General features: G+C 62.9%; 53 protein-coding genes (2 of these 53 cut by a window edge). 27 read left to right on the top strand and 26 right to left on the bottom strand.

The window, feature by feature from the left end:
- Both V6767_RS01860 and V6767_RS01855 read right to left on the bottom strand, forming a co-directional pair.
- Window positions 1-804, bottom strand: partial view of an RNA degradosome polyphosphate kinase gene (locus V6767_RS01860; protein WP_448471843.1) — the beginning only. 1383 nt of this gene lie to the left of the window's left edge; the window shows 804 of its 2187 coding nt (coding positions 1-804); it begins with the start codon at window positions 802-804; its stop codon lies off the left edge, out of view.
- A gap of 147 nt (window positions 805-951) precedes the next feature.
- The gene (locus tag V6767_RS01855; protein ID WP_448471842.1) at window positions 952-1788 is read right to left on the bottom strand and encodes an AraC family transcriptional regulator; all 837 of its coding nucleotides are present in this window, start codon (window positions 1786-1788) and stop codon (window positions 952-954) included.
- Between the two features lie 97 nt (window positions 1789-1885).
- Here V6767_RS01855 and V6767_RS01850 point away from each other — a divergent pair, with 97 nt between their 5' ends.
- Window positions 1886-2293, top strand: coding sequence for a DUF2000 family protein (locus V6767_RS01850; protein WP_448471841.1), 408 nt, complete (start codon window positions 1886-1888; stop codon window positions 2291-2293).
- A gap of 39 nt (window positions 2294-2332) precedes the next feature.
- Here the strand turns inward: V6767_RS01850 and V6767_RS01845 are convergent, their stop codons facing one another.
- A complete protein-coding gene (locus V6767_RS01845; RefSeq protein ID WP_448471840.1) occupies window positions 2333-3673 on the bottom strand; it encodes an esterase-like activity of phytase family protein in 1341 nt (446 codons plus the stop codon).
- An 84-nt stretch (window positions 3674-3757) separates the two neighbouring features.
- Window positions 3758-4903: a ribonuclease D gene (gene rnd, locus V6767_RS01840; protein ID WP_448471859.1), complete on the bottom strand. Its 1146-nt coding sequence runs from the start codon at window positions 4901-4903 to the stop codon at window positions 3758-3760.
- 508 nt (window positions 4904-5411) lie between these two features.
- Between rnd and aspS the strand changes: the two genes are divergently transcribed.
- The 4 genes from aspS (at window position 5412) to V6767_RS01820 (ending at window position 10482) form a co-directional block, all read left to right on the top strand.
- On the top strand, window positions 5412-7199 hold the full coding sequence (gene aspS, locus V6767_RS01835) for an aspartate--tRNA ligase (RefSeq protein ID WP_448471839.1): 1788 nt from the start codon (window positions 5412-5414) through the stop codon (window positions 7197-7199).
- 307 nt (window positions 7200-7506) lie between these two features.
- Window positions 7507-8454, top strand: a complete 948-nt coding sequence (locus V6767_RS01830; protein WP_448471838.1) for a sugar ABC transporter substrate-binding protein — start codon at window positions 7507-7509, stop codon at window positions 8452-8454.
- Window positions 8455-8600: 146 nt separating this feature from the next.
- Complete coding sequence (locus V6767_RS01825; protein ID WP_448471858.1) at window positions 8601-9701, top strand: ABC transporter permease; 1101 nt, start codon at window positions 8601-8603, stop codon at window positions 9699-9701.
- Window position 9702: 1 nt separating this feature from the next.
- The gene (locus tag V6767_RS01820; protein ID WP_448431005.1) at window positions 9703-10482 is read left to right on the top strand and encodes an ATP-binding cassette domain-containing protein; all 780 of its coding nucleotides are present in this window, start codon (window positions 9703-9705) and stop codon (window positions 10480-10482) included.
- Between the two features lie 254 nt (window positions 10483-10736).
- On the opposite strand, the gene V6767_RS01815 is transcribed toward V6767_RS01820, so the two are convergent.
- The 9 genes from V6767_RS01815 to melA all read right to left on the bottom strand — a co-directional run bounded on the left by V6767_RS01815 (window position 10737) and on the right by melA (window position 20692).
- Window positions 10737-11798, bottom strand: a complete 1062-nt coding sequence (locus V6767_RS01815; protein ID WP_448471837.1) for an ABC transporter ATP-binding protein — start codon at window positions 11796-11798, stop codon at window positions 10737-10739.
- A gap of 46 nt (window positions 11799-11844) precedes the next feature.
- Window positions 11845-13161 carry a D-tagatose-bisphosphate aldolase, class II, non-catalytic subunit gene (locus V6767_RS01810; RefSeq protein WP_448471836.1) on the bottom strand — a complete coding sequence of 439 codons (1317 nt, stop codon included), beginning with the start codon at window positions 13159-13161 and terminating at the stop codon, window positions 11845-11847.
- Window positions 13158-14108, bottom strand: a complete 951-nt coding sequence (locus tag V6767_RS01805) for an SIS domain-containing protein (RefSeq protein WP_448471835.1) — start codon at window positions 14106-14108, stop codon at window positions 13158-13160. Before V6767_RS01805 ends, V6767_RS01810 begins: the two co-directional genes overlap by 4 nt.
- Before the next feature lie 12 nt (window positions 14109-14120).
- On the bottom strand, window positions 14121-14954 hold the full coding sequence (locus V6767_RS01800) for a carbohydrate ABC transporter permease (RefSeq protein WP_448471857.1): 834 nt from the start codon (window positions 14952-14954) through the stop codon (window positions 14121-14123).
- 23 nt (window positions 14955-14977) lie between these two features.
- On the bottom strand, window positions 14978-15892 hold the full coding sequence (locus V6767_RS01795) for a carbohydrate ABC transporter permease (protein WP_448471834.1): 915 nt from the start codon (window positions 15890-15892) through the stop codon (window positions 14978-14980).
- Window positions 15889-17145 (bottom strand): ABC transporter substrate-binding protein, encoded by a 1257-nt coding sequence (locus V6767_RS01790; RefSeq protein WP_448471833.1) that lies wholly within the window; start codon window positions 17143-17145, stop codon window positions 15889-15891. Before V6767_RS01790 ends, V6767_RS01795 begins: the two co-directional genes overlap by 4 nt.
- A 30-nt stretch (window positions 17146-17175) precedes the next feature.
- Window positions 17176-18123, bottom strand: a complete 948-nt coding sequence (locus V6767_RS01785) for an N-acetylglucosamine kinase (RefSeq protein WP_448471832.1) — start codon at window positions 18121-18123, stop codon at window positions 17176-17178.
- A complete protein-coding gene (locus V6767_RS01780) occupies window positions 18120-18914 on the bottom strand; it encodes a DeoR/GlpR family DNA-binding transcription regulator (RefSeq protein WP_448471831.1) in 795 nt (264 codons plus the stop codon). The genes V6767_RS01785 and V6767_RS01780 overlap by 4 nt, the downstream gene beginning before the upstream one ends.
- A gap of 461 nt (window positions 18915-19375) precedes the next feature.
- A complete protein-coding gene (gene melA, locus V6767_RS01775) occupies window positions 19376-20692 on the bottom strand; it encodes an alpha-galactosidase (protein WP_448471830.1) in 1317 nt (438 codons plus the stop codon).
- Between the two features lie 94 nt (window positions 20693-20786).
- On the opposite strand from melA, the gene V6767_RS01770 reads away from it, so the two are divergent.
- Window positions 20787-21656, top strand: a complete 870-nt coding sequence (locus V6767_RS01770) for a helix-turn-helix domain-containing protein (RefSeq protein ID WP_448471829.1) — start codon at window positions 20787-20789, stop codon at window positions 21654-21656.
- Window positions 21657-21692: 36 nt separating this feature from the next.
- Here the strand turns inward: V6767_RS01770 and V6767_RS01765 are convergent, their stop codons facing one another.
- Window positions 21693-22940 (bottom strand): hypothetical protein, encoded by a 1248-nt coding sequence (locus V6767_RS01765; RefSeq protein ID WP_448471828.1) that lies wholly within the window; start codon window positions 22938-22940, stop codon window positions 21693-21695.
- A gap of 169 nt (window positions 22941-23109) precedes the next feature.
- Between V6767_RS01765 and parC the strand changes: the two genes are divergently transcribed.
- Complete coding sequence (gene parC, locus V6767_RS01760; RefSeq protein ID WP_448471827.1) at window positions 23110-25389, top strand: DNA topoisomerase IV subunit A; 2280 nt, start codon at window positions 23110-23112, stop codon at window positions 25387-25389.
- A gap of 6 nt (window positions 25390-25395) precedes the next feature.
- Here parC and V6767_RS01755 read toward each other — a convergent pair whose 3' ends face one another.
- The 5 genes from V6767_RS01755 to hemB form a co-directional block, all read right to left on the bottom strand.
- A complete protein-coding gene (locus V6767_RS01755) occupies window positions 25396-26025 on the bottom strand; it encodes a LysE family translocator (protein WP_448471826.1) in 630 nt (209 codons plus the stop codon).
- 282 nt (window positions 26026-26307) lie between these two features.
- A complete protein-coding gene (gene mscL / locus V6767_RS01750) occupies window positions 26308-26775 on the bottom strand; it encodes a large conductance mechanosensitive channel protein MscL (protein WP_448471825.1) in 468 nt (155 codons plus the stop codon).
- A 122-nt stretch (window positions 26776-26897) separates the two neighbouring features.
- Entirely contained in the window at window positions 26898-27650 is a 753-nt protein-coding gene (locus V6767_RS01745; RefSeq protein ID WP_448471824.1) for an arginyltransferase, read from the bottom strand.
- 94 nt (window positions 27651-27744) lie between these two features.
- Window positions 27745-28212 carry an RDD family protein gene (locus V6767_RS01740; protein ID WP_448471823.1) on the bottom strand — a complete coding sequence of 156 codons (468 nt, stop codon included), beginning with the start codon at window positions 28210-28212 and terminating at the stop codon, window positions 27745-27747.
- An 80-nt stretch (window positions 28213-28292) separates the two neighbouring features.
- Complete coding sequence (gene hemB / locus V6767_RS01735; protein ID WP_448471822.1) at window positions 28293-29315, bottom strand: porphobilinogen synthase; 1023 nt, start codon at window positions 29313-29315, stop codon at window positions 28293-28295.
- 134 nt (window positions 29316-29449) lie between these two features.
- Here hemB and V6767_RS01730 point away from each other — a divergent pair, with 134 nt between their 5' ends.
- From V6767_RS01730 to nusB, 5 genes are all read left to right on the top strand, one after another.
- The gene (locus V6767_RS01730) at window positions 29450-29830 is read left to right on the top strand and encodes a DUF6163 family protein (RefSeq protein WP_448471821.1); all 381 of its coding nucleotides are present in this window, start codon (window positions 29450-29452) and stop codon (window positions 29828-29830) included.
- A 122-nt stretch (window positions 29831-29952) separates the two neighbouring features.
- Complete coding sequence (locus V6767_RS01725) at window positions 29953-31239, top strand: L,D-transpeptidase family protein (RefSeq protein ID WP_448471820.1); 1287 nt, start codon at window positions 29953-29955, stop codon at window positions 31237-31239.
- Window positions 31240-31393: 154 nt separating this feature from the next.
- Window positions 31394-32698, top strand: coding sequence for a serine hydroxymethyltransferase (gene glyA / locus V6767_RS01720; RefSeq protein WP_448471819.1), 1305 nt, complete (start codon window positions 31394-31396; stop codon window positions 32696-32698).
- Window positions 32698-33180 (top strand): transcriptional regulator NrdR, encoded by a 483-nt coding sequence (nrdR, locus tag V6767_RS01715; RefSeq protein WP_018067664.1) that lies wholly within the window; start codon window positions 32698-32700, stop codon window positions 33178-33180. Before glyA ends, nrdR begins: the two co-directional genes overlap by 1 nt.
- A gap of 107 nt (window positions 33181-33287) precedes the next feature.
- Window positions 33288-33755 carry a transcription antitermination factor NusB gene (gene nusB / locus V6767_RS01710; protein ID WP_448430960.1) on the top strand — a complete coding sequence of 156 codons (468 nt, stop codon included), beginning with the start codon at window positions 33288-33290 and terminating at the stop codon, window positions 33753-33755.
- A gap of 252 nt (window positions 33756-34007) precedes the next feature.
- On the opposite strand, the gene ggt is transcribed toward nusB, so the two are convergent.
- Window positions 34008-35810 (bottom strand): gamma-glutamyltransferase, encoded by a 1803-nt coding sequence (gene ggt / locus V6767_RS01705; protein WP_448471818.1) that lies wholly within the window; start codon window positions 35808-35810, stop codon window positions 34008-34010.
- 153 nt (window positions 35811-35963) lie between these two features.
- Here ggt and V6767_RS01700 point away from each other — a divergent pair, with 153 nt between their 5' ends.
- Entirely contained in the window at window positions 35964-37622 is a 1659-nt protein-coding gene (locus tag V6767_RS01700; protein ID WP_448471817.1) for an FAD/NAD(P)-binding protein, read from the top strand.
- Between the two features lie 4 nt (window positions 37623-37626).
- On the opposite strand, the gene V6767_RS01695 is transcribed toward V6767_RS01700, so the two are convergent.
- Entirely contained in the window at window positions 37627-38358 is a 732-nt protein-coding gene (locus V6767_RS01695) for an MOSC domain-containing protein (protein ID WP_448471816.1), read from the bottom strand.
- 74 nt (window positions 38359-38432) lie between these two features.
- On the bottom strand, window positions 38433-39914 hold the full coding sequence (pdxR, locus tag V6767_RS01690) for a MocR-like pyridoxine biosynthesis transcription factor PdxR (RefSeq protein WP_448471815.1): 1482 nt from the start codon (window positions 39912-39914) through the stop codon (window positions 38433-38435).
- A gap of 123 nt (window positions 39915-40037) precedes the next feature.
- On the opposite strand from pdxR, the gene V6767_RS01685 reads away from it, so the two are divergent.
- The 6 genes from V6767_RS01685 (at window position 40038) to xsc (ending at window position 46781) form a co-directional block, all read left to right on the top strand.
- Window positions 40038-41039: a TRAP transporter substrate-binding protein gene (locus V6767_RS01685; protein WP_448471814.1), complete on the top strand. Its 1002-nt coding sequence runs from the start codon at window positions 40038-40040 to the stop codon at window positions 41037-41039.
- A gap of 225 nt (window positions 41040-41264) precedes the next feature.
- Window positions 41265-41822, top strand: coding sequence for a TRAP transporter small permease (locus V6767_RS01680; RefSeq protein ID WP_448471813.1), 558 nt, complete (start codon window positions 41265-41267; stop codon window positions 41820-41822).
- Window positions 41822-43162: a TRAP transporter large permease gene (locus V6767_RS01675; RefSeq protein WP_448471812.1), complete on the top strand. Its 1341-nt coding sequence runs from the start codon at window positions 41822-41824 to the stop codon at window positions 43160-43162. The genes V6767_RS01680 and V6767_RS01675 overlap by 1 nt, the downstream gene beginning before the upstream one ends.
- 37 nt (window positions 43163-43199) lie before the next feature.
- The gene (locus tag V6767_RS01670) at window positions 43200-43583 is read left to right on the top strand and encodes a nuclear transport factor 2 family protein (RefSeq protein WP_448431503.1); all 384 of its coding nucleotides are present in this window, start codon (window positions 43200-43202) and stop codon (window positions 43581-43583) included.
- 12 nt (window positions 43584-43595) lie between these two features.
- Window positions 43596-44987, top strand: coding sequence for an NAD(P)/FAD-dependent oxidoreductase (locus V6767_RS01665; RefSeq protein ID WP_448471811.1), 1392 nt, complete (start codon window positions 43596-43598; stop codon window positions 44985-44987).
- Between the two features lie 12 nt (window positions 44988-44999).
- A complete protein-coding gene (gene xsc, locus V6767_RS01660) occupies window positions 45000-46781 on the top strand; it encodes a sulfoacetaldehyde acetyltransferase (protein ID WP_448471810.1) in 1782 nt (593 codons plus the stop codon).
- Between the two features lie 254 nt (window positions 46782-47035).
- Here the strand turns inward: xsc and V6767_RS01655 are convergent, their stop codons facing one another.
- The 3 genes from V6767_RS01655 to V6767_RS01645 all read right to left on the bottom strand — a co-directional run bounded on the left by V6767_RS01655 (window position 47036) and on the right by V6767_RS01645 (window position 49368).
- Window positions 47036-48346, bottom strand: coding sequence for a DNA polymerase IV (locus tag V6767_RS01655; RefSeq protein ID WP_448471809.1), 1311 nt, complete (start codon window positions 48344-48346; stop codon window positions 47036-47038).
- 69 nt (window positions 48347-48415) lie between these two features.
- The gene (locus tag V6767_RS01650; RefSeq protein WP_448471808.1) at window positions 48416-49075 is read right to left on the bottom strand and encodes a hypothetical protein; all 660 of its coding nucleotides are present in this window, start codon (window positions 49073-49075) and stop codon (window positions 48416-48418) included.
- On the bottom strand, window positions 49072-49368 hold the full coding sequence (locus V6767_RS01645) for a DUF3572 domain-containing protein (protein WP_448471807.1): 297 nt from the start codon (window positions 49366-49368) through the stop codon (window positions 49072-49074). The genes V6767_RS01650 and V6767_RS01645 overlap by 4 nt, the downstream gene beginning before the upstream one ends.
- 134 nt (window positions 49369-49502) lie before the next feature.
- Between V6767_RS01645 and V6767_RS01640 the strand changes: the two genes are divergently transcribed.
- Both V6767_RS01640 and V6767_RS01635 read left to right on the top strand, forming a co-directional pair.
- A complete protein-coding gene (locus V6767_RS01640; protein ID WP_448429839.1) occupies window positions 49503-49874 on the top strand; it encodes a response regulator in 372 nt (123 codons plus the stop codon).
- Between the two features lie 10 nt (window positions 49875-49884).
- The gene (locus V6767_RS01635) at window positions 49885-51159 is read left to right on the top strand and encodes a hypothetical protein (RefSeq protein WP_448471806.1); all 1275 of its coding nucleotides are present in this window, start codon (window positions 49885-49887) and stop codon (window positions 51157-51159) included.
- 461 nt (window positions 51160-51620) lie between these two features.
- Here V6767_RS01635 and msrB read toward each other — a convergent pair whose 3' ends face one another.
- Complete coding sequence (gene msrB / locus V6767_RS01630; protein WP_230719021.1) at window positions 51621-52034, bottom strand: peptide-methionine (R)-S-oxide reductase MsrB; 414 nt, start codon at window positions 52032-52034, stop codon at window positions 51621-51623.
- A gap of 222 nt (window positions 52035-52256) precedes the next feature.
- Between msrB and V6767_RS01625 the strand changes: the two genes are divergently transcribed.
- The 6 genes in view from V6767_RS01625 to V6767_RS01600 are tightly spaced (at most 23 nt apart) and all read left to right on the top strand, a layout consistent with a single transcriptional unit that may run on beyond the window.
- Window positions 52257-54620: a putative monovalent cation/H+ antiporter subunit A gene (locus V6767_RS01625; RefSeq protein WP_448471805.1), complete on the top strand. Its 2364-nt coding sequence runs from the start codon at window positions 52257-52259 to the stop codon at window positions 54618-54620.
- Window positions 54617-55036 carry a Na(+)/H(+) antiporter subunit B gene (locus tag V6767_RS01620; protein WP_448429833.1) on the top strand — a complete coding sequence of 140 codons (420 nt, stop codon included), beginning with the start codon at window positions 54617-54619 and terminating at the stop codon, window positions 55034-55036. The genes V6767_RS01625 and V6767_RS01620 overlap by 4 nt, the downstream gene beginning before the upstream one ends.
- Complete coding sequence (locus V6767_RS01615; RefSeq protein ID WP_292054628.1) at window positions 55036-55413, top strand: Na+/H+ antiporter subunit C; 378 nt, start codon at window positions 55036-55038, stop codon at window positions 55411-55413. The genes V6767_RS01620 and V6767_RS01615 overlap by 1 nt, the downstream gene beginning before the upstream one ends.
- Before the next feature lie 23 nt (window positions 55414-55436).
- Window positions 55437-56990, top strand: coding sequence for a Na+/H+ antiporter subunit D (locus tag V6767_RS01610; RefSeq protein WP_448471804.1), 1554 nt, complete (start codon window positions 55437-55439; stop codon window positions 56988-56990).
- On the top strand, window positions 56987-57460 hold the full coding sequence (locus tag V6767_RS01605) for a Na+/H+ antiporter subunit E (protein ID WP_448471803.1): 474 nt from the start codon (window positions 56987-56989) through the stop codon (window positions 57458-57460). The genes V6767_RS01610 and V6767_RS01605 overlap by 4 nt, the downstream gene beginning before the upstream one ends.
- Window positions 57460-57671: the 5' portion of a cation:proton antiporter gene (locus V6767_RS01600; protein WP_448471802.1), read on the top strand. The gene runs 181 nt beyond the window's last position; 212 of the gene's 393 nt are visible here — the first part of the coding sequence; its start codon is at window positions 57460-57462; its stop codon lies off the right edge, out of view. The genes V6767_RS01605 and V6767_RS01600 overlap by 1 nt, the downstream gene beginning before the upstream one ends.

The following is a 57671-nucleotide window of genomic DNA, read 5'->3' as shown; positions in this document are numbered from 1 at the left end:
CTTCAGCGCGCTTTCGAAATAGCGCACCAGGTCTTCCGCCTCTTCCTCAAGTTCGATATCGCTGTCGCGGATGATCCGGAACGTGCCGTAGCCCTGCACCTCGTAGCCCGGATAGAGCCGCTGAATGAACAGGCCGATCACGTCTTCCATGGTGATATAGCGGATCGCGCCGTCGAGATCGGGCAGGCGCACAAAGCGGTTCATCGAGGGCGGCAGGCGCAGCATCGCGTTCATCGCCTCGCGGCCATGGCGGCTGACAAGCTGCAGCCCCATGGTGAAGCCGAGATTGGGAATGAACGGGAAGGGATGCGCGGGATCGATCGAAAGCGGCGTCAGAACCGGGAAGATACCCTGCTCGAACTCATTGGTGAGCCACTGCCGGTCCTCATCGGACAGCACGCTCGGACGCACGATCATCACGCCTTCATTGGCCATATACTGCTGGAGCACGGCAAGGGCGGCCTGCTGCTCCATCTGCAGATTGTCGATTTCGCGCAGGATGTCGGACAACTGCTCGGCCGGCGTCTTGCCGTCGGCGGACAGCATGGTGACCCCCTGGCGCACCTGACCCTCGAGGCCGGCCACGCGGACCATGAAGAACTCGTCGAGATTGGCGGCGGAGATCGACAGGAACCGCACCCGTTCCAGCAGCGGATGCGCCGGGTTCAGGGTTTCCTCGAGCACGCGGCGATTGAACTGCAGCCAGGAGAATTCGCGATTGATGAACCGCGCCGGGCTCTTGGAGAGATCCTCGGCAGCGCCCAATTCGACGATTTCCGAAACGCTCGAAGACAGGTCGTTCATGATGTGCGTTCTTCCTCTTGCTGGCCGGATATCGGCATGCGGACGTTGATCATTTGCCGCTTAGCCCAGTTTGGCAACGATACTATGACATATAGCAGGTTTGTGGCGATTGACGCGCATTTCAAGCGCGAATTCGCATTCAGCGCCTCAACCCGCGGCGGTATCGAGGGGAACGGAATTCCGTTTCTCCTCCACCTGCGCGGCAAGGGTCAAAGCCCGAAACCGGCCGGGCGGCATGCCGTAGGTCTTGGCGAAATGCCGGGTCATGTGGCTCTGGTCGGCAAAGCCGGAAGCGGTGGCGGCCTCGGCCAGCGGCGCGCCCGCGATGATCATCGCCCTTGCCCGCGAAAGGCGGCGCTGGACGAGGTAGCGATGCGGGCTGGTGCCGTAGAGCGCGCGGAACTGGCGGGCGAGCGTGAACCGGTCGAGGCCGGCGATCTCCTCCAACCGCTGCGAACCGATCGCTTCCGCCGCGCATTCGCTCAAGACGTCGCGGCAAAGCGCGAGCGCCCGGCGGTCGATGGATTTTGAAGCGCGGCCCCGGGCATCGCCCAGGCGCAGAAGATGGTGTGCGATCTCGGCGATCAGGCCGTCGCGCTTCAATTCGCCCATTTCGCCGTCGAGTTCGTCGAGCGCCTCGATAAGGCTTGCCCTCAGCGGCGCATCCTCGGCCACGGGATCGCGGACAAAGGGCAGGGCGGCGGCAAGCCCATCAATGGCGGCCATGATCTTTTCCGGCGGCAGGTAGATCATCCGGTAGGTGAGCCCGTCCTCGCCGCCTGCGCCGCCGTCATGCAACTCGTCGGGATGCAGGATGATCAGACGCCCGGGCGTCGAAAAGCGCGCCGCGCCGCGATAGGAAAAGGTCTGGACGCCCGCGATCGTCAGTCCCAGCGCATAGGTGTCGTGGCGGTGCGGCGAGAAGCCATTGCCGGAAAACCGTGCCTCCAGCCGCTCGATGCCGTCCTCGGCGGGCGCTGACAAGATCGCGTCCCGCCTGCACGAACGTTCAAGATCGCCGCCCTTCGCTTTCGCTAGGATGGCGTCTGACCGTTCAAATCCTTTTCCGGAGTTCGCATTCATGTTCGACACCAAATTCGTCATCGTCGTGCGCGAGGATCTCGCCCAATGGCAGAAGCTCAACGTCACCGCCTTTCTCGCGACCGGCGTCGCCGGCGCGGCAGAGGGCCTGTTGGGAGAAGACTACAGGGACGGCGCGGGCAATGTCTATCACCCGCTCTGCGCCCAGCCGATCATCGTGCTCGGGGCCGATGGAGACACGTTGAAGAAGGTGCAGAGCCGCGCGCTGAAACGCGGCGTGGCAGCGGCGCTCTATATCGAGGAAATGTTTTCGACGGGCCATGACGCCGCGAACCGCGCCGTCTTCGCCGAATTTTCCCCGGAGGATGCCAGGGTGGTCGGCATCGCCTTCCGGGCGGAGAAGAAGATCGCCGACAAGATCACGAAAGGCGCGAAGATGCACCCGTGAGGAGACGCCCGGCCGCCATGGCAGCCGGGCGTTCAGAGATTACTTCGCGTTCAGGAAGTCGGCGACTTCGAGGATCACGAATTCATTGTCGTCGGCGGCATTCAGGCTGCGGCCCGCCGAGAACGGCAGGTTGTTGTCATTGCCGACGATGATGTGGCTGTCGTCGATAATGTCGACATCCTCGATGGTCACGAATGGCATGGTGTAGACGCCGTCCTTGGCGCCCTGGCGGGCGACGCCGTCCGGGTCCGCGATATTCATCAGATCGATATAGCCGATCTTGCGGGCAGCGCCGTTGACGTTGTCGTCGGTCATCTCGATCTTGTAGATGCGCTTCAGCATGGCCGGCTTTTCAAAGCAGCCGGTGGCCGTATCGGAGGCGCAGGCCATCGACGGATCGCCTTCGCCGCCATCACGCTCGATGACGAGGCCGGTGGTGGCGTCGATCATGTTGAAATCGCCGATATTGGTGCCGCCATCGGCGAACGGATAGAGCCAGTAGCGGCCGGTCCATTCCTTGGCGGCGGTGTCGAATTCCAGCACGCGCAGCGCCGGCTGGCCATCGGCCATTTCCGGCTTGCCGTCAATGACGATTGGCTTTTCCAGCATGGCGTAAAGATGCGCGCCATCCGGCGAGATCGCCATGCCCTCGAAGCCGCCGGAACGCGGCAGGTTGTAGGCGGGCATTTCTCCGCCCGGGTTCGGCAGCGACAGCGAAACGTTGTCGGGCGACATTACTGGCTTGCCGTCGGCGCGCGTCTCATAGACCGCCTGCAACTCGCCTGCCTTGTTGAACTTCAGGAGATAGGGGCCGAGTTCGTCGCCGATCCAGAAGCCGTCCTCGACCGGCTGGATCGATTCGATGTCGAAATCCGTGCCGGTCAGATAGCGGCTGTCGGAGCCTTCGAGCACGATCGGGAAGGGCACGACCATGTTGGGGTCGGAGAGGAAGATGGTCGTCTTGCGGTCAACCGTGCCGGCATCCCAGTTGAAGCCGATATGGTGGATCATCAGCGCGGCGTCGGAGGAGTTGGCCTTGGAGCCGAAACCGTTGTCGGAGAGCGACCAGAAGGTGCCGTCGCCCATGGCCTTGATGCCGGAAAAGCCCTGCACCGGCTGGCCGTCGAAGGGCGTTGCAAGCCCGGTTTCGCGCTTGGCGGACATGCCGGGCACGCTGCCGATTTCGGTAACGCGCGGCTGGCCGAGCTTCAGGAACTTCGCCGATGTCTGGATATAGGCGGGCGCGTCAGCCGGCGCGGCGATGATCGTGTTTGCCGGCGGGATGGCGTGAGCGGTGAGCTTTGCCTGGAACTGGGCGTCATCGGCAAGGGCCGTGCCGGCCAGAAGCGTGGCGGCAGCGGCGAGAAAGAGGGTCTTCATGAAATATCCCCGTGTGTTGGAAAACACGGGGAGCGTTAGCGCCTGCTTATGTCGGAGATTTCACGGAGCGATGAAGCTTTCGTGTCAGATGTCGATCATCTCGACCTTCCTGTCGACGAAGCGCAGGGCGACGTCGCCATTCAGGAGCTTCAGCGCCGGCTCGCCGTAAAGCTTGCGCCGCCAGCCCTTCATGGCTTCGACGTCGGCGTTTTCGCCTTCGGCCGCGATCCTGTCGAGATCGTCGGAAGAGGCGATCACGCGGGCGGCGACCTGGTTCTGCTCGGCAACGATCTTCAGCAGCACCTTCAAAAGCTCAGCGGCGGCGGCCGCCCCTTCGGGCATATGCGGCTGGCGAGGCAGGCGCGGAAGCTCCGCCTTCGGAATGGCAAGCGCCGTCTTGACCGCCTCCAGCAGGCCCGAAGCCGCCTGCGAGCGTTCCCAGCCCTTTGGGATCATGCGCAGTTTTGCCAGCGTCTCCGGTTCGGTCGGATGCTGCTGGGCGATTTCATAGATGGTGTCGTCCTTCAGCACCCGGCGGCGCGGCTGGTTGCGCTCGCGCGCCTCGTTCTCGCGCCATTCGGCAACCTTCTGCATCACCGCGAAATCGAGCGGCTTCTTGATGCGGAGCTTCAGCCGTGTCCAGGCCTGTTCCGGCGGCAGGTCGTAGGTCTGCGGGCTTTCGAGGATCGCCATCTCCTCCTCCACCCAGTCGGTGCGGCCTTCGCGCTCAAGCTCGGCCTTCAGCGTGAGATAGACATCGCGCAAATGGGTGACGTCGGCCAGCGCATAGGAAAGCTGCTTGTCGTTGAGCGGACGGGCGCGCCAGTCTGTGAAGCGCGAGGATTTGTCGATATGCGCGCCGGTGATGCGGGAGACCAGTTGATCATAGGAAATGCTGTCGCCGAAACCGCAGACCATGGCGGCGACCTGCGTGTCGAACAGCGGCGTGGGCAGCATGTTGCCGAGATGATAGACGATCTCGAGGTCCTGCCGCGCGGCGTGAAACACCTTCACCACCGATGTGTCGGCCATCAGCGCGAAGAACGGCTTGAGATCGATGCCCTTGGCCAGCGGGTCCACCAGCACTTCCAGATCGGGGCTCGCCATCTGGATCAGGCAAAGCTCCGGCCAGAAGGTGCTTTCGCGGATGAACTCGGTGTCGATCGTGACGAAGTCGGATTTGGCGAGCGTGGCGCAAGCCTCGGCAAGGGCGGCAGTGGTTTCGATCATCTTCAAATATCGTCTCGTTTCTCGCCACCTTTCCTTCGCCTTTGCGGCGGCGATGTCAAGGGAAGGGGCGGCGGGAGCGCGAAAACGTCACCCAAACACGCGGTTGAGAAATTGGATTTTCGGTGCCGGTTCAACGATGTCATGAGGCGTCGGCCTCTGGCACTCCCGTCATCCTCGGCCTTGTGCCGAGGATCTAACCCCGTTTCGTCGCGAGCGGAGTTGGCGTTTTGGCAATGTCCACGGCGTGCGGCCGATACGCCTGTCGTGGGGTGATGTGCTTAGATCCTCGGCACAAGGCCGAGGATGACGCCGAGAATGGGGAAAGGTCGGTCTGCCGGTCGAGCCGTTTCTGCGAAATGTTGGCTCACTCTCAGTGACGCGCGCCAAGCTGATTTACGCCCCCGCGCGGGGCTTTTCCTTGACAAAATGCGCCCGTCATGCGCTTTTCCGCGCGAATTCATGATACGGGGCCGTTCCGCGCGCCCGAAAACCCGTTACGGAAAAGATTATGCACCGCTACCGCAGCCATACCTGTGCCGCCCTCAACAAGTCCGACGTTGGCCAGACCGCCCGCCTTTCCGGCTGGGTGCACCGCGTGCGCGACCATGGCGGCGTGCTCTTCATCGACCTGCGCGACCATTACGGCATGACCCAGGTGGTCGCCGATCCGGATTCGCCCGCCTTCGCCACCGCCGAGAAGGTGCGCGGCGAATGGGTGATTCGCGTCGACGGCAAGGTGCGCGCGCGCACCGAGGACACGGTCAACAAGAACATGGCGACCGGCGAGATCGAACTCTATGCAGAAGAGATCGAAGTCCTGTCGGCGGCCAAGGAACTGCCGGTTCCGGTGTTCGGCGAACCCGAATATCCCGAAGACGTGCGCCTGAAATACCGCTTCCTCGACCTGCGCCGCGAGACGCTGCACGCCAACATCGTCAAGCGCACCAAGATTGTCGCCTCGATGCGGTCCGCCATGGCCGATGCCGGCTTCGGCGAGTATTCGACGCCGATCCTGACGGCCTCTTCGCCGGAAGGCGCACGCGATTTCCTGGTGCCGAGCCGCATCCATCAGGGCAAGTTCTACGCCCTCCCGCAGGCCCCGCAGCAGTACAAGCAGCTTCTGATGGTCGCCGGTTTCGACCGCTATTTCCAGATCGCCCCGTGCTTCCGCGACGAGGACCCGCGCGCCGACCGCCTGCCGGGCGAGTTCTACCAGCTCGACGTCGAGATGAGCTTCGTGACCCAGGAAGATGTCTGGGACACGATGGAGCCGGTGATGACCGGCGTCTTCGAGCAATTCGCCGATGGCAAGCCGGTCACCAAAAAGTGGCCGCGCATTCCCTATGACGAGGCGATCCGCAAATATGGTTCCGACAAGCCGGACCTTCGCAACCCGATCGTGATGGAAGCCGTCACCGAGCATTTCGCCGGTTCCGGCTTCAAGGTGTTCGCCGGCATGATCGAGAAGAACCCGAAGGTCGAAGTCTGGGCGATCCCGGCCAAGACTGGCGGCAGCCGCGCCTTCTGCGACCGGATGAACTCCTGGGCGCAGGGTCAGGGCCAGCCTGGGCTGGGCTATATCTTCTGGCGCAAGGAAGGAGAAGACCTGACGGGCGCCGGGCCGCTGGCCAAGAATATCGGCCCGGAGCGCACCGAGGCGATCCGCGCGCAGCTTGGGCTGGATGAGGGCGATGCATGCTTCTTCGTCGCGGGCGAACCGGCGAAGTTCTACAAGTTTGCGGGGGAAGCGCGCACCCGCGTTGGCGACGAGCTGGGGCTGACCGACAAGGACCGGTTCGAGCTTTGCTGGATCGTCGACTTCCCGTTCTACGAATGGCTGGAAGACGAGAAGAAGGTCGATTTCTCGCACAACCCGTTCTCGATGCCGCAGGGCGGCCTTGATGCGCTGGAAAACCAGGACCCGCTGACGATCAAGGCCTATCAGTATGACGCCGTCTGCAACGGCTACGAGATCGCCTCGGGGTCGATCCGTAACCAGTTGCCGGAAGTCATGGTCAAGGCGTTCGAGATCACCGGCAAGAGCGCTGCCGATGTGGAAGAGCAGTTCGGCGGCCTCTACCGCGCCTTCCAGTATGGGGCGCCCCCGCATGGCGGCTGCGCCTTCGGCATCGACCGCATCGTGATGCTGCTTGCCGGCGCCAAGACGGTGCGCGAGGTGGCGCTGTTCCCGATGAACCAGCAGGCCCAGGACCTGCTGATGGGCGGCCCCTCCGAGGCCGAACCGGCCCAGCTCCGCGAACTCGGCCTGCGGCTGATACCGCAGAAGAAGGACTGAGGCCTTCAGGTAGCGCAATTTTTGAGAAGCCCCGGTGAGCGATCGCCGGGGTTTTCCGTTTTGGGCGAAAGGTCTCCCGCCCGTATTGGCGGGGCGAGGCACGCCCTGTCTTTCCGCGCCCGCCGGATGAGCTTCTTATACTTTATGCTAATGCTCACCCGTGCAAAGCATAAAATGGCAGATAAATATTGAACCGGGAAAGAATGGAATATAAATTCTTTTTCACGCGGCACGGGGAGCGGGCCGCGTTTGGGAGAAAGCCGGTCGGCCGTGAGGAGATGGCTCCGGTTTTGAACGGGAGGAATCCATGAAGAAGCAATTATTGGCCCTTGCGGCCACGGCACTCGCGTTTGGCGCCATGATGCCCGCCGCGGCCCAGGCCGAAGGCGAGCGTTTCGTGCTGATCTCGCACGCGCCGGACAGCGACAGCTGGTGGAACACCATCAAGAACGCCATCAATGTGGCGGGCGACCAGATGGACGTCGAAGTCGAATACCGCAACCCGGCCACCGGCGACCTTGCCGACATGGCGCGCATCGTCCAGCAGGCGACCGCCTCCAATCCGGACGGCATCATCGTCACCATCGCCGATTACGACGTGCTTTCCGGTCCGGTTGCCGATGCCGTCGCCAAGGGCATTCCGGTGATCACCATCAATTCGGGCACCGAGGAGCAGTCGAAGCAGCTCGGCGCGATGATGCATATCGGCCAGCCGGAATATACCGCCGGCAAGCTCGCGGGCGAGCGCGCCAAGAAGGAATCCGGCGCGGAAAGCTTCGTCTGCGTCAACCACTACATCACCAACCCGGCCTCGGTGGAACGCTGCCAGGGCTTTGCCGATGGTCTCGGCGTTGAGCTCGGCGACCAGATGATCGACAGCGGCATGGACCCGTCGGAAGTCAAGTCGAAGGTGATGGCCTATCTGAACGCAAACCCCGACACCGGCGCCATCCTGACGCTCGGCCCCAATTCCGCCGAACCGACGCTGGCGGCGCTTGATGAGATGGGCAAGGCGGGCGAAGTCTATTTCGGCACGTTCGACCTGTCGACCGCGATTGCCGATGCGATCAAGGCAGGCACGATCAACTTCGCGATCGACCAGCAGCCTTATCTGCAGGGCTATCTGCCGGTGGTTCTTCTGACGAACTACGCTCGATACGGCGTGATGCCGTCCAACTCGATCAATTCGGGTCCGGGTTTCACCACCAAGGACAATATCGAACTGGTTGAAAAATACGCCGGTCAGTACCGCTAAATGACAGGCGCCGCGCGCCCATTGCGGGCGCGTGGCGTTTTCCTGCCAACACGCAATGAGGGCCGCGCGCCGTCGCGCTGCCGCCTGTTTGCCTGCCAGAAGGAATGGTCTTGCCCATGTCCGAAACACCCAAGCCGATCGAGGAAATGGTCGCCGAGGAGCGTATGCGTGCCGTCCCGCGCTGGCGCAAGGCGCTGGTGCGGCCGGAACTCGGCAGCATTTGCGGCACCATTCTGGTGTTCGTGCTGTTCATCTTCATTGCCGGCGACAGCGGCATGTTTTCCGCCGAGGGCTTCATCAACTGGGGCACGGTTTCGGCGCAGTTCGCGATCCTCGCCGTGGGCGCCTGCCTGCTGATGATCGCCGGCGAGTTCGATCTCTCCATCGGCTCGATGATCGGCTTTTCCGGCATCATCATCGCACTTCTGACGGTGCAGCTCGGCGTGCCCGCCTGGCTCGCCATCCTCGCCGCCTTCGCGCTGGCGCTCGCGATCGGCGCGCTCAACGGCTATCTGGTGATCAGCACCGGACTTCCCTCCTTCATCGTCACGCTCGCCTTCCTGTTCATTTTGAGGGGGCTCACGATCTATATCGCGATCGCCACCACCTCGAAGACCATCATCGGCGGGGTGCGCGAGGCGGCCGAGGGCGATTGGCTGGCCGCGCTTTTCGGCGGCACGGTGCTGAAGGGGCTGTTTTCCTGGCTTGCCGAGCACGACATGATCGGCACCTTCGTCGCCGGCCCCCGCGCCGGCCAGCCGGTGGTCGAGGGCATTCCAATGTTGATGGTCTGGGCGCTGGCGCTGATTATCATCGGCCATTTCATCCTGGTGCGCACCAAGTTCGGTAACTGGATCTTCGCCGCCGGCGGCGATGCCCAGGCGGCGCGCTATGTCGGCGTGCCGGTGAACCGGGTGAAGGTCCTGATGTTCATGCTCACCGCCTTCTGCGCCACGGTTTTCGCCACCTGCCAGGTGATGGAATTCGGCTCGGCGGCGGCAGACCGCGGGCTTTTGAAGGAATTCGAGGCGATCATCTCGGTCGTCATCGGCGGCGCGCTTCTGACCGGCGGCTATGGTTCCGTCATCGGGGCTGCCCTTGGCGCGCTGATCTTCGGCGTGGTCCAGCAGGGCCTGTTCTTCGCCGGCGTCGAAAGCTCGCTGTTTCGGGTCTTCCTCGGCGTCATCCTGCTTCTGGCGGTGATCCTGAACACCTATATCCGCCGCCGTATCACGGGAGAACGCTGAGATGAGCGAACCGCTGATCGAACTCGTCGATATCGAGAAACATTTCGGCCCCGTCATCGCGCTTTCCGGCGTGTCGCTCTCGGTTTTTGCCGGGGAATGCCATTGCCTGCTAGGCGATAACGGCGCCGGCAAATCGACCTTCATCAAGACCATGTCCGGCGTCCACAAACCGAGCGCCGGGCGCATTCTTGTCGATGGCAAGGAGCGCAGCTTCAACGATCCGCGCGATGCGATGGCCGCGGGCATCGCCACCGTCTACCAGGACCTCGCGATGATCCCGCTAATGTCGGTGACCCGCAATTTCTGGATGGGTCGCGAGCCGGAGAAGCGTTTCGGCCCGGTCAAGGTCTTCGATCACAAGAAGGCCGGCGCCATCACCGTCGAGGAAATGGCGAAGATGGGTATCCATCTGCGCTCGGCCGATCAGGCCGTCGGCACGTTGTCGGGCGGCGAGCGGCAGACCGTCGCGATCGCCCGTGCCGTCTATTTCGGCGCCCGGGTACTGATCCTCGACGAGCCGACCTCGGCGCTCGGCGTGCGCCAGACGGCCAATGTGCTCTCCACCATCGACCGGGTGCGCAAGGCCGGCGTCGGCGTGATCTTCATCACCCACAATGTCCGCCACGCGCTCGCCGTCGGCGACCGCTTCACCGTCATCAATCACGGCCACACACTCGGCACCGCCAAACGCGGCGAGATCGGCGCGGAGGAACTGCAGGACATGATGGCCGGCGGCCGCGAGATGGTGGAGCTGGAAAGCTCGCTCGGCGGCACTGTGTGAGGTGAGGCCACGCACCTATCGTGCCCGTTCCGTCGCCGCATAGCCCCCAATCTTCTCGCCCCGGAGGGGAGAGATGTCGCGAAAGCGACAGTGAGGGGGAGTCTATCCCCGCGAACGCCCTCACGGTTTGGCATCCTGAACCACCCTCACTGCCCCTGTCGGGGCATCTCTCCCGCCAGCGGGAGAGAGTATTTGGGGGCTATGCGGTAAGACCATGCGCGATGGCCTTGCCGCAATGTTCAAACCTGACGCCGTCAGATACGTTCACCTGTCTCCGCATCGAACAGGTGAATCTTGTCGAAATCCGGCCTGATGGTGAGGCGGTCATGGGCGTCGACCGTCAGCCATTCGCGCTGGGCGACCATGATGTCGTCCTCGCCGATGCGGCAGATGATCTGGGTCTCGGCCCCGGTCGGCTCGACCACAACGACCTCGACATCAACCCCGGCATCATCGAGCGTGATATGTTCCGGACGGATGCCGTAGATCACCTTGCGGCCGGGCGCGACCGCGCAACCCGGCGGAAGCGGCAACCGCCCGCCGCCTTTGGCGACGAATTCCGGCGGACCGTCCGCGCTGACGCGGCCTTCCATCAGGTTCATGCCCGGCGAGCCGATGAAGCCGGCCACGAACACGTTCTTCGGGGTCGCGTAGAGTTCGAGCGGCGTGCCGTACTGTTCCACATGGCCATCCCGCATCACCACGATCCGGTCGGCCATGGTCATGGCCTCGATCTGGTCGTGGGTGACGTAGACGATGGTGGTCTTGAGCCGCTGGTGGAGTTGCTTGATCTCCGAGCGCATCTGAACGCGCAGCTTGGCGTCGAGATTGGAGAGCGGCTCGTCGAACAGGAATACCTGCGGCTGGCGCACGATCGCGCGGCCCATGGCAACGCGCTGGCGCTGGCCGCCGGAGAGGTTGCGGGGATAGCGGTCGAGCAGATTTTCCAGCCCGAGGATCTGGGCGGCCTCGCCGACGCGGCGCTTGATCTCGTCCTTCGGCGCTTTCGCCAATCGCAGCGAGAAGCCCATATTGGCCTCCACCGTCATGTGCGGATAGAGCGCGTAGGACTGGAACACCATGGCGATGTCGCGGAGCTTCGGCGCGACGTCGTTGACCACCTTGCCGCCGATCGCGACCTCGCCGCCGCTGATTTCCTCTAGCCCCGCGATCATGCGCAGGAGCGTCGATTTTCCGCAGCCGGACGGACCGACCAGAATGACGAACTCGCCCTCCTGAATGTCGATATCCACGCCATGCAGGACTTCCACATGTCCGTAGCTCTTGCGGACCTTTCTTACGTCTACTGAAGCCATATCGGTTTCTCACTTGCCAGTTTGCGGCGCGTAGCACCTGTCATGTTCATGCGGCCTGCCTCGCCTTTGTGCCGGTGGCCCGGGCGTAGGGCATAAGCGCCGCGTCGATCGCGGCAAGGCACAGATCGCGCGCGCGCGGCGCGACCCTGCCGGTCACCACATCCGGATAGATCCGCGCCATGTGCTGGCTGATCAGCGTCTCGGGGATGTCGCCGGCAAGGCGCGCAAACAGCGCATCGATTGCCGTTGCCGCTTCCTTTTCCGGCCAGTAGTAGCGGATCCGGTCGCTGTAGCTGAAATGGCGCTGCAGCCGCTGTTCCGCATCCGAGCCGGTATAGTGGGAGCGCCAGTGTCCGGGTTTTTCCAGCATCAGGCTCTCCATGGCGGTAAACAGCGGTCCGTGGCCGTCCGTGCCATCAAGCGTGGCCGCAATCGCGTCGAGACCGTAAAGCGCCTCGCGCAACGCAAAGGTCAGGCCGGGGCCGACCTTGAGGATCGCGAAGCCGTCATCGACCAGCTGCGTCAGCGCCTCCACCGGCTGGTAGTCGGTGGAGTGGGCCTCGTAGACCAGGCCGGGCAGGTCACTGAGCGCCCCGACCAGCGCACGGGCCCGCTCGGGCTTGTAGATCGCCACATTGGCGTTGCCGAACTCGACGCCCGGCTGAACGACGATGCCCACCACGCGGTCCAGCGCTTCGGCAATGCCGGCGCCGGCGAAAGCATCGCGGTGAACGGCATAGGTGTTCTTCACGGCCTCGGCATCGGTCGGCTCGATGTCGTCAAGGGCATGGGTTGCGCCGCCCGGCGGCGGCACCTCTGTGCCGATGATATAGACCGGTGGGCGATGGCCTGCGGTTTTGGCTGCCGCTTCGGCGACCTTTGCAAGCCTTGCTGCGCGTTCGGCCGTCAGCTCGTCAGCAAGGGCAGCCGGCTCACCGGCGCAACCCATCGAGGTGTCGAGGTGGAGCTTCTCGAAACCCGCCGCGGCGTAGGCTGCGATCATGGTTTCGGCCCGCGCCATCGCGTCTTCGGCTGCGAGGTTCTTCCACGGGTTGGGTCCGAGATGGTCGCCGCCGAAGATGATGCGCTCGACCGGAAAGCCGGTGGTGCCGGCGATCTTTTCGACAAAGGCGCGGAAATCCCGCGGCGTCATGCCGGTATAGCCGCCGTCCTGATTGACCTGGTTGCAGGTGGCCTCGATCAGCGCGACCGCGCCATCGGCAGCGGCACGCCTGAGTGCTGCCTCGATCACCAGCGCATGGGCGGAACAGACCGAGGTGATGCCGCGCGGCAGGTTGCCGCCGCGCTCGCCGAAAAGGCGGGCGAGCGCGGCATGGCGGTTTTGTTCGACAGGCTCGGTCATGCGAGCTTCACCACCTTGGTGAGATGGCGCGGGGAGACGGTGTCGAGACCCTTCATCTGCGCCACCCGCTCGCCGAGGATCTGCAGCGCCGGCAGCACGGCAAGCCCCGCAAGCGAAAGCCCGGTGTCGAGATCGAGCGAGAGATCGCCCGGCCCGCCGAGGCCGATCACCACCGCGCCCTTGTCCTGAAGCTCCTTGACCACCTTGGCCTCCTCGGCCTTCTGGTCGGAATAGAGCATGATGACGGCGGTCTCCTCGCTGACGAGGCTGATCGGGCCGTGGCGGTATTCCAGCGGGTGGAAGGCCTGGGTCACGGTCTGGCTCATCTCCATCAGCTTCAGCGCGCCTTCGAGCGCGATGCCGTAGAGCGGCCCGCCGCCGAGGAAGACGAAATGCGAGCGGTTCTCGATCAACTGCGGAAGGGCTGCGTCGAGGTCGTCCATCAGCTTGCGGGCGGTGTCGATGATCGCGGTCGTCATGTCCTGGCCGATCATGCGCTGGCCGAGCAGCAGCATCAGGCTGGCAGACACCGACATCACGATGCCTTCGTCGGGATGGGATGGCGAAACCACCAGCGTATCGCAGTTCTTCGCAAGCGGGCTTTCCGGCTCGACGGTAATGGCGGTCACATGGGCGCCGGCGGCGCGGCTCGCCTTGGCGGCGGCCACCGTTTCGGTGCTTTCGCCGCTGCGCGACAGGGCGATGATATGGGTATTCTTCCAGTCCGGGAAGAAGGCCTCCGGACGGCTCAGCCATTCGGCGCCCGGAACCGCGATGGCGGCACGGCCGGCGAGATTGAAATAGGCCGCAAGCGACAATGCGAGGTTATAGGATGTGCCGCAGCCGACGATGACGGTCAGCGATGCGTCATGCGAACCGGGTTTCCAAGTGATCGCCTTTTCCCAATAGGGGAATTGCTCGAAAATCACTTTTTCAGTCGTGTTCATGTTGTCTCCGGTTTATTTGACCGAGCCTGCCAGCAGACCGCTGACGAGGTACCGGTTCAGGAAAATGACGACGAGGGCGGGGATGATGATGGCAACGGAACCGCTTGCCGTGATCAGGCCGTAGTCGACGAAGTTTTTTGTTACGAATTCGGGGATCAGCACCGTCAGCGGCTTGGTTTGCGCCGGCGAGAAGATCAACGGAATGAGGTACTGGCCCCAGGCGCCGAGGAAGGTGAGGATGGCGGTTGCCGTCAGCCCCGGTCCCGCCAGCGGCAGCACGATATTGAAGAAGATGTAGAGCCGTCCCGCGCCATCAAGCTGGGCCGCTTCCTCAAGTGCGATCGGAAGCGACTCGAACACGCTTCGAAGCAGCCAGAGCGACAGCGGCAGATAGGCCGACACATAGATCAGCGCGATGCCTGTATAGGTGTCGATCATGTGCAGGCTGATCAGGATCCGGTAGAGCGGGATCAGTACCGCATAGGCCGGGATCGCAAGCGTGGCCACCACCAGGATGAACAGAGTCTTGCGGCCGGGGAATTCAAGCCGGGTGAAGGCATAGGCGCCGAGCGCGGAGATCGCCACGCACAGCACTGTCGCCAGCGCCGAGGTCACGATGGAGTTGAACAGCGCCGCGCGGAACTGCGCCCAGACCTCGACCCCGCCGATGCGATCGATCCCGATGCCGAAAATGCGGGCGAAGTGATCGAAGGTGATGTTTTGCGGGAAGAAATGGATCGGACGGGCCGAGAAATCCTCGGTCGGCGTCAGCGCGCTGGCGAAGGTCCAGTAGACCGGCCCCAGCGACCAGATCAGCAGCACGGCAAGGCCGGCCCAGATCATCATGCGATAGGCAAGAGACTGTTTCATCAATCATACCGAGTGTTGCGATAGACGCGGAGTACATAGACCAGCGACACCAGAAGCGAGACGAAGGTAATCGTCAGCGAAAGCGCCATGCCGTAGGAAAAGCGCAGGTTCTGGAAGGTCTCGAGATAGATCTGCACCAGCACGGGCCGTGTTTCGAGGCTAGCGCCGGCGAGAACCCATGCCTCGTCGAAAAGGTTGAAGGCCTGCACCGTGGCGTTGGTCATCGAGACCGCGATCGCGCTACGCACCAGCGGGAGGGTCACCAGCGTCAGCATCTGAAAATTGGTCGCGCCGTCTATGCGGGCGGCCTGATAGAGATGGTCGGGAATACTCTGCATGGCGGCGAGCACGATGACGATCGTAAGCGGCATCATCCGCCAGACATGGACCACGGTGACCGCCATGATCGCGCTGGTGCGGTCGTTGAACCAGATGTGGTTTTCGAAGGGCAGGCCGAGGGAGGTCAGGATGCCGTTCAAAAGGCCGGCGCCGGGCTGGTAGATCCAGAGCCAGATCACCGCGTTGACCACGCCGGGCAGCGCCCAGGGCAGGATGACGGCGGCGAGAATCCACTGGCGTCCGACCTTGACCTGGTTGATCAGGGCGGCGGCCAGCACGCCGAAAACGGTCTCGGCGAGAACGGCGAGGATCACATAGGAAAATGTGTTCATCCAGCTCATGCCGAGCTGTTTGTCGGAGAGCATGCGGGTGTAATTGGCAAGGCCGACGAAGGGCGTGCCCGGCTGCATCGGATTGACGCGGTGCAGGCTGTCCCAGCTCGTGACCAGCATTGGATAGAAGACCAGCGACGCCATGGTAATCAGGATCGGCGCGGCCAGAAGCAGGCCGAGCATGGTATCGGCATTGAAGCCGATACCGCGCTTGCTTCGCATTGTGGAGGCGGCAGATGTCATTGGGCCATGGCCTGTTCGGCGGCGTCGGCAATGTTCTGCATCGCCTGTTCAACAGTGATCTGGCCCTTGGCGGCGCTGTTGATCGAGGTATTCACGGCGCTCGAAAACTCCGGATACCACTGCGGCGTGCCCTGCTGGAACAGCGGTTCGACCGTGGTCGACTGTTCGACGAGCACGTCGCCCGAATGCATCACGCCGGTCTCGTTGACGGCCGAAAGGACCGAAGTGCGGGTCGGCAGGAAGCCGTTCGTGTAGTTTTCTTCCTGGAAGTCCTTGGAGGTGAACCACTTGATGAACTCGACCGCCGCTTCCTTGTTCTGCGAACTGTTGGGAATGCCAAGCGCTTCCGGCAGACCGAAGCTGCGGGTCTCGCCGCTTGCCGTCGGCACCAGAATGGCCTCGACCTCGCCGGCGACCTTGGACTGATCCGGATCGTTCATCTGGCCGAGCCGGCCCGGTTCGCCCGAGATCATCACGCTGGTCTGGCCCTGCGAGAACATGCTGTCATTGATCTGGCTGTCCGTCAGGCTGACCGACGCGGGGTCGACGAGGCCCTCGTCCAGCAGCATCAGTTCGAATTCCAGCGCCTTGTAGCCGGCGGAATCCGGCGCGGTGAACAGCGGCTTGAAATCGGCGTCGAACAGTTCGCCGCCAAAGGCCTTGGTCAGCAGATACCAGCTCGTGGATGCGCCTTCGGTCGCCGAAAGCGGCAGGCCGATCGGATATTCGACGATGCCGGCTTCCTTGATCTTCCTGGCGTCGGCAACGAGTTCGTCCAGCGTCCTCGGCGCTTCGGTGATGCCGGCTTCCTCAAATTGCGCCTTGTTGATCAGCATGACGCGGAAGTCGTTGGTGTAGGGGATGCCGAGGATATCGCCGTCGACGGTGAAGATCTTGGTAACGCCGATGTCTTCCACCGTGGCGGGGTCGATCACGTCATTGAGCGGCATGTACCAGTCGGCGGCGGCGAACTGGCCGGTCCAGGACCAGTCGAATTCGGTCACATCGGCGGGCGCGGTGCCGGCAACGAGGCCGGTAACGAGCTTGAGGCGGATATCGTCCCACGAAAGGGTCTGCAGGTCGACATGGATGCCGGTGTCTTCCTCGAAGTCGGCGGCGATATTGGCGCCCTGCGGGGAGGGGAGAAGCACCGTGATGGATTCGCCGGCAAGCGGCTTGGCGTCATCGGCCATCGCCGGGATGGCGAGCAGCATGGCTGTCGAGGTTGCGAGTGATAAAAGCAGTCTGTTCATGTTCCCGTCCTGTATTGGTTTTTGGAGAGTTCAATCCGTCCCGTTTTGGGCGGAGGCGATTTGCCCGACAAAGCCATCTTCGAGCGGCCAGCCGAGACATTGGGCGGCCGCCAGCAGCGCGCCGCCAATCGGGGAAAGTCGGGGTTGAACCGGCGCGCGGCCGATCCGACGCGTCAGCGCTTCAAGCAGCACCGGGCTTGCGAATGTGCCGCCGGCATAGGTCCAGTCGGCATCGCTCGCGCAGTGCGGAGCGATGGCCGTGAAATGCCGCGCAAGATCGTCGGCTGCCTGTTCCATCAGCGCGTTTGCGCCTTCATCGCCCGTGCGGGCCACGCCGTCGACCACTTCGGCAAGGGCAGCGATACCGGCGCGCGGTCGTTCAAGGCCGGTCACCCAGCCGCCGAGTGCGTTCATCGGGTCGGACCTTTCGAGCGAAAGGGCGTCAAACACCGCGTCGGTCAGCGCGGTCGGTTGCGCTCGTCCGTCGATCGCCTGGCTGACGAGGCTGAGCGCGGCGCGGCCGATAGCGTAAGCGCTGCCCTCGTCGCCGATCATGTCGCCCCAGCCGCCGACGCGGGCTGAGCGGCCATCTGCATCGCGCGCCCAGGCCATGGAGCCGGTGCCGGAAAGGATGAGGATGCCCGGACGGCCGGACAGTGCGCCGAAATGGGCGGCTTCGACGTCGTTCAGCACATGTCGTTTCGCCGCCGGGAAGGTCTCGGCAATCGCCTGTTCCTGAAGGGCGGAGAGGCGGGCCACCTCGCCATAGGCGGGCAGCGCGGCTGCCACCGCCTTGATATCGGCAACCTCGGTGAAGGGCTGCAGCACGGCGTCGAGAACCTCGCGCCAGCCGGGGTTATCCATCGGATTGACGCCGCCGCCGCGCGCTGTCTTCACGATCCGCCCCGTCCTGTCGGCAAGCGCCGCCAGCACCTTGGTGCCGCCGCCGTCAATGCCGAGGATCAGGCCGTCGGTCATCCGTTCGCTCCCGCCTCGACGATCGTGTTCTCGATCCCGTTGTCGCCGAAATGATCGCGCCATTTCTGCGAAATGGCGGAATTGGTGATGACGTGAGCTTCGGTGAGGGGAGCGACCTTGTAAGTTGCCATCGTGTCGAACTTGGTGGCGTCGGCCAGCACGAAGCAGCGCGCCGAGCGGGTCAGCATGCGCCGGTTGAGGTGGGCCTCGCCATTGTCGATGCTGTAGATCGCGCCATCGGAGCCGATCGCGCTGGCGCCGAGGAAAAGCTGATCGAACCAGATAAGGTCGAGCATCGCTTCCGCCTGCGGGCCGACCAGCGAGGCGTTTTCGCTGCGCAACTGGCCGCCGAGCAGCGTGACTTCGAGATTTGGAATGTTCAGGAATTCCTGCGCGACAATCAGGCCGTTGGTGAAGATGCGCAGCGGGATAGGGCTGATGCGGATCAGCCGGGCAAGCTGCAGAACCGTGGTACCGGCATCGAGGAAGATTGCGGAGCGCGGCTGCAGCGTTTCATAGGCTGCCGTGGCAATTGCCCGCTTGGCGGCGAGATTGCGCTTCTCGCGGGCCTGGAATGCCATTTCGACCGAGGAGCCTTCGGCAATGCGCGCGCCGCCATGGACCCTGACGATCGAACCTTCCTGCTCGAGAATCTGCAGATCGCGGCGGACGGTGGCGAGCGAGGCGCCGATCGCATCCGCCAGATCCTGGATCGCGGAAAATCCGTTCACATAGAGATGGCTGCGTATCGCTTCGAGACGATCGACCTTGACGCCCTGTGGCTGTGACATCCGCATTCCCCTTGTTATTTTCGATCACAATGATGATCGAAACGATCATTGTCAATCAGTTTTATGATTTATTATGATCGAAAAGCCGGCGACATTGCTGTCGCCGGCTCAGACTGCTGACAAAGCCCCAAGCTTTGACCATCGTCTGTCATCGGCCCTTCATTCTTGCGTCATGCTCGGACTTGATCCGAGCATCCAGGCGGTTAAGCTACTGAAATTGCTAAACTCTATAACCAGCCCTTGCCGGGCGGCCTGGATCCTCGGGTCAAGCCCGAGGATGACCCGGAATATGGGAGACGCTTCTCAAAAAGCTGAGCCGGCGACATAGCTGTCGCCGACTTCGGGAACCGAATGGAATGGTCGTGAATAGCGATATCGCGGCATCGCCTCCCACTCTGCCGTCATCCCGGCTCAAGGCCGGCATGACGGAGGTGAGGAGGGCGCAGCCGGTGTGCACGCGTCTAGCTATAGGCCGGCAGCAGGTCCCCGTGCCGCTCGATCAGCCCGTCGACCAGTTTCCAGATTTCGTCCGGGGAAAGCTCGGCCGATGTGTGCGGGTCGAGCAGGGCGGCCTGATAGATGCGGTCGCGGTCTTTGGTCAGCGCGGCCTCTACCGTCAGTTCCTGCACCGAAATGCTGAGTTTCATCACCGCCGCGAGCTGGGTCGGGACCCGGCCGATCCGGATCGGCTGAATGCCGTTATGGTCGACATGGCAGGGCACTTCGACGATGCATTCGTCCGGCAGGTTGGAGATCAGGCCGTTATTGGGCACGTTGCCGTAGATCAGCGCCGGCTTGCCGGTGACGGCGGCATGGATGATGCCGGCGGCATATTCATTGCTGCGGCAGACCTCGATCGGCCTGTCGCCCTCGAGTTCCTTGCGCAGCGCATGCCATTCGGCGATCTGCTCCTTGCAGCGGCGAATATATTCGTCCAGCGGAATGTTGAAACGGTCGATCAGGTCGTTCCGGCCATCCTTGATGTACCAGGAGGTATATTCCGAGAAATGCTCGCTGGATTCGGTGACGAAATGGCCAAGCCGCTTCAGCGCGTCGAAGCGCACGCGGTCTTCGTCCGGCACCTTGCCGTCCGCGAGAAGCTGGCGCAGGCGCGGATAAAGGTCTTCGCGCGAACCGTCGGCATGCAGCTTCTCGTATTTCAGGAAAAACGCGATGTGGTTGATGCCGGCCGAGAGATAGTTGATGTCGGCCACATCCTCGCCGAGATAGGAGGCGAGCTGGCCGGCGGTGTGCTGCACGCTGTGGCAGAGGCCGACGGTGCGGATTTCCGGCGCGATTTCCTTGATCGCCCAGCAATTGATCGCCATCGGGTTCACATATTGCATCAGAAGCGCGTTCGGGCAGACATCCTCCATGTCGCGGCAGATCGCCTCCAGCACGGGAATGGTGCGCAGCCCGCGGAAGATGCCGCCGATGCCGAGCGTATCGGCGATGGTCTGGCGCAGGCCGAACTGTTTCGGCACGTCGAAATCGGTGACGGTGGCCGGCTCATAACCGCCGACCTGCATCATCAGGATCACGAAATCGGAGCCCTTCAGCGCCTGGCGCCGGTCCAGCGTCGCCTCGACGCGGATATCGGCAAGGCCGAGCGCCTCGCAGATGCGGCGGGTGACGATTTCGGAGGTCTTCAGCCGCTCGGAATCGATGTCGAACAGGCTGATGGCGATTTCGCCGGGGAGATCGGAGGACAGCACATCGCCGAGAATGTTCTGGGCGAACACGGTGCTGCCGGCGCCGACAAGGCAGATTTTGGTCATGGTGGGTTCCTTTCTTTTCGGCGAAGCTATATCTCCAAAACAAGATTTTCTTCCGGTGTTAATATCGATTAGTCCGGGATTGGAGTGGCGAGCGATGACCGCGGACAATAATGAGGTGGATGACCTGACGCTGGCGCGCGGCGATTTCATGATCGAGCGCCATATCGCGACCGCCATGCCGGCGGCCCACTGGCACGATCATGTCGAGCTCAACCTGCTGCTTGAAGGCGAGATGACCTACCTCTTCAACGGTCGGCGGGAAGAGGTGGAGGCGGGCAGGCTGGTGCTGTTCTGGGCCGCGATCCCGCACCAGACCATTGCTGTCACCGACAACGCAGCCCTGATCGTCATATACCTGCCGCTCGCCGATTTCCTGGCGCTGCCGGTTGATCGCGACGCGCGGCGCTTCACCATGCAGGGCGGGTTTTTGACCGACCCTGCCGCCACCGGCCATGACGGTGCCGTCGCCGCGCGCTGGGTGGAGGAGTGGAGCAGGGGTGGGCCGCAACGCAGGAGCCTGCTGCGGGAGGAAATCGCGCTGAGGGTGCGCCGTTTCATCCTCGATTGCGCGGAAGGCGACCGTTTGTCAGGCGGGGAGGCGGGGACGGCAGCGGTCGCCGCCGCCGTGCGTCATGTCGAGGCGCTGACCGATCTGGTAAACAGTCATTACGGCGAGCCCGTTTCAATGCCGGATCTCGCCGCCCGCGCCGGCATCCATCCGAGCACCGCCAACAAGGCCTTCCGCGATGTGCTGGGCCTTTCCGTGAACGAGTATCTCACCCGCTACCGGGTGGCGCGCGCCATGCAGAAGCTTGTCGATACCGAGGACCCGATCCTCACGATCGCCTATGATTGCGGGTTCGGGTCGAGCAGCCGGTTCTACGAATTGTTCAAGGCGCGCACCGGCCAGACCCCGTTTGCCTTCCGCAGGGCGCTGTCACGCAAAGGGCGAGACGGGCGTTGAAAAGCCCCGGCGGACGTTCCGACGGGGCTTTTCTTTTTACTGATTGGCCTTGATCTCGAGATTGAGAAGCTGGGGGATGGCCTTGGGCGCGGCGGCGCCCGCCATTACCACCGCCAGCACCGGCATCTGCATCTGCGGCTTGATGCTGACCGAGAAGTTCTGCGGATTGGCCAGATAGGCATCGACTGCGGACGAGACGGAGGCGGCAAGGTCAGGCATTTCCAGCCCGGCGAGCCCCGCTGTCATCTGCCCCTTCCACTCGGTGATCAGCGCATCGGTGGAAACATTCTTTTCCTTCGCGATCGTCTGGACCAGACGATTGGTGATGCTGTCATCGGTGAACTTGATCGACAGGCCGCTGACTCCGATGGTCTGGCCGAGCTGCATCAATTCAGCCTGGTAAGGATTTTCCTGCTCCGGCGCGGCGCCGTCCGAAGCGGCATCCTCCATCTCCTCGCTCTGGGCGATCTCGGAAATCTTCTGAAGCGTCTCCAGCGTTCCCAATGTGACGCCAGTCAGCTCCATTCCGAAGTCGAGCGTGCCGACATTTTCCGTGGCGAGGCTGTAGGTTCCGACATTGAGATCGCCCGATTCCAGATCCCAGTTGTTGCTGACCGTGAAGGTGGATGTCGTCCGCAGCAGATCGAGCTCTTCCAGCGTCGCGCGGGCGTCGGGCTTCAGGTCGTCGACCTGCGAAAGGTCGAGCGAAATCCCGGTAACATCCGCGAGATAATCGGCCTGGGTCCGCGCGTCGTTGAAATGCTGCTTGGCGGAAGCATCATCGATCGTCAGCAGCTTGTCGCCGTCGATGGTGACGGTGATGTCCTTGACCTCCGTGCTTTCGCCATAGCCCCAGCCGGAAAGAACGGCGAGATCGGCGCTGGCGGGGACATGGATATTGGTTTCAGTGAACGAGGCGATGGCGATTTCCGCGTCTTCCATCGAGAAGCTCATGTCGGACGCCATCGACTTGCCGATCATGTAGCTGCCGTCGGCATTTTCCTGAACGTCTTCAAGGTTGAGCGTGATCGGCGCCTTCTGCTTGAACTCGTCCATCTCGTCGCCTGCTCCAGGCAAGGGCGAAAACTCCATGCCGGAGATCGTCACGCTGCCGTCCGAGCCTTCCTCGACGCTGTCATAGGTGAAGGTCATGTGCGACTGTTTTTCGGTGACCGCTTTCAGCTTGGCCATCAGATCGTCGGTATCGAGAGCAAATGCGGGAGCGCCCGATGCGGCCAGGAAACTGCCTGCGAGAAGAAGCTGCGTGAGACGTGATGTGGGCATGAAGTGCTCCCTGAAAATTGGATGTTGCGTTGCGGTTTATTGGCCATATAAGGCCGAATTGCAATTTTGCTATGAATGCCCGGTGAATGCGGCGCGTTTTCCCTTGTTTTCAGGGGATTGCGGGCAGCCGCGCCTTGCGGGCAAGGGTTGTATCCTCTAACAGAAACCCATGGGAAAAGAAATTACGCCGCCTGAAAATGGCGATGGACATATGGATGCCGTGGATCTGCGCAAGGCCCTTGAGGAACGCTACCTCGCCTATGCGCTGTCGACGATCATGCACCGGGCGCTGCCGGATGTGCGCGACGGGCTGAAGCCCGTGCACCGCCGCATCATCCACGGCATGAGCGAGATCGGGGTGCGCCCGAACGCGGCCTACAAGAAATGCGCTCGTATTGTCGGCGATGTCATGGGTAAGTTCCACCCCCATGGCGACGGCTCGATCTACGATGCGCTGGTGCGCCTGTCGCAGGATTTCGCCCAGCGTTATCCGATGGTCGACGGCCAGGGTAATTTCGGCAATATCGACGGCGATAGTGCGGCCGCCATGCGCTACACCGAGGCGCGCATGACCGATGTCGCGGCGCTGATGCTGGAAGGCATCGGCGAGGACGCCGTCGATTTCCGCCCGACCTATAACGAGGAGGACGAGGAGCCGGTGGTGATGCCCGGCGCCTTCCCGAACCTGCTCGCCAACGGTTCCACCGGCATCGCCGTCGGCATGGCGACCTCGATCCCGCCGCACAATGCCCATGAGCTGTGCGAGGCGGCGATCTACCTGATCAAGCATCCGAATGCCTCCGTCGAGGACATCATGACGTTGCCGGATGCCGACGGGCCGAAGGCGAACATGATCCAGGGCCCGGACTTTCCGACCGGCGGGATCATCGTCGAGGATTTCGCCTCGATGGTCGAGACCTACAAGACCGGCCGTGGCGGCTTCCGGCTGCGCTCGCGCTGGGAGAAGGAAGATCTCGGCCGCGGCAACTATCAGATCGTCGTCACCGAAATTCCCTATGGCGTGCAGAAATCGCGGCTGATCGAGAAGATCGCCGAACTCCTGATCGCCCGCCGCCTGCCGCTTCTGGAGGATATCCAGGACGAATCGGCCGAGGACATCCGCGTCGTTCTGGTGCCGAAATCGCGCGCCGTCGACCCGGCGCTGCTGATGGAATCGCTGTTCAAGCTCACCGATCTCGAACAGCGCTTCTCGATGAACATGAATGTCCTTTCGCAGGGCAAGGTGCCGAAGGTGATGGGCCTTGTCGACGTGCTGAAGGAATGGCTCGGCCACCGCCGCGAGGTGCTGCAGCGCCGCTCCCGCCATCGCCTGGCCGCGATCGACCGCCGGCTTGAGATTCTCGGCGGTCTGCTGGTCGCCTATCTGAACCTCGACGAGGTGATCAAGATCATCCGCGAGGAGGACGAGCCCAAGGCGGTGATGATCGCCCGGTTCGAGATCACCGATGTCCAGGCGGAAGCGATCCTCAACATGCGGCTGCGCGCTCTGCGCAAGCTGGAGGAAATCGAAATCCGCAAGGAATTCGATGCGCTGACGGCGGAGAAGGCCGATATCGAGGCGCTGCTCGCCTCCGAGGAAAAGCAGTGGCAGACGGTCGCATGGGAAATCGGCGAGGTGAAGAAGACCTTCGCCAAGGCCACCGAACTCGGCCGCCGCCGCTCGACTTTCGATATCGCGCCCGACACCGATGTCGAGGCGATCCAGCAGGCGATGATCGAGAAGGAGCCGATCACCGTCGTCATCTCCGAAAAGGGCTGGATCCGGGCGCTGAAGGGCCATGTCGACACCTCCGGCGTGTCGTTCAAGGAGGGCGATGGCCTGAAGCTCGCCTTCCCGGCGCAGACCACGGACAAGCTTTTGATCATCACCACCGGCGGACGCGCCTTCACGCTCGGCGCGGACAAGCTGCCCGGCGGGCGCGGCCATGGCGAGCCGCTCAGGATCATGGTTGATATCGATGCCGACCAGGATGTCGTCACCGCCTTCGTGCATGAGGCGGGCCGCAAGCAGCTGATCGCGTCCACCGCCGGCAACGGCTTCATCATCGAGGAAGACCAGATGGTCGCCAACACCCGCAAGGGCAAGCAGGTGATGAATGTTTCGGCCAAGGACGAGGTCAAGCTTTTGACGCCGGCATCGGGCGACCACATCGCGGTCATCGGCGAAAACCGCAAGCTGATCGTGTTCCCGATGTCGCAGGTTGCCGAGATGGCGCGCGGCAAGGGCGTGCGCCTGCAGCGCTACAAGGATGGCGGCCTGTCGGATGCGAAATGCTTTGCAATCGCCGACGGCCTTAGCTGGACCGACAGCGCCGGCCGCACCCATATGCGCACCGCCGATGAACTGCTCGAATGGCGCGGCGACCGCGCCATGGCCGGCCGCATCGCGCCCAAGGGGTTCCCGCGGAACGGCAAGTTCAAGGGGTAGGGCCCCTCACACCTTCGCCGTCAGCAGTTTCACCCCGGCGAATACGAAGAAGCCGCCAAGGGCCGCTTCCACAATGCGGCGGAAGCGGGTGAGGCCGGCGCGGACCATGGCGCTGGAGAGCAGCAACGCATAGGCGCCGTGGGCGGTGAAGGACAGCATGAACGAACCGGCGACGAAGAGCATGACGATAGGGGCGGGGGCATCGCCAACGCCGCCGACGCCTGCGATCGCCAGCCAGAACATGATTGCCTTCGGGTTGGAGACTTGCAGCAGATAACCGCCGGCAACCTGCCGCCGGAACGAGCGCAGCCCTGGCGTGAGTGGCGAAAGCGGCGACGGATTGAGCATCTTGCCGAAGGATTTGAACGCCAGGAAGAACAGATAACCCGCGCCCACAAAGCGCACGATCTCCATCGCATGGGCAATCTCGGCCAAAATGATCGAGAGTCCGAGCACGGTAGCGATCGAGAGCGTCATGCTGCCGCAGGCAACCCCCAGCGCGGTTGCCACAGCAGACCCGCGCCCCTGACCCATCGCCACGCCCAGGATCAGCATCACGCTCGGCCCCGGCGAAAACACGCCCACCAGCAGGATGGACCATGCGAGCATGAGTTGCGGCAGATATTCACCGAGCATGAGACGATGCTTCCAGCTTGCTACGCCGGCACGGAGGCGGATCGAGGCCTCATGCCGTCCTGCGGTTGAAGACGGACCTAGTCTACGAACAGATCAAGAACAAGACAAGCGCGAATTTTCGGAAGCTTTCCACGCGCGGTTGCTCCCCGCTCGCATTGGCCCCGCACGCCACAGACCGCAGATCGTTTGATCTCAAGCGCATCGGCTTTGCCGCATCGCCGGTGGAAAATGGTCGGCGAACCTGCGCCGGTCATAGCCGGGCTCTTCCCGCGATACCGGATTTCACGATGCGGCGTTGGCGTCCCGCTTTCTCAACTCGTCGCGAATTTCGAGCAGCACCTGAAGTTCGCTCGGGCCGGGCGGGGGATCGGCCACGGCGGCCTGCTCCTCGGCGGCCTTCCTGTGGGCCTCGGCAGCCGCGCGCATGCGGTTGATCGCCTTGACCAGCATGAACACGACGAAGGCGATGATCATGAAGTTGATGACCGCTGTGATGAAGGCGCCATAGGCGAAGATCGCGGCCCCTTCCTCGCGCGCGGCCGCAAGGCTCGCGCCATCCGGCACGGTGCCGCTGAGGACCACATACATGTCCGAGAAATCGATGCCGCCGACAATCAGGCCGATGACCGGATCGATCAGGTCGGAGACCACCGAACGGACGATCGCGGTAAAGGCCGCCCCCACGATAATGCCGACCGCCATATCGACGACATTGCCTCTTGCGATGAAATCACGGAACTCTTTCAGCATGCGTTCTGACCCCTGTTCGGCGATGCGCTGGCGCATCGCATTGATAATCGTCAGGGAATTTAGCGCAGGGACGCGCCGGCTTCCACATGGGGCGGGCGAAAAATACGGAACGGGCTGACGGGCTAGGCTTCGAAATCGCCCGGGTCGGCGCGTTCCCAGCCTTGGCCGGTCAGATGTTCCTGCGGCTGGAAGCGTTTCTTGTAGTCCATCTTCCGCGAGCCCTTCACCCAATAGCCGAGATAGACATAGGGAAGGCCCATCGCCTGGGCGCGTTCCACATGGTCGATGATCATGTAGCTGCCGAGCGAGCGCTTCACGTAGGCGGGGTTGAAGAAGGAATAGACCATGGACAATCCATCCACCATGAAATCGGAAAGCGCGACCGCCACCAGTTCGCCTTCTTCCTCTAGCAGGCCGGTCGCAACGCGATACTCGATCAGGCGGGTCTCCACATGGGTTTCCTCGACCATCACCTTGTAATCGTCGAGGCTCATATCGGCCATGCCGCCGCGCTGGTGGCGGCTGTCGAGATAGGTGCGGAACAGGTCGAACTGTTCGGCGGTGGCATAGGCCGGGCGTTCGGTGCCGATGAGATCGGCGTTTCTGGCCTGGGTCTTGCGTAGCGAGCGGCCGGGGACGAATTCACCGGCGACGATGCGCACGGAAACGCAGGCGCGACAGTGTTCGCAGGCCGGGCGATAGGCGATGTTCTGCGAGCGTCGGAACCCGCCCTGGGTCAGAAGGTCGTTCATCTCGCCGGCGCGCGGGCCGACGAGATGGGTGAACACCTTGCGCTCGCGCTCCGCCTCGAGATAGGGGCATTGCGCCGGCGCGGTCAGATAGAACTGTGGCGACTGAGTGGTCTGCGTATTCATGCCCGGCGCACCATGCAACGAAACTTAATCACAGGATGGCGCAATTCGCGGGAACGTCAACCTTTCTGATTTGCGGGCTTGTATTTCCCGCAAATCAGTACTGCGCTTCCTCGCGCACAACCACCGCTCCGATCAGGAAATCATGCAGTAGCCGCTTGCGGTCGGTGAACAGGCCCACCAGCAGGACGAGCGGCGTCAGCAGCGAGTTGAACAGCCAGAACAGCGCCAGATGTACCAGCGCGGTCAGGAAGTCGATCTTCAGCCCGTCGGAGCGCAACATCCTGAGGCCCATCACCCGCATGCCGGGCGAAGCCTGCGCCGAGCCGCCAAGGCTGAAGCCGAAATAGAGCGCCGCCACGATGAAATAGAGCACCGGATAGAGAAAGAAGGCGAGGCCGAGTGTCGCGATGCCGACGAAGAACAACACCACCGCAGCCGGCACCCAGAGGATGGCGATCACGATGTAATCGCAGATGAACGCCAGAACGCGCCGCGACAGCACGCCGGAATAGGCATTGCTGGCCGGCGGGGCCGAATAGGTCAAGTCGCGTTCAACGCTCATCTCTGTCTCCGTTGTCAATCGTGGTTCCAGACCCGATGTGGGTATTGGCTGGGGGAATGCAATAATTCAGCCCCTCGAGACTATGATTTCGCCAGCTTTTCAGCGACCTCGATCGCGAAATAGGTCAGAATTCCGTCGCAGCCGGCGCGTTTGAACGACAGCAGCGTCTCCATCATCACCCTCTCGCCGTCGATCGCGCCGCGCTCGGCGGCCATCCTGATCATCGCGTATTCGCCGGAGACCTGATAGGCGAACACCGGCAGGCCGAAGGCTTCCTTGATGCGCCAGCAGATGTCGAGATAGGGCAGGCCGGGCTTGACCATCAGCATGTCGGCGCCTTCTTCCACGTCGAGCGCTGCATCGCGCAGCGCCTCGGTGGCGTTGGCGGTGTCGATGTAATAGCTCGCCTTGTCGCCCTTCAAGAGGCCCTTGGTCGAGATCGCCTCGCGGTAGGGGCCGTAGAAGCCGGAGGAGAACTTCGTGGCGTAGGACATGATCCCGACGTCCTGGAAGCCCGCCATGTCGAGGCGCTCCCGGATCGCGCCGATGCGGCCGTCCATCATTTCCGATGGCGCGATGATGTCGGCGCCGGCCTCGGCCTGGGCGACGGCCGCCTCGCAGATATGGTCGACGGTCGCGTCGTTGACGATCTCGTCGCCGGTGAGGATGCCGTCATGGCCGTGGCTGGTGAACGGGTCGAGGGCGACGTCGGTGATCACGCCGAGCGAAGGGGCGGCCTTTTTCAGCGCCCGCGTGGCGCGATTGATCAGATTGTCGGGGTTGAGGATTTCCGACCCCGACATGTCGCGCTTTTCAAGCTCGATATTGGGGAAGGTGGCGATCGCGGGAATGCCGAGATCGGCAGCCCTCTTCGCCGCTTCCGCCAGCCGGTCGACGCTCATGCGGGAAACCCCCGGCATGGCAGGGATCGGCTCTTCGATATTCTCGCCGGGAATGACGAAGACCGGCCAGATCAGATCATCCACCGTGAGCCTGTTTTCGCGCACCAGCCGGCGGGTCCAGTCGGCCTTGCGGATGCGGCGCATGCGGCGGTGACCGGTGATCCTGTCCACGAGATGGGTCTTGTCGTTCGGCTCGCTCATTGTCTTCTCCGGCGCTTTCCTGTTCAGGTCCGGCTTGTAGCATGTCGCACCGCCCGGACAAACACGCCATTTTGTCGCTTCACGGCGTTGCGTCAGGGTTTGTAACTTCGATTTTTGAAGCGTATAAGGCGGCGATGAATTCCGAGCAGAACCGTCCGCCACAACCCAGTTTTTCGCAGATGGCCTTCATGGTCTTCAAGCGCTGCGTGGCCGTGTTCTTGATGGCGATCGCGCTTTACAACTGGGCGGAGCTGATCGGCCTTGCCGGCACGGGCCGGTTCGATCTCGTCAGTTCCAATGAGCGCGTCGTCGAGGTCGTGCTCGCGGTCGCCTATCCCGCCGCCGCGGCGGGGCTCTGGTTCGGCGTCGGCTGGGGGCTTGTGCTGTGGGCCATCGGAGCGGCCGTCGAAATGTTCTTGGTCGGGACCGCCGCCGCGCTCATCGGCATTCACGTTTTGTTGTTTGGCCTCTACGCCGCTTTCTGGATTTACCTTGCCTTCATTCGTCGGCGCTAGAATCTGCCGAAAAATGCCGTCGGGATCGATTTGAAAGCCGACAACAATTGGCCATATTGATGTGCAAGGCACATCCATAGAGGCGTCCTCGACGCCTGCGGGACAGAAGAGAACTGGATTCTATGACAAAAGACCTGAACAAGACCGTCAGGACCGTGTCGCGACGCGGTTTCATCGCCGCCGCTGCGGGCGCTGTGGCGCTGCCGAAGCTCGCCGCCGCGCAATCGGCCGTCGACGCTTTGATCAACACGCCCGGTCGCGGCAAATGGGACGAGCAGTTTGATGCCGTCACCTCGCGCGCGCAGGCCGCCGTCAGCTCCAACCAGCCGATCCTCAGCCCCAACGCGCCGATGAACATCATGCAGGCGATGGCGGAGTACCAGCGGATCAACGCCAATGGCGGCTGGCCGGAAGTCCATCCCAATGTGCCGCTCCAGTTCGGCGTCTACGATCCGTCGGTGCGCCAGTTGCGTCAGCGTCTGATCGTCTCCGGCGACCTGCCGCAGGAAGCGGGCATTTCCGATTCCTACGATTCCTATGTGCAGGGCGCGGTGAAGCGGTTCCAGGCCCGTCACGGCCTCGCCGAAACCGGCTATATCGACGAGTACACGCTGAAGGCGCTCAACGTCAGCGCCGCCGTGCGTCTCGCCCAGCTTGAAACCAATCTGGCGCGCGTCGAGGATCTCGGTTCCGATCTCGGCCAGCGCTACGTTCTGGTCAACATTCCGGCGGCCTATTGCGAAGCGGTGGAAAACAATGTCGTGGCGCTGCGCAATGTCGCCATTGTCGGGCGTCCGTCGCGGCCGACGCCGCTGCTGAACTCGAAGATTTTCGAGATCATCTTCAACCCGCCGTGGACCGTGCCGCGCTCGATCATCCAGAAGGATATCATGCCGCTGATGCGCGAGGACCCGAACTATCTCGTCGACAACAAGATCCGGCTCTATGACAACAAGGGCCAGGAAGTCGATCCGCTGACGGTGGACTGGAACGCCGAAAAGGCCCCCAACCTGACCTTCCGTCAGGATCCGGGCCCCAACAGCGCCATGGCCTCGACCAAGATCAACTTCCACAACAGGCATGCCGTCTACATGCATGACACGCCGAGCCAGTCGCTGTTCAACGACATACTGCGCTTCGAATCATCGGGCTGCGTGCGTATCGAAAACGTTCGCGACCTCGATGTCTGGCTGCTGAAGAACACGCCCGGCTGGAACCGCCAGAAGATCGAGGAAACGATCCATGCCGGCATTTCCACGCCGGTGAACCTTGCCGATCCGGTGCCGAACCATTTCGTCTACATCACCGCATGGTCGACCAAGGACGGGATCGTGCAGTTCCGCGACGACATCTACAATCTCGATGGAGCGCCGGAGCTGGCGCTGCAGACCACCACCGGCATCGAATAAACCGTTCCGGCCTATCCGACGTATTCGGTTACGAAAATGCCGCCGCTGAGCGATGCTTGGCGGCGGCATTCGTCTATTGCACGTTTTGAAGGCCGGCGTTAGAACGCAAGCGCCTTTACGGAATGCTTCCGCGATAAACCCTGAGGAGCCCGCGATGACCAGTCAGACCGCGTTTACCGAGAACTTCTTCAACCGTTCGCTTGCCGACACCGATCCCGATATCTTCGATGCGATCGGCAAGGAACTCGGTCGTCAGCGTCACGAGATCGAACTGATCGCGTCCGAGAACATCGTTTCGCGCGCCGTCCTCGAGGCTCAGGGCTCGATCATGACCAACAAATATGCCGAGGGCTATCCGGGCAAGCGCTATTACGGCGGCTGCCAGTTCGTCGATATCGCCGAGGAACTGGCGATCGAGCGCGCCAAGAAGCTGTTCGGCGTCGAATTCGCCAATGTCCAGCCGAATTCCGGTTCGCAGATGAACCAGGCCGTGTTTCTGGCGCTGTTGCAGCCGGGTGATACCTTCATGGGTCTCGATCTCAATTCGGGCGGTCACCTGACCCATGGTTCGCCGGTCAACATGTCGGGCAAGTGGTTCAACGTCGTCTCCTACGGCGTTTCCAGGGACGACAACCGCATCGACATGGACGAGGTGGCTGCGAAGGCGGAAGAGCATCGTCCGAAGCTGATCATCGCAGGCGGCACCGCTTATTCGCGCATCTGGGACTGGAAGCGTTTCCGCGAGATCGCCGATTCGATCGGCGCCTATCTCATGGTCGACATGGCCCATATCGCCGGTCTGGTCGCAGGCGGCGTGCACCCGTCTCCATGTCCGCATGCCCATGTGGTTACCACCACCACCCATAAGTCTCTCCGCGGTCCGCGCGGCGGCGTGGTGCTGACCAATGACGCCGACATCGCCAAGAAGGTCAATTCGGCCGTTTTCCCCGGCCTGCAGGGCGGTCCGCTGATGCACATCATCGCCGCCAAGGCCGTTGCCTTCGGCGAGGCGCTGCAGCCGGAATTCAAGCAGTATGCCGAGCAGGTGGTGAAGAACGCCCGGGCGCTCGCCGGCTCGCTGATGGAAGGCGGGCTCGATGTCGTCTCCGGCGGCACCGACAACCATTCCATGCTGGTCGACCTGCGCAAGAAGAACGCCACCGGCAAACGCGCGGAAGCCGCCCTTGGCCGCGCCTACATCACCTGCAACAAGAACGGCATTCCCTTCGACCCGGAAAAGCCGTTCGTGACCTCGGGCGTCCGTCTCGGCACGCCGGCCGGCACCACGCGCGGCTTCACCGAGAAGGAATTCGCCGAGATCGGTTCGCTGATCGTCGAGGTGCTCGACGGGCTGAAGCAGGTCAATTCCGACGAGGGCAATGCCGCCGTCGAGGCTGCCGTGCGCGACAAGGTGGTCGACCTCACCGCGCGCTTCCCGATGTATGGCTATATGGGCTGATGCGCTGCCCGTTCTGCAATTCGCCTGATACCCAGGTCAAGGATTCGCGCCCGGCGGAGGACAACACGTCCATCCGCCGCAGGCGCGTCTGTCCGGATTGCGGCGGGCGCTTCACCACGTTCGAGCGCGTGCAGCTGCGCGAGCTCGTCGTGGTCAAGAAGAACGGCCGCAAGGTGCCGTTCGACCGCGACAAGCTGGTGCGCTCCTTCGAGATCGCGCTGCGCAAGCGCCCGGTCGAGCGCGAACGCATCGAGCGGGCCGTCTCCGGCATCGTCCGGCGTCTGGAAAGCTCGGGCGAGCCGGAAGTGCAGTCGGAGGAAATCGGCCTTCTGGTGCTGGAAGCGCTGAAAAACCTCGATGACGTCGCCTTCGTCCGCTTTGCATCGGTCTACCGCGATTTCTCCACCACGGAGGATTTCGAGGAGATCATCACCGAGTTCTCGGCCAAGATCGCGCGCGAAACCGGCGTCCAGCACGACTGAATTTCAGCAAAACACTTGCAAGCCGCCTGCGCCCATGGTTTAGCGGCACAACGAGCGCTGTCGCGCGAAATTACTGACCGCATCCTGACAGGATTGCGAGGAGCATCATGACCACGGAAAAGACCGCCAACCAGCGGGGCGCAGCACGCCTTGCCGCCGTTCAGGCCCTCTACCAGATGGATATCGGCGGAACCGCGCTTGCCGACGTGCTGGCCGAATACGAGGTTTACCGCCTCGGCAAGGAAGTCGACGGCGACACCTATCTGAAGGCCGATCCGGCCTGGTTCCGCGCGATCGTCACCGGCGTCGTCAAGGACCAGAAGACCCTCGACCCGATGATCGCCGGGGCGATCTCGGAAGGCTGGACGCTGTCGCGGCTCGATTCGACGCTGCGCGCCATTCTGCGCGCCGGCGTTTTCGAAATCGTCACCAAGCCCGACGTGCCGACCGCCGTCATCGTCACCGAATATGTCGAGATCGCCACCGCCTTTTTCGAAGGCGAAGAGGGCAAGCTCGTTCACGCGGTGCTGGACCGCATAGCCCGCCGCGAACGCGGCCAGCCCAACGCCAACTGATCCTGACAGACTGCGTATCATCTCCGCAAACGGCGCCGCATAGCCCCCGATCTTCTCGCCCCGGAGGGGAGAGATGTCGCGAAAGCGACAGTGAGGGGGGAGACCATCCCCGCGAACGCCCTCACGATTTGAAACGCTGAACCACCCTCACAGCCCCTTTCGGGGCATCTCTCCCGCCAGCGGGAGAGAGTATTGGGAGCAAGGTTCGGGTCCCATATTCAATCGTCGACGCCGGTTGCCGGGGCGTCGCTGTTACTCCCCGATCGCGATGCCCTCGCGTCTCGGATCGGCACCGCCGTAAAGCATGCCGTCCTCGATGGCGATCGCCTGCAGCCCGGACGTCTGCGGGCCGATCTTCACCTTGTATCCCATCGCCTCTAGCGGCCCTGCCATCGCCTCCGCATCGGTTCCGGCCTCGATGTCGTAAGTTCCGAAGCGGTTGAGGAGGTGCGGCATGGCGACGGCCTCCTGCACGTTCATGTCCCAGTCGAGATAGGCGATCACGGCCTGCGCCACATAGCCGATGATCGAGCTTCCGCCCGGCGAGCCGATGACCAGCGCCGGCTTGCCGTCCTTCATCACGATCGTCGGCGCCATCGACGAGCGCGGCCGCTTGCCGGGCTCCACGCGGTTGGCGATCGGATAGCCGGCCTCGTCATGGGTGGCGAAGGAGAAATCGGTGAGCTCGTTGTTCAGCAGAAAGCCGGATTTGGTCATCAGCCGGCTGCCGAAGCCGTTTTCGATTGTTGAGGTCATCGAAAGCGCGTTGCCCTCAGCATCGACGATGACGATCTGGGTGGTGGAGGGGAGTTCGATGGCGGTGCCATCGCCATAGCGGATCATGGCGTGGTCCCAGGCGGGGAGGCCGGGTTCGACCGTCTCCAGAGCCTTGTCGCCATCGAGCAGCTTCGCGCGCATCCTCAGATAATCCGGCGCGACGAGGCCGTTCAGCGGCATCGGCACAAAATCGGTGTCGGCCATGTAGCGGCCGCGATCGGCGAAAGCGAGGCGCGAGGCGTCGCCGATCAGCCGCCAGCTTTCCGGATTGTCCGGCCCGAGCGACGCGAGGTTCTTGTCGGCGGTAAGCCCGAAGATCTGGCCGACGGTGAGCGCGCCGGAGGAGGGCGGGCCCATGCCGCAGACGTCATAGCTGTGATAGGCCACGCACACCGGCTCGCGTTCGACCACGCGATAGGCGGCGAGATCCTCCAGTGCCAGCAGCCCCGGATTGCCTTCGGCCCCTTGCACGGTATCGACGATGTCTTCGGCGATCGAACCGGAATAGAAGGCCTCGGCGCCATTCGCCGCGAGCGCCGTCAGCGTCTCGGCATAGGCCGGGTTCTGGAGCAGGGTGCCCGCGGCAAGCGGCTCGCCGCCCGGCAGGAAATAATCAGCGGTGGTGGTGAAGCGGCCGAGCCGTTCGCTGTCGTCGGCGATCTGGCCGGCAAGGCGGGGCGAAACGGCGAAGCCGTCTTCGGCGAGCGCGATCGCATCATCGAACAGGCTCTGCCATTCGAGCTTGCCCCAGCGCTCATGCGCCGCCTCCATCAGCATTGGCGTGCCGGGCGTGCCGACCGAGCGGCCGCCGACCACGGCATCATAGAACTGAAGCGGCTCGCCATTGTCATCGAGGAACAGTTTCGGCGTCGCCGCGCGCGGCGCGGTCTCGCGGCCGTCCAGCGTCGTCAGCCGGTCGGTTGCGGCGTCATACCAGACCAGAAACGCGCCGCCGCCCATGCCGGAGGATTGCGGTTCGACAAGGCCCAGAACCGCCTGCACCGCGACCATGGCGTCGGCGGCGCTGCCGCCCTCGGCGAGCACCCGCGCGCCGGCCTCCACGGCAAGCGGATTGGCGGCTGCCACCATCCATTTATCTGCCTCTATGGGCCTGCCTTCCGCCTTGGCGGCAAGGGCCGCTTCGACCTCGGGCGAGACGGCGGAAAAGCCGGCCTCCGTCGTGCCGATTTCCGGGGCAACCGAGTCGGCAGCCTGCTGGGCCGCGACCGGAACAGTCAACAGCGCAACGAAAGCGCTGCCCGCAATCAATCTCATCATTCCCCTGTCTCCTCTTTCTGCGCTTGATGCGCGCAAGCTTGAGCAGAGTGCGCCAGAAATACTCGGCCGCGTCAAGGAAGGCTGCGGCAAAGCGGGAACTTATGGGGACGCTCGACTGTTATAGTAGTGATAGTTCTCCAGAGGTTCTCCTCAATGTCTTCCAAAATCGCGATCATCGGCTCCGGCCCCACCGGGATCTACACGCTCAAGGGGCTGATCGGCGAGCATGCGCCGCTAGAGATCACGATTTTCGAGCGCGAGGACATGCCGGGTAAGGGCATGCCCTACCAGCCGCACATCAATGACCGGGCGATGCTTTCCAATATCGCCAGCATCGAAATTCCGCCGATCTGCGAGACCCTGACCGGTTGGCTGCGCCGCCAGGACGACGATGCGCTCCAGGAATTCGGCATCGCCCGCGACGCGATTGCCGAACGCACCTTCTACACCCGCGTGGTGCTCGGCGAGTATCTTCAAGCGCAGTTTTTCGGGCTCGTTCAGCAGGGGCGCGAAAACGGCCACAGGATCGCGGTGAAGGCCGCGCATCGCGTGTCCGACATCGCGCTGATGCGCGACGCTATCGAACTGACGGTGGAAACGCCGGCCGGCGACTACGAAAAGGCGGTTTTCGATCATGTGGTGCTGGCAACCGGCCATGACTGGCCGGAGGCGACCGAAACCCGTCCGGGCTATTTCGTCTCGCCCTGGCCCGCGCCGGCGCTGAAGTCGATCCCGGCCTCAAAGGTCGGCATACTTGGCACCTCGCTTAGCGGCATCGATGCGCTGATCACGGTCGCGACCGCCCATGGCGGTTTTCTGCTCGATGATCAGGGCGATCTGCAATATCAGCCGCATGCCGATACGGAAGGCTTCCACGCGACGATGATGTCGCGAAAGGGCATTCTGCCGGAAGCGGATTTCTACTGCGAAATTCCCTATCGCCCGCTGGTCTTTTGCACCGAGGAGGCGATCGAGCGGCTGATCGCCACCCATGAACACGGGTTGCTGGACGCCATTTTCGAGCTTTTCAGGCAGGAGCTGACGCTCGCCGATCCTGATTATGCCGCACGCATCGGGCTTTCCATGCTGTCGGTCGAAACGCTGGCGCCGGCCTATTTCCACGAACGTCAGACGGCTGATCCGTTCGCCTTCGCTGCGCGCAACCTCGCGGAAGCCGAGATGAACCAGCAGCGCCGGTATACAGTCGAGTGGCGCTATGCGATTCTCCGCATGCATGAGGTGATCGCAAAGGCGATTCCGCATCTGGACGCCGCCGATCTCGAGCGCTTCCACAGGCACTTCAAGACCGTCTTCGTTGATGACTACGCCACCGTACCGCATGATTCCATCCGCAGGCTGCTGGCGCTCCACCGCGCCGGCAAGCTTGAGGTCCGCGCCATCGGCGATGATGCCGAGATCGACAATGAGAGCGTTCAGCGCGGCGCCGTCGTGCGTTTTGCGGGGCAGGAGCTGGGCTTCGACGCCTTTATCGACGCGACCGGCCAGAGCTCGCTTTCGGCCCGCGATCTGCCCTTCCCCACGCTGGTTGCCCAGGGCGTGGTCAGCCCGGCTTCGACGCGAGGCAGTCTTATGGCGGAGGAAATGGTGCGCACCGGCGGCGTCGATCTTGATGCGGCCTTCCGCCCGATCTTCACCGAAAACCTCTCGCGCAACCTCTATTGCGGTTCGATCTCCTTCCTGCTGCACAAGCTGCCCTTCGTGCAGGGCATTACCTCGGCTCGCGACATCGGCGACGTGATTTCAGCCGCGATCCTCGAAAGCGAGGCCGAGGGCGCGCTGACGGCCGCCTGACGGCTCAGGCGGCGCGGCTGGCGATATCGCCGGTTGCGATGAAGCCGGGTTGCTCGATCGTGCAGTAGATGCCGAAATTGCGCCGGTTGTGGCGCAGCAGCGAGCGCAGGATATCGGCGTTTTCGGAGATCTCCGGCTGCGGCGCGATCGTCATGCCGCAGCGGCGGGTTTCCTCGAAGCCGACAATCAGCGCCTTGCCGAGTTGCAGCCTCTGTGTGATCCACTCCTTTTCCGGAAAGCCCGCCAGCCCCGGCGTCTTCAGCACCACATTCGGGCGGAACCGCCGGCTTGAGACATCGTCGGTCCCGGCGAGGGTGGCAAGGTGCTTCAATCCGTCGGTGGTGACCAGGTGGATCGGGGAAGGGAGATAGCGGTTGACGGCAACCGGGCCGGAATCATCGGCGTTGCGCGCGTAGGGTCGCACCTCGACGGCGAAGCCGAAATGGGCGGCGAGCCTTTCCGCAAGCCCTGCATCGTCCACGCCCGTCCGTCCGCCGTCGGGAAAGCCGATCTCCGGCCGGTTGTCCTCGCCAAGTCTGGCGCTGAGAAACAGGGCGGGCCGCCAGCGCAATTCTTTTTCGGGGGCTGCGGGCGCTCCGGTTTCGGCATCGCAGATGCACCAGGCGCGATCGAAGGCAATGCCATCGCTGCCGAGCACGGCGGAGGTCAATCGCTCTCCGCCGAGCGAACTGACCGGGTAGCGCCAGATTTCAATGATTTCGCCAAGCGGCTCCATTCTGCCCTCTTTCGTGGTTTTCAGCCTGTTCGAAACCCGACCGTAGCCTGTTGGTTCCCTTCATGCCTCAAAAATCACCGACCCGACAGCGCCCGTTTTACCGCCGCATCGATCAGCTCGATCCCGCGCGGAATATCGCTGGAATCGATCGAGCCGTAGCCGAGCCGGAAAAGCGGGCAGGGCTCGGGCGGGTTTTCGAAGAACACCGCGCCGGGTTCGATCAACACGCCGTCTGCCTTCAACTCCTCGGCGAGCCTTGCGCTGTCGAGCCCGTCGGGGCCTCTCAGCCACACGCTCGCCCCGCCGGCCACCGCCGCGCTTTCGAGCGTGAGGCAGCTTTTCGCAAGCGCCTGATCCAGAACCGCGCGCCGCTTCACCATCGCGCCAAGCAGCCGCACGATATGGGCGTCATAATGGCCGAGCGCCAGGAAATAGGCGGTGATGCGCTGCAGGTGGCCGGGCGGATGGCGCAGCAGCATCGTCCTCAGCGCCCGCGCCTTGGCGATCAGCGGGGCGGGCGCCACCAGATAGCCGATCCTGAGGCCGGGAAACAGCGACTTCGAGAAACTGCCGATATAGAGAACGCGGCCCTCGGTATCGAGCGATTTCAGCGCCGGGGCGGAGGGGCCGAGATAGGACATCTCGAAATCATAATCATCCTCGACGATCACGAAATCCTGGGCGGCCGCGCGGTTCAGCAGATCCTGGCGGCGGCCGAGCGGCATGGTCGAACCGGTCGGAATGTGGTGGCTGGGCGTGATCATCACCAACCGCGTATCCTCCGGCAGCGTTTCCGGATTCAGGCCGAGCGAATCGACCGGCAGGAAGGTGACAGGGCTTTGTGAGCGGCGCAGCGTCTCGGCGATATCGGGGTAGCCCGGCTCCTCGGTCACGGCCCGCCGGTCGGCCCGGCAAAGAAGCTCCACCGCGATATAGAGCGCGTTCTGCGCGCCGAGCGTGACCAGCACCTCATCCGGCCGGGCATGGATGCCGCGCCGGGGCAGGGTGTTGGAGCAGATATAGTCGATCAGCAGCGGATCGTCGTTGCCGTAGCGATCGGTGGAAAGATCGCCGAAATCGCGGCTGCCAAGCGCGCGGCGGGCGCAATCGCGCCAGGCGTAGTGATCGAAGAGCCGCGGATCGGGCTGGCCGTAGATGAAGGGATAGCGATAGCTGCGCCAATCCGCCGGCTTGCGGATCACCCGCCGTGGCGGCGGATGGTCGGCAAGCCATTGCGACCAGTCAAGCGAAGCGTCGCCCGCCGTCGCGCCGGCGACTTTCAATCCGCGATGGGGCGCGGTGGCGGCGACCGCGACGCCCGAGCGCGGCAGGGTTTCGAGATAACCCTGGCCGACCAGCTCCTGATAGACCAGCGTCACCGTCATGCGCGAGAGGCCCAGCGCTTCGGCAAGTTTGCGGCTCGACGGCAGGCGGGTGCCGGGCCGCGCGCCGCTTTCCAGGATCGCGCGCACAAGGGCTGCCGCGAGCCGCCCCTGCAGGGTCGACGCGTCGGCGGCGCGCAGGAAAATGCTCTCGGCTGCGATCGTGTTTTTCATCTGGACCTAACGAAGCTGCAAACTGGACATATCGCGGAACCGCGCTTGCTGCAATCTTGACGGCCGTCAAGCGACCGCGAATTCAATCAAGCGGCGCACTAATCCAAAAGTAGGGGACTACACATGACCATTCTCACCCGTTTTGTGACCGGCGCCGTGGCCGCGCTCGCGCTGAGCCTGCCGGCCGCCGCAACCGAATACCGCATTGCCGTGGGCGACGGCGCGGGCGGCACGCAGGAAGCGCTCGGCCTTGCTTTCATCGAAGCGCTGGAGCAGGAGTCCGGCGGTGAAATGACCGGCAAGCTGTTCCTCAACGGCCAGCTCGGCGACGAGCAGGACACCGTGACGGCGGCTGCCACCGGGACGCTCGATTTCTCGATCCTCGCGATCAACAATATTACCCCGTTCTCGCCGTCGGTCGGCACGCTGACGCTGCCTTATGTGATCCTCAGCCAGGATGACGCCGAGCAGCTTACCCAGGGCGAGATCGGCCAGCAGATGATCGAGCAGACCATCGAGGATGCCGGCGTGCGCATCATCGGCTGGGCCTATTCCGGCTTCCGCGTGCTGACCAACTCCAAACGGCCGGTTTCCACCGTGGAGGATCTGCAGGGCCTGGTGATCCGCGTTCCCAAGAACGAGATCATGATCGAGACCTACAAGAGCTGGGGCGTGAACCCGACGCCGATGGCCTGGGGCGAAACCTTCGCGGCCCTTCAGCAGAAGGTCGTCGACGGCCAGGACAACCCCTACATGACCGTCTATGCGATGAAGTTCGACGAGGTGCAGAAGTATATCACCAACCTGCACTACATCTTCTCGATCGAGCCGCTGATCATCTCCGAAGCACTGTTTGAAAGCCTTTCGGAAGAAGAGCAGCAGCAGGTGCTGGCGGCAGGCGAAGCCGCGACCAAGGCCTCGTCGGAATTCCTGCGGGCCGAGGAAAGCAAGATCAAGGAGGAACTCGTCAGCCGCGGCATGGAGATCACCGATCCGGCCAATAACGAGCAGGAATTCATCGATCTCGCCACCACGGCCGTGTGGCCGAAGTTCTATGATCAGATCGGCGGCAAGGACGTGCTGGACAACGTGCTGACCTCGCTCGGCCGCGAACCGGCGAAGTAATGGGTGAGGGGCGCCGGGCGCTGTCCGTCGCCGCCAAGGCTCGTCTCCCTCTCCGCGTCATGCTCGGGCTTGACCCGAGCATCCAGGCCACTCGGAAAGCACTGCCTGGACCCTCGGGTCAAGCCCGAGGGTGACCCGAGGAGGGGATGCGCTTGAGCAACTGCCGCTGGCATGCCCCGCGCCCCTCCCGCCATCGCCGTCCACGCCAATCCTCCCGAGGTTGCCATGTCCGCATTCTGGTCGTTTGTCGACAAGTTCGAAAGCCATGTGTGCCGTGTGCTACTGGCCGTGTTCGTGACGCTTCTGTTCGTCCAGATCGTCGCCCGCCAGTTGTTCGGTTTCTCGATCACCTGGATCGAGGAGCTTTCGGTCATCCTGTTCGTCTGGTTCGCCTATTTCGGCGCGTCCTATGCGGCGCGGATCGCCGCGCATAACCGCGTCACCTTCCAGTTGAACGCGATGTCGCGCAAGAAGGCCCGCATTGTCGAGGCGATCGGCGATGCGTTCTGGATCGCCTTCAACGTCGTTTTCATCATCGAATCGATCGATTTCATCGGCCGCCTGAAGCCGTTCGTGAAGGCCCAGACGCTGGGCTGGGAGATGCGCTACATCTATCTCGCGCTGCCGATCGCGTTCACGCTGATGACGATCCGCATCCTTCAGGTCAACTACATGAAACTGGTGATGGGCATCGACCCGGCCGATCCGGACAAGGCGAGCGTGGAGGCCGCGATGGAATTCGCCGCCGACGAGCAGCGCGCCTATGAGCGGAGGCACCCCTGATGGACGGCTGGCTCATTGAAATCCTGTTCGGCGCGTTCTTCGGCCTTTTGATCCTCGGCGCGCCGATCACCGTGGCGCTCGGCGTAGCCTCGCTGATCGCCATGCTCTATCTCGGCGACAACCCGATCAAGATGGTGCAGATGGCATGGTCTTCGGTTGGTTCCTTCCCGCTGATGGCGCTGCCCGCCTTCATCCTCGCCGGCGCACTGATGGAAGCCGCTGGTCTGTCGCGCAGGCTGATCGCCTTCGCGGAGAGCCTTGCCGGCCCGTTTACCGGCGGGTTGGGCGCTGCGACCGTGATGGCCTGCCTGTTCTTCGGCGCGATCTCGGGCTCTGGTCCTGCAACCACGGCCGCCGTCGGCATGCTGATGATCCCGGCGATGGCGCGTCAGGGCTACGGTCCCGGCTATGCGGCCTCGGTCACAGCGGCGGCGGGTGGTCTCGGCATCATCATTCCGCCCTCGATCCCGATGGTGATCTTCGGCATTTCGGCCATGGGCATGCAGCCGCCGCCGGAAGCGGTCGAGGCGCATGGCGTGTTCCAGTCGGTGTCGATCTCCAAGCTGTTCATCGCGGGCGTCCTGCCGGGCGTGGTGATGGCGGGCGGTCTTTTGACCATGAACTATATCCGCTGCCGGATCCGCGGCTTCCACGGTTCCGACGAGCCGTTCTCGCTGCGGCGCGTTGCCAGCGCCGGCTATCACGGCTTCTGGGCCTTGCTTGCCCCGGTCGTGATCCTCGGCGGCATCTATTCCGGCTATTTCACGCCGACGGAGGCCGCGATTGTCGCGATCTTCTACACGCTGTTCGTGGGCGCTGTGATCTATCGCGAACTCGATGTCCGTCAGGTGATCAAGGCGCTCGACACCACGACCTGGCTTGCCGGTCGCGTGCTGCTGGTGCTGTTCGCGGCCACGATCTTCGGTCGGATACTGGTGGAAAACGATGTGCCGGGCGTGATTGCCGGCGGCATCCTCTCGCTCACCGACAATCTCTATGTGATCTGGGCCATGGTCATCGGCCTGCTGCTGATCATCGGCATGTTCATGGAAACGCTGGCGGCGATCATGATCCTGGTGCCGGTGATGCTGCCGGTCGCCTACATGATGGGCATCGACCCGGTCCATTTCGGCATCGTGATGATCTGCACGCTTTCGGTCGGCTTCCAGACCCCGCCGCTTGGCGAGAACCTGTTCATCGCATCCGGCATTTCCGGGATCTCGATCGAGCGGATCAGCCTCAGGGCGATCCCGTTCGCGATCGCCTCGGTCATCGCAATCTTCATCATCGCAAGCTTCCCGGCAATCTCTCTCTGGCTGCCGCGGATGATGGGCTACTAGGGCAAGGAAAACTTCCATGACTGCAAATAACAAGAAACTGTCCGCCGACGATCTGAAGGCCACGTTTGACGCCTTCAACCGCCACGACATCGACGGGGTGATGACCCATTTCGCCGATGACTGCGTGTTCTTCACCGTTGCCGGCGATCATGAGTACGGCAACCGGATCGAGGGCAAGGAGGCGATCGCCAAGGCCTTTGTCGGGGTCTGGACCGCGATGCCGGACGTCCAGTGGGCCGATCACAGCCATTTCCTGTCGGAGGACGGCACCCGCGGCGTCAGCCAGTGGACCTTCCGCGCCACCAATCCCGACGGCACCCGGACCGAGGTTCAGGGCGTCGACCTGTTCCGGATCAGGGACGGCCAGATTGTCGAGAAGCAGGCGATCCGCAAGCAGCGGCCTGCAATACCCGCCAAGTGATGTGAGACGATCATGCAGGTCAACGCAAAACGCCTGGGATCGAAGCCCTTCGATCCGCATTATGATCCCCTGACCGACCGCACCCTCGGCCCGGGCAGCGATTACGCGCCGACCTATTGGATCGGCACCGCGGGCGAAACGCCCGAGGACGACGGGCCCGTGACCGGCGACATGGATGTCGACGCCGTGGTGATCGGCTCCGGCTATACCGGGCTTTCGACCGCGATCCACCTTGCCAAGATGCACGGCATCACGGCGACCGTGCTGGAGGCGAATGGTGTTGCCTATGGCTGCTCCACCCGCAATGGCGGGCAGGCGCAGATCAGCGCCGGCCGGCTGAAGCGCAGCCAGTGGATCGAGCGCTGGGATCTTCCGACCGCACGCGCGCTGCACGACGAGATGGTCGAGGCCTTCGATCTGTTTCGCGGGCTGGTGCGCGACCACGCGATCGCCTGCGAACCACAGGATGGCGGGCATTATTACATCGCCCACAAGGCGAGCGCGATGCCGTCGCTGGAGGCCGAGACGCGGCTTTTGAACGACAAGTTCGGTTATGGCGCGCGGATGCTCTCCCGTGAGGAATTGCATGAGACGGTCGCCCGCGACATGGAGGCCCATGGCGCGATGTGGGAGCCGGATGGCACCGGCATCCATGCCGCGAGGCTCGCCTTCGGCTATCTGCGGGTCGCCCGCGAACTGGGCGCGAAGGTACATACCGACAGCCCGGTTCAGGCCTGGGAATACAAGGACGGCGTCCACCATCTGAAGACCCCGCGCGGCACGGTGCGGACGAAGCGCGTGGCGGTTGCCACCGCCGCCTATGCGCCGCGCGGCCTGCATCCGCGGGTCAAGGACCGGCTGTTGCCGATCATGTCCAACAGCGTCGTCACAAGGGTTCTGACCGAGGATGAGCTGAAGTCCGTGGGCATCAAGAAGCTTTCGCCGCTGACCGATACCCGCACGTTGCGCAACTATTACCGCCTGTTGCCCGACAACCGGCTGCAGATCGGTTCGCGCGCCGCGATCACCGGCCGCGATGCCTCCAATCCGGCGCATCTGAAAGGGCTTCGCGATGCCATTGCCCGCAAGTTCCCGGTGCTGGCCGATGTCGAGCTCGACTATAGCTGGTGGGGCTGGGTGGATGTCTCCCACGACATGATGCCGCGCATCACCGGCATGCCGGATCTGCCCGGCGCCTATTATTCGCTCGGCTATGGCGGCAACGGGGTGATGTATTCAGCGATGGCCGGCCGCCGCATGGCGCAGCTCGTTGCCGGCGAGCCGATCCCCGACCTGCCGATCTACGGCAATGAACTGAAACACGAGGGCTGGAAAACGCCCTTCCGCCGGCTCGGACAATGGGGCCTCTATCAACTCTATCATTACCGTGACGAGCGGAAATAAGGAAAAATACCGATGAAAATGACCACCGAGGAAGCCTTCGTCAAAGTCCTGCAGATGCATGGGATCGAGCATGCATTCGGCATTATCGGCTCGGCCATGATGCCTGTCAGCGACCTGTTTCCGAAGGCCGGCATCACCTTCTGGGACTGCGCCCACGAGACCAATGCCGGCCTGATGGCCGACGGCTTCACCCGCTCCACCGGCAAGATGTCGATGGCGATCGCCCAGAACGGCCCCGGCGTCACCGGCTTCGTGACCCCGGTCAAGACCGCCTACTGGAACCACACGCCGCTGCTGCTGGTGACCCCGCAGGCCGCCAACAAGACGATCGGGCAGGGCGGTTTTCAGGAAATGGAGCAGATGCGGCTTTTCGCCGATTGCGTCAGCTATCAGGAAGAGGTCCGCGACCCCTCGCGCATTCCCGAAGTGCTGAACCGGGTGATCATGGAAGCCTGGCGCAACTCCGCGCCGGCGCAGATGAATATTCCCCGAGACATGTGGACCCAGGTGATCGATGTCGACCTGCCGCAGGTTGTCGCCTTCGAGCGTCCGGCGGGCGGCGAACAGGCGGTTGCCGAGGCCGCGAAACTGCTTTCCGAAGCGAAGTTCCCGGTGATCCTGTCCGGCGCAGGCGTCGTGCTGTCCGGCGCGATCCCGGATCTGATCCAGCTTGCCGAACGTCTCGATGCGCCGGTTTGCAGCAATTACCAGCACAATGACAGCTTCCCCGGCTCGCATCCGCTGGCCATGGGCCCGCTCGGCTATAATGGCTCCAAGGCCGGTATGGAGATCATCGCCAAGGCCGATGTGGTGCTGGCGCTCGGCACCCGCCTCAACCCGTTCTCGACCCTTCCGGGCTATGGCATCGATTACTGGCCGAAGGATGCGAAGATCATCCAGGTCGACATCAATGCGTCGCGCATCGGGCTCACCAAGAAGGTGACCGTCGGCATCCAGGGCGATGCGGGCAAGGTGGCGCGCGGCATTCTGGCCGGGCTTTCCGCCAATGCCGGCGATGCCGGGCGCGCGGACCGCAAGCATCTCGTCTCCCAGACCAAGTCGCGCTGGGCGCAGGAATTGACGAGCCTCGATCACGAGGATGACGATCCGGGCACGGAATGGAATGCCGGCGCGCGCACCCGCGACGCGGAGCTGATGTCGCCGCGCCAGGCCTGGCGCGCGATCATGCAGGCGGTGCCGAAGGAGGCGATCGTCAGCAGCGATATCGGCAACAACTGCGCGATCGGCAATGCCTATCCGACCTTCGAAAAGGGCCGGAAATATCTGGCGCCCGGCCTGTTCGGTCCCTGCGGTTACGGCTTCCCCGCGATCCTCGGCGCCAAGATCGGCAACCCGGATACGCCGGTGATCGGCTTTGCGGGTGACGGCGCATTCGGGATTTCCATGAACGAGATGACCGCCTGCGGTCGCGACCCCTGGCCGGCGATCACCATGGTGATCTTCCGCAACTATCAGTGGGGCGCGGAAAAGCGCAACACGACGCTTTGGTACGACAACAACTTCGTCGGCACCGAGCTCGACCGTGACACCTCCTATGCCGCGATCGCCAAGGCCTGCGGCGCGCACGGCGTCCAGGTCCGCAGCCAGCAGGAGCTCACCGAAGCGCTGACGGCGGCCGTGGAGCGGCAGCTCAAGAACAAGGAAACCACCTTCATCGAGGTGCTCCTCAACCAGGAACTCGGCGAACCCTTCCGCCGCGACGCGATGAAAAAGCCCGTCGTCGTCGCCGGCATCGATGCCAGTGACATGCGCCCGCAGAAGGGTGCTGCCTGAGTGTCAGGCTGAGGCCAAGCAGAAAACAATCTCCCCCTTGAGGGGGAGATGCCCCGACAGGGGCAGAGAGGGGTGAACCTTATCGGCAAATTCGGAGCTTGCGGCTTTTAGGGCTTGCGCCCTTTACCCCTCTCTGTCGCTTTCGCGACATCTCCCCCTCAAGGGGGGAGATTGGGGCTGAGGGGTTGTCGCTCGGCGCTGGGTCGGTAGCTGACGTCCAGTTCGTTTCGGCCAGAACGCTCCGCCGCATAAAGTCAATCACGACTATCCTGCTTCGGCTTTTCCGGCCGAAACGTATAGCCCGTCTCCACCGCCGCCAGACCATACTTGCCGCGCAGGCGGTCGATGGCGTCCTCGGCTGCGGCGCGTTTGGCGGCGCCCGGGTCGACGAGGTCGGGCGGGTCGGCGGTGGCGGGGTCGCAGAGGTCGGAAATGCCGATGCCGATCAGGCGGTATTTCGTGCCGTCGGTCTCGTTTTTCAGCATTGAAAGCCCGTTGGAGAAGATCCGGTCGGCTAGCTGGGTCGGCGCGCTCAGATGGCGGTTGCGGGTGCGGATCTTGAAGTCCGCTGTCTTCAGTTTCAGCACCACCGTATGCCCGGCAAAGCCGGCCGCCTTGGCGCGGCGGGCGGTCTTTTCGCTCAAGCGCCTGAGGATGGCGCTTAGCTCCTCAAGGTCGGAAATGTCGGTGTTGAACGTGGTCTCGTTGGAGATGCTCTTGGTTCCCCGTTCCGGCTTGACGGAGCGCGTGTCCTCGCCGCGGGCGAGGTGGTAGAGCCTCGGGCCGATCACGCCGTAGCGGCGCAGCAGCTCGTTCTTCTCCATGGTCTGGAACTGGCCGATCGTGGTGATGCCGTCGCGCTTCAGCGTTTCGGTAAACGCCTTGCCCACGCCCCAGATCATGCCGACCGGCTTGTCGGCCAGAAAGCTCTTGGCCTCCGCCTCGCCGATCACCGAGAAACCGCGCGGCTTGTTGAGGTCGGAAGCGATCTTGGCGAGGAATTTGCAGTAGGATAGGCCGATGGAAATGGTGATGCCGAGTTCGGCCTCCACGCGCTTGGCGAAGCGGGCGAGCGTGACGGCGGGGCTTGCCCGGTGCAGTTTCTCGGTGCCGGAAAGATCGAGAAAGGCCTCGTCGATCGAGAGCGGTTCCACCATCGGTGTCAGTTCCAGCATCATCGCCCGCAACTGGCGACCGACGGCGACGTATTTTTCCATGTTCGGGCGGATCACCACCGCATCCGGACAGGCCTCCAGCGCCTTGAACATCGGCATTGCCGATTTCACGCCGCTGATTCGGGCGATGTAGCAGGCGGTGGAGACCACGCCGCGCTTGCCGCCGCCGATAATCAGCGGCTTGTCGGCAAGCTCGGGATTGTCTCGCTTCTCGATCGCGGCGTAGAAAGCATCGCAATCGATATGGGCGATCGACAGTGTGTGCAGTTCGTCATGGCGCAACAGCCGGGGACTACCGCAATGGCGGCAGCGACGCGCCGCGCCCGCGGTCGCCTTCAGGCAATCGCGGCACAAGGCTTCCGGAGTGGGCGTCGTTTCGGCCATGACCATCAGAACAAAGGTTGAACAGCCGAAATTACCGCCGGGACTGCAGTAAGGCAAGGAGCGGCGCGATGGCGATCAACCGTTTTCGGCAATGTGGCGGCGGATCAGCCGGTCGGCATGGTCCCAGCCGGTCGCGACCACGGAGGGGGCCTCGGTCTTCGGCGCCATCGCGCGATAATCGTCGTTGATCAGCAGGTTGATGGTGAGTGCGTCCGGCAGGGATTTTGCAACCGATCTGCAATTGTAGAGCATGTCGTCCACGAAGATCAGAGCCGGCGGGTCCTTGCTGCAAAGCGCGCTCAACACCTCGCCCTTCGGTTCCTCCGACGCGATCAGCGGAAACCCGAATCCGTAGCGGGACAGCAAGCGGCGGCGCGCGGCGCGATGGCGCGGCGGCATGGCCGTGAGTAGCAGGACGTCGGCGATGTCGCCGAGGCCGTCGAGCGTTTCGCGCGCGGCGTCGAACGGCTCCTGCCATTCCTCCTGGGCGTCGTAGAATGCCGACAGGAAAGCGCCGACATCAGCATCGGGAATTTTCTCGCCTGTGGCAAGGGAGGTCACATTGCCGTTCAGGCTGAAGGTCTCGAGCAGCAGTTCGTGGTCGTTCGCTTTCAGGAAGGCCTTGAACGGGTCGAGGAATTGCAGCACGACCTCATCGACATCGACGACCACCAGAGGGCGGTCGCCAATCTTCAGGCCGGAAAGATCCTCGTGTTCAACGTCTACCGTTTTCAATCGACCTGTCCGCCATATTCGAGCTTCTGCCAGGCATAGGAAACCGTTTCCGGCTTGACGTTGCAGTCCTGGCAAAACGCCATCAGGGTCGGCTCGTGCCCGGCGATGAAGCCGATCATGGCGCTTTCGAAGCCGGGACTTTGCGAGAGCGCGCGCAATTCGCCGATATCGATTCCGGTGAGCGCGCAAAACCGGTTCAAAAGCTCCGGCTCGCCGGAAAGCCACACCAGAATTTCGACGGCCAGCGCATGCTCGCGCGAGGGATTTTCAGATGGATCGGGAAAATTCTGCACGCGGATTTCCGTTTCTTAACCAAATCGGCCTAAACTTGGTCGATGATGCGCTCATAATTCGGTGAGAGCGATTCTAGCGTTTCACCGGCGCGTTGCAAGCCGGACCATGGGCCGGTGCCAGGGGATTGCGTCAGATGGCGAAACAGGTTCTGATTGTAGAAGATAACGATTTGAATATGAAACTGTTTCGCGATCTGGTGGAAGCTTCTGGTTACGAGGCGGTGGAAAGCCGCACGGGCGCCGATGCGGTGGAGCTGGCGCGGCTGTTCAAACCGGGGCTCATCCTGATGGATATCCAGTTGCCGGAGCGCTCCGGCATCGACATCGCCCGCAGCTTGAAAGCCGATGCCGAATTGGCGACAATACCGATCGTCGCGATCACGGCGTTCGCCATGCGCGGCGATGAGGAGCGCATCCGCGAGGCCGGGTGCGATGCCTATCTTTCCAAACCCGTTTCGGTGCCGAACTTCATCAAGACCGTGAGAACCTATCTGGGCGATGCCTGAGGAAACGACCGTGAACAGCTTCGGCGAAGAAAGCATCGTTCTGATCGGCGGCGAGGGGGCTGTGGCCCAGACGCTCGCCGCGATGCTGAGTTCGTGGCCGATCGATTTCTACCAGGCCGATTTTTCCGACAGCGACGGCATGATGGCGGCGGTCAATGCAGCAAGCCTCATCCTTGTTGCCGTCGATGACGAGGACCCCGCGCCGGCGCTCTCCTGCTGCGGGATCCTGAAGGAACATGATTCGGGCATTGCCGCTCCGGTCGCGATCATCACGCCGGAAAAGGCGGATGCCGGCCTCAGGCTGGCGGCGCTGCGCGCCGGCGCCGATGACGTCATCGGGCTGGAGCACAATCTGAATGCCGCCGCCGCGCGGATTTCGGCGCTGCTGCGCTACAATGCGCTGCAAAAGGAAGCGGGGTCATGGGAGCGCGCAGCGGTGCGCACCCAGGCCGATCCCGTGCCGGATGACAATGTGAAGGTGCTCGTGGTCGCCGAGGACGCGGCGCTGCGGCAGGATATCCTCAAATCCATGCTGTCGCTGACCACCACGATTGCGACCGGAGACCTGCCGGAGGCGCTGTATCTGGCCGCGAGCCATCGTTTCGATCTGGTTCTGGTTCACGGAGGGCCTCAGCTTTCCGACGCGATGCGGATCTGCGGCCAGCTTCGCTGCGTGCCGGGCATGCGCTTCGTGCCGCTGTTCGCGCTGTCCGAGCCGGGCGGGTTGTCGGTCGTCTCCAGCGATGCCGCCCGCAGCGCGGATGATTGCATGGACTGGCCGGGCGAAACCGGTGAGCTGGTGCTGCGGGCGCTCTTACATCTGCGCCGCAAGCGCTTCATCGAGACCATGGGTGCCGGCATGACCGATGCGGCCGCAGACGCGCCGCCGACCGAAGCCAGCGAAGGGCTTCTGGCGCCGGATGGCTTCGCCCGCGCGCTCAACACGCTGAAGCGCGAGGCGAGCGAGGCCGGAGAACCGCTTTACATGGGCGTGCTGCGGGTACCCGAAAGCGTGGCCGACGAGAGTGCGCAGGCCGTGGCATCGCTGATCCGCTACCACCTGCGCGGCCGCGAGGCGGCGAGCCATGTCGAGGCAGGTCTGTTTGCAATCCTATATCCGGACCGGGGCAGGGATGATGCCGAGCATGCAATTCATGCGCTGCACGCCATGCTGGATGCAAGCTGGCGGCAGATCGCCGACGAACGCGCCCGCGCGGGGCTGCTCGGCTCGGCGGATGGCGACGATATCCCGGTGTTCAAATCGGCGCTGATGGAAGTGGGGTAAAGCCCCTCGGAGCATTGCTGGATGCAGCGAGCCGCTCTGTTGGCCCGCTGCCTGACATAAAAAGCGAACTTCACTTTCCCGTTCGATGATCTAATCGAATAGAGTTCACGTAATTAACCATAAAATAGACTGAATTGAGCGCGAACCGTTAAAAACGGTTGATTATTTTCTGTGTGCGTTCAAGTTTACTTTAGCTGCTTTAAGCAGTTGCCCCATGATGCTCAGGTCCGCCGCATCTCCTGGTCTCGTGGGGTCGGCCGGCCGACGGTAACAGGCTTCCTCGTGCCGTTTCCGTTGGCCGGTCGCTCTCGTGTTAGCGCTGTCGAATATACAAGAAAGCGGCGCGAAAGCCGGTTGCGGTTTCGCCGTAAATCCCCGAAAAAACATAAGGTTACGCCCTCAATCATCCTTTTTACGGGATCGAGGGCGCAGAGAGCCGCCGTCAGGCAGGGCAGCGTGGGCTACTTCTCGTCAGGCACGAAATGCATCGCATGGCCGTTCATGCAATAGCGCAGGCCGGTGGGCTTCGGGCCATCGGGGAAGACGTGGCCGAGGTGGCCGCCGCAGGTGGCGCAGCGGATTTCGGTGCGCACCATGCCGAGCGAATCATCGCGCAGTTCGATCACCGCGTCTTTCCTGACCGGCTCGAAGAAGCTCGGCCAGCCGCAGCCGGCATCGAACTTGGTGTCCGAACGGAACAGCGGGGTCTCACAACCGGCGCAGTAATAGGTGCCGATTTCGAAACTGTCCCAGTAAGGGCCGGTAAAGGGGCGTTCGGTGCCATGTTCGCGCAGGATGTGAAACTGCTCCGGCGTCAATTTGTCGCGCCATTCTTCTTCGCTTGCCGGATTTTTCTGTTTATTGATGTCTGTCAAAGTCGCGCTCCAACGGTTTTTCACGTTTAATGGCTGTCTGTAGCGATAGATGTGTCGTAGGCTCAGAAAAAGCAATGCCTTGGCAGGAAAGCCGACCACGGAGGCGTTTGCGGTTTCGCACCTGCGAAAAAGACTTGGACGCGGTTGAGCGCATGCTAAACTTAACGTAACTGATCAGGTTCAGTTGCGTGAATGCCCGGCAGATTAATTTTTGGAGATGCTATGTCGCCCAGTGAGACGACACTTATATTTCTGGCCCTTCTTCTGCCCTTCATCGGGGCGGTTTTATCTCCGATCCTCTACCGCATCTTCAAATCCTTCGCGCCCTGGCTTCTGGCGCTGCTGCCGCTGTTTTCGCTGGTCCAGTTCGCCCGGCTCGTGCCGCGCATTGCCAATGGCGAGGCGCTGACCGGCGGCTATGACTGGGTGCCGAGCCTGGGCCTGCGCTTCTCCTTCCTGATCGACGGCCTTTCGCTGACCTTCGCGCTGCTGATCACCGGCATCGGAACGCTGATCGTGCTCTATGCCGGGGGCTATATGAAGGGCCACCCGCAGCAGGCGCGGTTCCTGTCCTTCATGTTCATGTTCATGGGCGCGATGCTCGGCGTCGTCATCTCCGATGGGCTGCTGATGCTGTTCATCTTCTGGGAGCTTACCTCGATCACATCATTCCTGCTCATCGGTTTCGACCATGAAAAGGATGCCTCGCGCCGCGCCGCGATCCAGGCGCTGGTGGTGACCGGCGGCGGTGGCCTGGCGCTGCTCGCCGGGGTGTTGACGATCCAGTACATCACCGGCGCGAACGGGCTTTCCGAACTGCTCGCAAGTGGCGATGTGCTGCGGCAGAGCCCGCTTTATCTCGCTGCCTTCATTCTGGTTCTCGGCGGTGCGTTCACCAAGTCGGCGCAGTTTCCGTTCCATTTCTGGCTGCCGAACGCCATGGAGGCGCCGACCCCGGTTTCGGCCTATCTGCACTCCGCAACCATGGTGAAGGCGGGCGTTTATCTGCTGATGCGGCTGAACCCGGTGATGGGCGATACCGCGGCGTGGATGACGGTTCTGCCGGCGTTCGGCGGCGTGACGCTCATCATCGGCACGGTGCTGGCCGTGCGCCAGACCGACCTGAAGCTGATGCTTGCCTATACCACCGTCGCCTCGCTCGGCCTGATGGTGATGATGACCGGCATGGGCATCGAACACGCGGTCGAGGGCGCGGTGCTCTATCTGATCGCCCACGCGCTGTTCAAGGGCGGGTTGTTCATGGTTGCCGGGTTGATCGACCACGAGACCGGCACCCGCGACCTGACAAAGCTCGGCGGGCTGGCGAAGGCGATGCCGATTACCTTTGCCGCCGGGCTCGCCGGCGCGATCTCGATGGGCGGCCTGCCGCCGTTCGTCGGCTTTCTCGCCAAGGAAGGGATCTACGAATCGCTCGATGCCGGAACAACCTTTGCGACCATCTTTCTGATCGTTGCGATCATCGGCAACGCGCTGATGTTCGCCGTCGGCTTCGGCGTCGGGCTGAAGCCGTTCATCGGCGCGAAGACCGAGACGCCGAAACATGCCCATGAGGGGCCGGCCCTGATGTGGATCGGTCCGATCACGCTTGGCCTTGCGGGCCTGCTTTCGGCCGTGTTCGCGCATTACTTCAACACCCATTTCTCGGGTCCGATGGCGAGCGCCGTCGCGGGCGAGGAGATCAGCATCCATCTGTCGCTGATCCCGCATATCGGCCTGCCGCTGGCGCTGTCGGTGCTGACCGTCGCAATCGCGCTGGTGATCTACTGGCGGCTTGACGCGCTGCGGGCGGCGATTGCCGGCATGCTGACGCGTCTTGGGCCCGGGCCTGATCTCTGGTTCGACAGTTTCATGCGCGGTCTTGTGAGACTGTCCTTCAAAGTGACGCAGACGATCCAGCCGGGGCGTCTGGAATTCTACATCACCGCCACTTTCATGATGGTCGCGGCCGTGCTGATGGCTTCGCTGTTCTCGTTCGGCGAATTGCCGGTATGGCAGGGCCTGCCGGAAGATCTCCACCTCGCGCACTGGGTGATCCTGCTGCTGGCCGTGATCGGGCTTGGCGCGGTGATCGGCGCGCATAACCGGCTGACGGCGATCGTGACGCTCGGCATCCAGGGCTTTGCGGTGGCCGTTCTGTTTCTGCTGCTTGGCGCGCCCGACCTGTCTTTCACCCAGTTCATGGTCGAAACCCTGTCGGTGGTCATTCTGACGCTGGTGATGACCCGCCTTAACCTGACGCCGTCCGATCATCGCGCGATGGGGCAAAGACTGTTCGACGGCGCGCTTGCCGTGATCTGCGGGCTTGGTTTCACGCTGCTTTTGATGCGCGTCACCCAGGTTCCGTTCAATGACCGGCTGTCGGAGTTCTTCAACAGCTATTCGAAGGTGATCGCCCACGGGCACAACGTCGTCAACGTCATCATCGTCGACTTCCGCGGGACGGATACGCTTGGCGAGATTGCCGTGGTGATGATCACCGGACTTGCCATTCTGGCCCTGATCCGGCTGCGCAACACCAGGACCGGCACAACCCCCAAGGAACCGACAGAAAGCGAGGTCCGATGAACACGCTGATCTTCCGAACGGCGGCGCCATTCCTGTCGGCGTTGATGATGCTGTTTTCGATCTTCGTCCTGCTGCGCGGCCACAATGCGCCCGGCGGCGGCTTTATCGGCGGTCTGATCGCGGCCTCGGCCATCGCCATTTTCGGCATTGCCATGGGGGTTTCGGCGGTGCGCCGGGCGATCCACTTCCATCCGCTGGCCTATGCCGGAGCGGGACTTCTGCTCGCCGCGCTTTCGGGCTTGATCTCGATCTTCGCGCACACGCCGTTCATGACGGCGCACTGGATCTATCCGGTGATCTACGGTGTGGAAGTGCCGATCTCGACGGTCACCACCTTCGATATCGGCGTCTATCTCGTGGTGTTCGGAGCGATATCGTCGATCTTCCTGGCCCTTGAAGAGAGGGACCATATCTGATGGAGTTCGTGCTCTCGTGCCTTGTCGGCATCTTCTTTACCGCCGCGATCTACCTGATGCTGTCGCGCCACAGCGTGCGCATCATGCTGGGCATCGCCATTCTCAGCAATGCGGTCAATCTGCTGATCTTTACCGCCGGGCGGGTTACCGGCTTCGTGCCGCCGATCATCCCGAAAAGCATGGACACGCTGCCTTCGGGAACCGCCAACCCTCTGCCGCAGGCGCTGATCCTGACGGCGATCGTGATCGCCTTTTCCTTCTTTGCCTTCCTTCTGGTTTTGACCTACCGCGCCTATCAGGATCTCAATACCGATGATACCGACGATATGCGGGCGGCGGAGCCCAAGGACCAGCCCATGCCGCCGCTCGGCTACTGAACGGGGATATCAAGACTGAACCCATGGCAGCTTCCGCTTACCAAATCGATCCCTCCGCCGCGCTGACAATGGCGCCGACGACGCTGACGGACTGGCTCGTCATCCTGCCGGTCGCGACCTGTATCGCCGTCGGCGCGCTCTTGACGATGATCCGCAAGCACACCGTCTGGCATCCCGTGATCGCCATTGCCGCGCTTGCCTTTCTGGTCGTCATCGACAGTCTGCTGCTTTTTACCGTGTGGAAGGACGGGCCGCTCACCATGGTGGCGGGCCGCTGGCTGCCGCCCTTCGGCATTGCCTTCACCGCAGACATTATGAGCGCGCTGTTTGCGCTGGCCGCCGCCATTGCGGGGCTCGCCGGCGCGGTGTTCGCGCTTGGCAGCATCGACACGAGCGGGCGGCGCTACGGATTCTATCCGTTTCTGCTGCTGCTGATCGCGGGCGTCTCCGGCGCGTTCCTGACCGGCGATATCTTCAACCTCTATGTCTGGTTCGAGGTTCTGCTGATTTCGTCATTCGGCCTGCTGATCCTGGGGTCTACCCACGAGCAGCTTGACGGCGCGATGAAATATGCGGTGCTGAACCTGATCGGCACCACGCTGTTCCTGATCGCGGTTGCCTATATCTATGCCGTGTTCGGCACGCTCAACATGGCCGATATCGCGATTAGGGCGCGCGAGACCCCGGCACTGCCGACGGCGACGATCGGCGCGCTGTTCGTGCTGGCCTTCGGCATGAAGGCGGCGGCCTTTCCGGTCAATTTCTGGTTGCCGGCCTCCTATCATACGCCGCGCACCGTGGTTTCGGCGCTGTTCGGCGGGCTTTTGACCAAGGTCGGCGTCTATGCGCTGCTCAGGGTCATGGTTATGATCCTGCCGGCCGATCTTGCGACGCTTTCTTCCGTCGTCGGTCTTGCCGCCTTCCTCACCATGGTTCTGGCCGGTCTCGGCGCGATCGCCCAGCATGATATCCGCCGCGCAGTCGGCTATGTCGTAATCGTGGGGATCGGCAATTGCCTTGCGGGCGTTGCGATCGGTGGCATGGACGGGCTGCAGGGCGCGTTGTTCTACGCGCTGCATTCGATGATCCTGATGACGCTGCTCTATCTGATCACCGGCCTTGCCGGCCGGCTCGCCGGCGGCTTCTCGCTCAACCAGATCGGCGGCATCTACAAGCGCTATCCGGTGTTTGCTGGCCTCAGCCTTGGCGCGTTCTTCGCCGCCGCCGGACTGCCGCCGTTTTCCGGCTTCTGGCCCAAGGCCATTCTGGTGCGCGCCAGCGTCGAAACCGGGTCGTGGTGGCTTGCAGCCGGCATTCTTTTCGCCGGGTTCTGTTTGACGGTGTCGCTTGGCAGAATATTCCTGCTGGCCTATTGGCGGCCCGCAGAGGGTGAGGTTTCCGAGACGCTCAGGATACCGTTTTCCGAGTGGCTGCCGATTATCGGGCTTTCCGCCATCGTTGTCGTCTTCGGGCTTTATCCGGAGCCGGTGCTGAACCTGACTTCAAAGGCGATTGGCGGCATTCTTTCGCCGGAGGGGTATTTCCTGTCGGTCTTCCCGGGAGGAAGCGTGCAATGAAGATACTGCTTTCCAATCTCGTTCTGGCGATCTTCTGGGTTGCCGTAACCGGCAGCGCCTCGCTGCACAACCTGTTCTTCGGCATCATCATCGGCGCGATCGCGGTCGGGCTGGTGCGCCATCAGATCGGCGGGACAGGCTATTTCTCGCGCGTGAAGCGGCTGTTCAAACTGCTGATGCTGTTTCTGTACGAGCTCATGGCGTCGGCCTGGTCGGTCGCGAAACTGGTCTGCTCGCCGCGCATGAACGTCAAACCCGGCATATTCCGCTATGAACTGTCGCTCGAAAAGGATTTCGAAATCGTTCTGCTTGCCAACATGATCACGCTGACGCCCGGAACGCTGTCCGTCGACGTTTCGGATGACAATCAGTATCTCTATATCCACGCGATTGACTGCGCCGATCCCGACGCGATCAGGAAGAGCATCGCCGAGGGCTTCGAAACCAAGATCAGGGAGGCTTTTGCCTGATGACGCCTGAGGAGATCGTACAGCATGCCTCAGATATGTCCCTGGTGCTGCTTTCGGTTGCGCTGTTGCTGACAGCCTATCGGGTGGTGAAGGGGCCGACGCTGCCGGACCGTGTTCTGGCGCTCGATATGATCGTGGCGGTAGGCGTGGGGTTCATCATCGTGATCGCGGTGCGGACCGGGTTCACGCTTTACATCGACATCGCCATCGC

The organism is Martelella sp. FLE1502, from assembly GCF_053484255.1.
This window is presented reverse-complemented; position numbering and strand designations above follow the sequence as displayed.

Coding starts and splice junctions, on each gene's coding strand:
- V6767_RS01850 (WP_448471841.1), top strand. CDS start 1,886: ATGTTCGACACCAAATTCGTCATCGTCGTGCGCGAGGATCTCGCCCAA.
- V6767_RS01845 (WP_448471840.1), bottom strand. CDS start 3,673: ATGAAGACCCTCTTTCTCGCCGCTGCCGCCACGCTTCTGGCCGGCACG.
- rnd (WP_448471859.1), bottom strand. CDS start 4,903: ATGATCGAAACCACTGCCGCCCTTGCCGAGGCTTGCGCCACGCTCGCC.
- aspS (WP_448471839.1), top strand. CDS start 5,412: ATGCACCGCTACCGCAGCCATACCTGTGCCGCCCTCAACAAGTCCGAC.
- V6767_RS01830 (WP_448471838.1), top strand. CDS start 7,507: ATGAAGAAGCAATTATTGGCCCTTGCGGCCACGGCACTCGCGTTTGGC.
- V6767_RS01825 (WP_448471858.1), top strand. CDS start 8,601: ATGGTCGCCGAGGAGCGTATGCGTGCCGTCCCGCGCTGGCGCAAGGCG.
- V6767_RS01820 (WP_448431005.1), top strand. CDS start 9,703: ATGAGCGAACCGCTGATCGAACTCGTCGATATCGAGAAACATTTCGGC.
- V6767_RS01815 (WP_448471837.1), bottom strand. CDS start 11,798: ATGGCTTCAGTAGACGTAAGAAAGGTCCGCAAGAGCTACGGACATGTG.
- V6767_RS01810 (WP_448471836.1), bottom strand. CDS start 13,161: ATGACCGAGCCTGTCGAACAAAACCGCCATGCCGCGCTCGCCCGCCTT.
- V6767_RS01805 (WP_448471835.1), bottom strand. CDS start 14,108: ATGAACACGACTGAAAAAGTGATTTTCGAGCAATTCCCCTATTGGGAA.
- V6767_RS01800 (WP_448471857.1), bottom strand. CDS start 14,954: ATGATGATCTGGGCCGGCCTTGCCGTGCTGCTGATCTGGTCGCTGGGG.
- V6767_RS01795 (WP_448471834.1), bottom strand. CDS start 15,892: ATGACATCTGCCGCCTCCACAATGCGAAGCAAGCGCGGTATCGGCTTC.
- V6767_RS01790 (WP_448471833.1), bottom strand. CDS start 17,145: ATGAACAGACTGCTTTTATCACTCGCAACCTCGACAGCCATGCTGCTC.
- V6767_RS01785 (WP_448471832.1), bottom strand. CDS start 18,123: ATGACCGACGGCCTGATCCTCGGCATTGACGGCGGCGGCACCAAGGTG.
- V6767_RS01780 (WP_448471831.1), bottom strand. CDS start 18,914: ATGTCACAGCCACAGGGCGTCAAGGTCGATCGTCTCGAAGCGATACGC.
- melA (WP_448471830.1), bottom strand. CDS start 20,692: ATGACCAAAATCTGCCTTGTCGGCGCCGGCAGCACCGTGTTCGCCCAG.
- V6767_RS01770 (WP_448471829.1), top strand. CDS start 20,787: ATGACCGCGGACAATAATGAGGTGGATGACCTGACGCTGGCGCGCGGC.
- V6767_RS01765 (WP_448471828.1), bottom strand. CDS start 22,940: ATGCCCACATCACGTCTCACGCAGCTTCTTCTCGCAGGCAGTTTCCTG.
- parC (WP_448471827.1), top strand. CDS start 23,110: ATGGGAAAAGAAATTACGCCGCCTGAAAATGGCGATGGACATATGGAT.
- V6767_RS01755 (WP_448471826.1), bottom strand. CDS start 26,025: ATGCTCGGTGAATATCTGCCGCAACTCATGCTCGCATGGTCCATCCTG.
- mscL (WP_448471825.1), bottom strand. CDS start 26,775: ATGCTGAAAGAGTTCCGTGATTTCATCGCAAGAGGCAATGTCGTCGAT.
- V6767_RS01745 (WP_448471824.1), bottom strand. CDS start 27,650: ATGAATACGCAGACCACTCAGTCGCCACAGTTCTATCTGACCGCGCCG.
- V6767_RS01740 (WP_448471823.1), bottom strand. CDS start 28,212: ATGAGCGTTGAACGCGACTTGACCTATTCGGCCCCGCCGGCCAGCAAT.
- hemB (WP_448471822.1), bottom strand. CDS start 29,315: ATGAGCGAGCCGAACGACAAGACCCATCTCGTGGACAGGATCACCGGT.
- V6767_RS01730 (WP_448471821.1), top strand. CDS start 29,450: ATGAATTCCGAGCAGAACCGTCCGCCACAACCCAGTTTTTCGCAGATG.
- V6767_RS01725 (WP_448471820.1), top strand. CDS start 29,953: ATGACAAAAGACCTGAACAAGACCGTCAGGACCGTGTCGCGACGCGGT.
- glyA (WP_448471819.1), top strand. CDS start 31,394: ATGACCAGTCAGACCGCGTTTACCGAGAACTTCTTCAACCGTTCGCTT.
- nrdR (WP_018067664.1), top strand. CDS start 32,698: ATGCGCTGCCCGTTCTGCAATTCGCCTGATACCCAGGTCAAGGATTCG.
- nusB (WP_448430960.1), top strand. CDS start 33,288: ATGACCACGGAAAAGACCGCCAACCAGCGGGGCGCAGCACGCCTTGCC.
- ggt (WP_448471818.1), bottom strand. CDS start 35,810: ATGATGAGATTGATTGCGGGCAGCGCTTTCGTTGCGCTGTTGACTGTT.
- V6767_RS01700 (WP_448471817.1), top strand. CDS start 35,964: ATGTCTTCCAAAATCGCGATCATCGGCTCCGGCCCCACCGGGATCTAC.
- V6767_RS01695 (WP_448471816.1), bottom strand. CDS start 38,358: ATGGAGCCGCTTGGCGAAATCATTGAAATCTGGCGCTACCCGGTCAGT.
- pdxR (WP_448471815.1), bottom strand. CDS start 39,914: ATGAAAAACACGATCGCAGCCGAGAGCATTTTCCTGCGCGCCGCCGAC.
- V6767_RS01685 (WP_448471814.1), top strand. CDS start 40,038: ATGACCATTCTCACCCGTTTTGTGACCGGCGCCGTGGCCGCGCTCGCG.
- V6767_RS01680 (WP_448471813.1), top strand. CDS start 41,265: ATGTCCGCATTCTGGTCGTTTGTCGACAAGTTCGAAAGCCATGTGTGC.
- V6767_RS01675 (WP_448471812.1), top strand. CDS start 41,822: ATGGACGGCTGGCTCATTGAAATCCTGTTCGGCGCGTTCTTCGGCCTT.
- V6767_RS01665 (WP_448471811.1), top strand. CDS start 43,596: ATGCAGGTCAACGCAAAACGCCTGGGATCGAAGCCCTTCGATCCGCAT.
- xsc (WP_448471810.1), top strand. CDS start 45,000: ATGAAAATGACCACCGAGGAAGCCTTCGTCAAAGTCCTGCAGATGCAT.
- V6767_RS01655 (WP_448471809.1), bottom strand. CDS start 48,346: ATGGTCATGGCCGAAACGACGCCCACTCCGGAAGCCTTGTGCCGCGAT.
- V6767_RS01640 (WP_448429839.1), top strand. CDS start 49,503: ATGGCGAAACAGGTTCTGATTGTAGAAGATAACGATTTGAATATGAAA.
- V6767_RS01625 (WP_448471805.1), top strand. CDS start 52,257: ATGTCGCCCAGTGAGACGACACTTATATTTCTGGCCCTTCTTCTGCCC.
- V6767_RS01620 (WP_448429833.1), top strand. CDS start 54,617: ATGAACACGCTGATCTTCCGAACGGCGGCGCCATTCCTGTCGGCGTTG.
- V6767_RS01615 (WP_292054628.1), top strand. CDS start 55,036: ATGGAGTTCGTGCTCTCGTGCCTTGTCGGCATCTTCTTTACCGCCGCG.
- V6767_RS01610 (WP_448471804.1), top strand. CDS start 55,437: ATGGCAGCTTCCGCTTACCAAATCGATCCCTCCGCCGCGCTGACAATG.
- V6767_RS01605 (WP_448471803.1), top strand. CDS start 56,987: ATGAAGATACTGCTTTCCAATCTCGTTCTGGCGATCTTCTGGGTTGCC.